This is a genomic window from Scandinavium lactucae, from assembly GCF_033843265.1.
GTDB classification, from domain to species: domain Bacteria; phylum Pseudomonadota; class Gammaproteobacteria; order Enterobacterales; family Enterobacteriaceae; genus Scandinavium; species Scandinavium lactucae.
Genome location: NZ_JAWXRD010000002.1, coordinates 171,798 through 229,468, shown reverse-complemented (window position 1 = coordinate 229,468; position 57,671 = coordinate 171,798). Strand labels below are relative to the sequence as shown.

The following is a 57,671-nucleotide window of genomic DNA, read 5'->3' as shown; positions in this document are numbered from 1 at the left end:
TGCTGTAGATGTATTATCAAGTATTACTCACTATCGGCATGTAAATGATCAAGATCCAGTACCATCAGTTCCACCAGAGGCCGATCTGGATAATCAGTTGTATAAATTATGGGGGCCTTTGGGAACAACTCTTGGTTTTTTATGGTCTGTCGTTGAGCTAACTGCCTGGCAAATCGGAGAGTGGGGTGACTGTTTTTGGCACCATGGTAATACGGTCGCATTTTTAACAATAACCCAAAGCAGAAAATGGCAGCAGTGTAGTATTGAGCTTCCTTACCCAAGAAATTGTATGACCATTCAGACAAGACTTCCTGAAAAAGTTAAGCTCTATCTTGTACCGTCGCTGGCACTTCAGGAAGCTAAGCAATCCGGGCAAGATCAAAAGGCTTTTAAAGCTTCACTTACTAAGGAAGATCTTCAAGAATTTTTCCCCGAAGGCATGAATCCAAATAGAGGGATGCCTGCGAATGTTGGAAATCACCTTCTGACATCATATATGCCCTATATAAATAATAAATTGTTAGGCTTAGCTTATGAAAAAGGGGTTAGCGATGGAAAGTCCTTCACTGAACATGCCGAGAAAGTAGCATCCTTTAATTTACAGATGGACTACTATTCAGGTGAAATCCCTAAGAAAGAGTTTGACAGGAATAAAAAGTTTCTTTCGCTCGAGGATTTGCTAAAAAATTCGCTTAGCTCAACCATCTCTGCAGCATCCGGTTCTGATGCTCTTAAAAGATTTGGCCATTATGGAGAAGAGGACATGGAAAATGTATAAGAGATTAAATTCATTCGTCTTGCTCCAGTTTGCTTTATTGCTAAATGGATGCGCTCAGGCAACTGACAGAACATTATCACCACCATCGAATTCTGATTGGGTTAATATTGAGATAAAAAATCCATCTCAATATACAAAGCCTTTTCCTCTTGAAGTGTTGTACGTATCTACGACGTGCAAGCGTGAGTTGATGAGTATGCGAGATGGTCAGCATTATGAGAAGGTGGGGCTCAATCCAATAAAAATACCTCTTCAAGAAAAGAACTCATCCGGTGTATGGATTGCAAAAATAGCAAAAGATGGCGGTGGTAAGTGTAACTGGAAACTGAGTGAGTTAAATTTGGGTATTGAATATATTGATGCTACTCATCTCGGGAAGGGTTTAGTGCCGGGAACTGCTGTTGGCGCAACAATTGCGTTTGATGATAATGCAACCAAAAATGGTCTATTTAAAGTATTTGAAAATCCTGAGCTTGTTTTATCTCCAGCATACTATCCCTTAGTACAAACCAATAAACGCATCAGTGCAAATGATATGTTGAATTTATTTGGTGCGAAGGATTTCATGAAAATAAAGATGATTTCTCCAGCCAAAACTATTCAGGTGATATTTAAACCAACTCTTGATGAAACTAAGCTTGTTAAGATGATTGCTCCAAAAGGGCATAAAGTCGGAGCGTTTTATAAAATTATCTATCCGGATGGAACTGTCGTATCTGATGGAACGACTCATCCTGATGTAAACAGGTTAAAGAATTAATTTATGCGGAAGTGTATTAGCAAGGTATTCTTCAGCATGCTAACGTTCTTTATTGTTAGTTGTGTCAATGCTGATGATCGTACACTTTCTCCGCCATCTAATACAGAATGGGTTAATGTAGAGATTAAAAATCCCTCATCATATACACAACCATTTCCTCTTGAGGTTTTGTATGTTTCGACTTCTTGTAAGCGTGAGTTGATGAGCATGCGTGATGGGCAGCATTATGAAAAGATTGGGTATAACCCTATTGAAATTGCACTTCAGAAACAAAGCGGTTCTGATTTATGGATTGCAAAAGTAGCAAAAGATGGTGGTGGCAAGTGTAACTGGAAGTTAAGTGAGTTCAATATGGAAATCGAATATATTGAAGCTACCCACCTTGGTAAAGGATTGGTTCCGGGAACCGCCCTAGTTGCTACTATTGCATTTGACGATAATGCAACTAAAAATGGCCAATTTACGACAGTTCATGGTGATGTTAATTTGTCTCCTATGTATTGTCCGTATATAAGGGAAAGGAAGATGAATTCCACAGAATCCAGCTTGTCACTATTAAGTGAGAAAAACTTTATCTCTTTGAGAGGGGATGGGGCGAATAAAATTAGATTTATTCCTAAGCTGGATGAATCAAAAGTCACCCGTTATATTGGAGTGGCAAAGAAGGAGCCTGGAACATACGCGAAGATAATATATCCCGATGGAAGCGTAGCGCCAGAAGGTACAATAATTCCTGATTTTAATAAAATCAATGCAAAGTAACTGCTAATAACATAGGTGTTTATTATGTCCAATGGCATCGTATTGTTCGGAGATAAAACTTCTCACGGCGGAAAAGTGATCTCCGCTTCTTCCAATATTACTGTCGACGGGAAAAAAGCAGCTTTAGTAGGCGATATGGTGAGTTGTCCGGTTCCGGGACATGGCACAAATCCCATCGTGGAAGGATCACCTCACCGGACATTTAACGGCCGCGCTGTTGTTGTCGATGGCTGCAAAAGCCAGTGTGGTTGTACTGTCATTTCAAGTACTCAGAACAGCACGGTAGGATAATCAATGGGCTGGGAAAGGACGAAAGCAACAACGATGGAGTTGCCTCCTGAGCCATCTTTTACGGGATGGTTGTTGGCAGGAGGTGTTGCCGCGGTTGTGGGTATTTTGCTGTTTATCCTGCATGCGTCAGGCATGGTTAAGGTACTGGCTGCATTCAATATCTGGTGGCTGGCATCCAGTCCGGTTCTTGGCTGGTTCTTCCTGTTTTGTTTACGGGGGTGGCTGTGGGGCAGAACAGTCAATGAACATCAATTTTTGCAGAAGGAAGCTGAATATGGACAGCAACAGTGGGAAGCTTGGGCTGAACGCTATCTGGCTGTGCTTGGAAGTAGCATCCTGCTACCTTCTGGAGTGACCTCTGACGCGATTGCTAAATCGGATGCTGCAGATGCGCCGCAATTTCTTTCACTGACCAGCCATTTTGATGCGCAATCGACGACTTCCACCTCCTTGCTCGAATTGGGTCTGACCGGTGTACAAAACGCGATCGCGATGTTGCCTGCGACAGTGCCGTTCAATGTGACCATTGTGAGCGACATGATTTCATCAGACTTCGAGACCCAGTTTCGCGAATCATGGGGAAGAATTTACCCTGGGCATGTGCTATCAGGTTCGGTTACATGCTGTGAAGCTCTTTCTTTTGCCTGGATCGAAGAGCGCCTTAAGAATCCCGTATTCGATATTGAACTGATCATGATATTGCACAATAAGGCAACTGAACATTATTCAGATGCACTCGCGACCATAATAGTTACCAGCGATGATGTTGCTGAAAAATATCAACTTGCTCACTCTGCCCGCATATTGCGACCGATGTTGCTGGACATGCCAAATTTCAAAGCTGACATGGGGTTGTTTCTGGAAACACAAACGATCGCCTGCCAGACATCAAACGTCTTTTGTGACAAGGCCTCCTGGAGTGAACGTTTTGCTGACGTCATGACGGCGGCTCAGATGCATCAGACGCCATGGATGCCTGAAGAAATTGATACACTGGAAAAATATAACGGTATCCCCGGTGCTGGCAGCGCCTGGCTACTGGCGACACTGGTCTCTGAAATCGTGACGATCAGTAAAGCACCGGTTCTCGGGCTGTTTACCTCAGGAACTGACCATTTCGTCAGTACTGTTACCCCAGGGAGTGAAAATAATGATGCCGGGTAGCTCATGGAGCAGAGGGGGGCTTGCAGGTGTAGTTGCCTTCATTTCATTGCTTATTCTGGGCCTGATCTTGCATTTTGGTCCTCAGTACGGTGTTGATGCACCTGCTAAGCAGGCGCTTGTCTTTGCAGCCGCCTGGTTTGTATTACTGATTTGCCATTACATCCCATTCATGTTCCGGTTTATGCGGGAAAAATATCACCGCTGGCAGGAGCAGAAAAACAATGCGTTGCCTTCTGATGAATCAAGAGTTGCCCGGACTCCGCCTCGCAATGTCACCGTTGACACCATCCGTGAAGCCATGCGCACCCTCTACGGCCGACGCTGGGGACGTAAAACGCGCATCCTGCTGATAACCGGCACCGTAGCGGAAGTGGAACAGCTGACCCCAGGCCTGACGGGACAACTCTGGCAGGAAGACCGTGGCACATTGTTGCTGTGGGGCGGGGACCTCAATACCCCGGCAGACAGTGCCTGGCTGACCGCACTGCGCAAACTGCGTCGTCGTCCCGTGGACGGCCTGGTGTGGGTCACCTCGGCCTTTGACCAGCTCTCAGCGCCCGGTCTGGAACAGCCGCTGCCGGTCCCGTCTGAAAGTACTATGGATTTGCTTTCCCATGCCATCAGCGACCGCATGGACGTGCTGGGCTGGAAGCTTCCGCTGTATGTCTGGTCCCTGCATCCGCGCGCCGGTCAGCCGGAAGGGCGCATTGTGCAGGCGACCGGCTGCCTGCTACCCGCCGGATGTCGTGCGGAGGGGCTCGCAGAGCAGCTCGCCGCCCTGACGTCAGAGCTGACCACTCAGGGCCTGCAGCAAACCTGTGGAAACGTGAAGCATAATTTCTTGCTGGCTCTGGCCGACCAGCTGGTTCGCGAGCCACAGAGCGTGACTGCGCCCCTGTCGGTAATGCTTAACCCGTACCGCCCGCTGCCGCTGGCCGGCGTGGTATTCAGTCAGCCCTCTGCCGGTGCCGAACGTGCCGTGACGCACCACTGGGGCATGGATAAACGCTGGGATATTCTGCCTGAGTCTGTCCGGACACTCCCAGCCGGACTCCGTCCGCGCAGGCCGGGTATTCCCTGGCGCAAAGTGTTTGCGTCAGTTGTCGCCCTGGCAATGATGGGCTGGGCTGTGTGGATGAGCATCGCGTATGTCACTAACCGCAGCCAGATTGCAGGGGCGAATGTGCAGGCCTCTCTGGCCGCACAGTCAAATCAGCCGTTGGAACAGCGTCTGTATGCTCTGTCAGAACTCCAGAAAACCCTGGCCCGTCTGCAATACCGCTCAGAGCACGGCGTGCCGTGGTATGAACAGGCCGGGCTAAGTCAGAATAACGCGCTGCTGGCAGCCCTCTGGCCACGTTATCAGGCCAGCGCGCTGCCGCTGTTGCGTGATGCGGCAGCCAGCCATCTGCAGAAGCAGGTTAGTGCCTTTAACGCGCTACCGCCGGGTAGCCCGCTGCGTGAGCAGATGGCAAAAAACGCCTATGACCAGCTCAAACTCTATCTGATGCTGTCCCGTCCGGAACGTATGGATGCGGCCTGGTTCAGTACTGCATTGCTGCATGACTGGCCGAAACGTGATGGCGTGAAAGACGGTGTCTGGCAAGGCATGGCCCCGTCACTGCTGTCGTTTTACGGGGCGCAGTTGCCTGCCCACCCTCAGTGGCGACTGCCCGCAGATGAGAGCATGGTCACCCAGGCACGTTCGCTGCTGGTTCGCCTGATGGGCGTGCGCAACAGCGAGTCCACCCTGTACCAGAAGATGCTCTCGCAGGTCGCACACCTGTATGTCGATATGCGCCTGGAGGACATGGCCGGCGACACGGACGCGGCCCGTCTTTTCAGTACCCCTGAGGTAGTGCCGGGGATGTTTACCCGGCAGGCCTGGGAACAGGCGGTGCAGCCCGCTATTGAGAAAGTGGTGAAGGCGCGCCGGGACGAGCTCGACTGGGTGCTGACTGACAGCAAGCGTCAGGTGAATAAACAGGACGAGACCTCGCCGGAAGCCCTGAAAAAACGTCTGACGGAGCGCTACTTTGCCGACTTTGGCGGTGCCTGGCTGGAATTCCTCAACAGCCTGCGCTGGGAGCAGGCAACCACGCTGTCGGACTCGATTGACCAGCTGACCCTGATGGCTGACGTACGTCAGTCACCTTTGGTGGCATTGATGAATACCCTGAATGTGCAGGGGCGTACCGGGCAGACGGGTGAAGCGATTTCTGACTCACTGGTGAAATCGGCCAAAAATCTGCTCGGCGGTGATAGCAAAGATGCCATTGACCAGAGTGCCGGTGCCCATGGGCCGCTAGATGCGACCTTTGGTCCGGTGCTGGCGCTGATGGACAAGAACCGCACGGGAGCACAGGAGCAGAGTCTGCATTCGTTCCTGACCCGCGTGACGCAGGTGCGTTTGCGCTTGCAGCAGGTGACTAATGCTGCCGATCCGCAGGCCATGACCCAGACCATTGCCCAGACGGTATTCCAGGGCAAAGCGGTTGACCTCACCGAAACCCGTGACTATGGAAGCCTGATTGCCGCCGGTCTCGGTCAGGAGTGGAGCGGTTTTGGGCGGACGGTGTTTGTGAATCCGATGGAGCAGGCCTGGCAGCAGGTGCTGACCCCGGCGGCAGACAGCCTCAATACGCAGTGGCAGCAGGCGGTGGTGGCTGAGTGGAACAGTGCCTTTGGTGGTCGCTATCCGTTTAGCAACAGCAGCAGCGACGTTTCCCTGCCGCTGCTGGCTAAGTACCTGAATGCCGATTCCGGGCGTATCGCGCAGTTCCTGCAGACTCGTCTCAAAGGTGTACTACACCGGGAAGGTAATCACTGGGTGCCGGACAGCATCAATTCGCAAGGACTGACCTTTAACCCGGCCTTCCTCAATGCCATCAACACCCTGAGTCATATCTCGGATGTGGCCTTCACCGAAGGCAACGCCGGCATGAACTTTGAGCTGCGTCCGGGCACCGCCGCCGGGGTGATGCAGACTGATATGATTATCGACAGCCAGAAACTGACCTACGTTAACCAGCTGCCGACGTGGAAACGCTTCACGTGGCCTGCGGATACCGAGGCCCCTGGTGCGAACCTGAGCTGGATAAGCACGCAGGCGGGTACCCGTCAGTATGCGGATATTCCCGGTTCCTGGGGCTGGATACGCCTGCTCGACACGGCGACAGTCAGCGCGTACCCGGGGACGGGCAGCAGCTACAGCCTGAGCTGGAAAGCACAGGACGGTTACCCTCTGAATTACACCCTGCGCACCGAAGCTGGAGAGGGGCCGCTGGCGCTGCTGAAACTGCGTCACTTCCGTTTGCCGGAATCCATTTTCAGCACAGCCGGGGCGGCACCGACAGACACGGTATCGCGCGTAAGAAGTGACGACAACGAGGAATACTGATGAGCAACCTGAACGCATTTCTCTGCGTCTGCCAGCCAGAGAAAGCGGTGTTGAGTCAGCAACTGCTTACTCACATGGCGGCGAAGCAAAAACCGAAGTCACTGACGCTGGGGTGGAGCGAACAGGAAGGGATTGAACTGGGGTTTGATTAATCGGTTTACTAAAGGAATACAATCATGGATAAAAATTGATGAGGTCTGTGCGTATTTTTTTAGGAGGCCTATGAAAATAAAACGATTTTTGTTAATTATTCTTTCTCGAGCCATACGCGGTGCCGGAATGGGAATGGGGGTATCTGGTATTTTATTTTCAGTTTGGTTTTTTTCTTTTCATCTAATGAAAGTAAATATCTATGGGGTGTATTTTCAATTGGTGATTTTTTTTGTTGGTTATGTTATGTATCGGTTTGCTTACACTTACATATATGATGAATGGAATGATGGCTATTAATGCCAATGTATATAATCCTAGAGCACATGGTGAATATAAAAATATCATTGATCTGATTGTTGGTTACTCTGGGTGTTGTAAATTCATTGAGCATTTTTTGTTGGGGAGTGATTTTTCTATATTGCAATGAGTAATGGGTTTTAGGAGCCATGAAATGGATGGGGCGAAAGACTTAGCACGAGAAATGCTAAATGTGATAAATGTTGATGATTCCGGTTTTTTGGGGGCTGTCGCCAAGGGTTTTATTTCCATTCCTGTTAATCTTGTCTATCTTGGATATGATTTTATAGACACAGAGCATAGAAAGGAAAATTTGGATGATAAGTTCAGAATAGCTCAACTTATCAAAAACACACATTTAAATAAAAAAACAATAGAAAAAGTTCTTAATGTTTTTATTGATGATTTTATATCTAAGATTGACCTTCCTTCACTGGGAGTAAAACTGGGTGGGCATAGTATTGGTGGGATGTTTTTTTCACAATGGACCGGTATTAAATTAGGCTATGTGATTTCGGAGCGTGCAATGACTGCACTTTTTGCAGGGACAGTTATTGGATCGCTTCTTACAATTGGTGCTGAGTCGTCACGAGCGATTTATACATCGAGGTATTTTTGTGAGAAAAACCCTAAAGCTTATTATAAGTTGAGAGGTATGGGGGATTTAGATCTTCTCTATTTTTTGGTAGAAGATACTGTAAAGCCTTTTGAGCAGGCCTGTAGGATTAGTGAATATAACAAAGAAGAGTTTAATGATATTTGCAAGTATTTTATTGGTGGCTTATGAACATAAAAAAGATCGGTGAGGTTCTTTTCTTTAACTTCATTTGTGCGGCTGGTGCGACTATCGCACTTATGGGTATAATCTTATCTTGTTGGTTATTTTTTGTCTCAGAGTATTCTGGTAGAATTTATTTTGGTGGCTTTGCTCTTTTAGTGTCTTATATTGGTTATTTGATTTATAAGCATGCATTTTCAAAGGTTAATAAAAAATGGGGTGATCACTATTAGTATGACACCACGGCACTTTATTTATTACGGTGTTATGAATATAAAGGATTTTTTTCTTCTTATCACTTCTCGACTTATATGCGGAATTGGAATGACTCTCGCCTTAGTTAGCACAGCCTATTCAATCTGGTGATTCTTTTTTTCACAGAAACCATACCATCTATTGTTTGGTTTATTAGGTGTAATTGGTTTTTTTATAGGGTGCGGATTTTATAAATTTGCGTTGAAGTATGTCTATGATGAGTTGAATAATTAGCGTTAGACACTGATTCTAAATTCTACTGAAATTTTAGAAGTCATTTTTTATGACTCATTACTAGATGCAAAAAAATGTGTGTTCATATAATTAAAATGATGATTTAATTTTTTGTGACGGAACCTCAACAATATCTGGAGGTGAGTGTGAGCCTTAGGAAGATCATTTTCATTCTATTTGGGATTGTTGTTGTTCAGTTCATGATATTAGCCATGATGCCATGGCCAGATCATGCTGATTATCAGGAAAGTGACAGGTACAGTTATTATTTTTATACTGATATTGATATAAAAACGCACCTAGAATCTCCGATTCTTATTATTTTTCCTATGACGCGCCTAAAGATGGACTAAAGGAAAGGAGTTCAATAATATTCTTGGGTGGTGATGTTAATTTTATAAAAATCCATCTCAAAAACTTAGGTTATTATGTGTCTGATCTTAGAGTTGTTGATAATAATGAGCGTGAAGAGTATTGGTTTCGCACTGGCGGGGGAGATATGTTTACTCTTTGGTATAGTAGCGATGATAGCACAGTAATATTGACGAAGGTTTCATCTTGAACTGAATATATAAGTCCTGAACTTCGCGCCACTTGACGAATGCTGCTGAATTAAAGTTAAAAAGGAATAAGACTATGAGCTTAACAGATAGTCTTGGAATGGCAGTTGTAGAGACGATGGAACAGACTCTCAATCATTACAGGTTAAGTATTATTCAGAACTGGATTTAGAAGATTTCTCCGGGCGCTAATGTCGCTATTCAGTATGGTATTACGTATATTCAATCTCTGCTCACTCATGCGGCTGCGAAACAGAGACAGAAATCGCTAACGTAAGGCTGAAGTGATGAGGACGGGATTGAGTTGGTGTTTTATTAACATGCTTACTAAAGGAATATAATCATGGATAGCGCTAAAGAAATCGCCAAGGATATGCTGAATTCCATTAATGTCGATGGATCCGGTTTCTGGGGGGCTGTAGGGAAAGGATTCATCTCTTTATCCGTGAGCCTCTATAATCTGGGGCGTGATTATATGGATACTGAGCATGGATATGATAATTTTGACGATAAGATAAGAATGGCAAAACTTATCAAATCAGGAACGATCAATAGAGAAGTAATTACGAAAGTAATTTCTGAATTTATTTCCCAGTTTATGTCCCGAGTTGATATGGATAGAACAGTCAATGGGTTAAAAAAATCACAGGAAACACTGCTGGAAAAATCGCATTTGCTCATGTAACAGGTGTTAGTCTTGGTCAGGCAATTACCAATAGTGCAGTTGGTGCTTTTTTTTCTGGAACTGCAGTCACAGGGATACTTTTTGTGGGGGCCGAGGTTTCTAGAGCGATATATATATCCCGGTATTTATAAGAACGAAATTTTGAACTGTATAGAAAGTTGAGAGATATGGGGGATTTAGAACTTCTATATTATTTAGTGGAAGATGTAGTAAAACCATTTGAAAAAACTTGTGTTATTCATGATCAACGTCCTGATGAGTTCAACGAGATTTGTGATTATTTTTTTGGTGCCTTATGAAAATAAAAAAATCAGCGCTAATTATTTTATCTATGGCTGTACGTTGGCTCGGTTTAGCTCTCGGGGGGACAGGTATGGTGTGGGGAGGTTGGTTTCTGTTCTTTTCTTACGACAATTATAGATTTGCGTGGGGTTTATACTTCTTGCTTCAGACGTATGTTGGGTTTTTAATATTTCGATATGGCATGAAAAAAATGATGAATGAGTTTGACAAGCACTGAGTGTTCTTGAGAGTAAAGAAAACTAGAGTTCTATATCCGTGAGATACTTTGTGGATATAAAGGATTTGTTTCTTTTTGTCATGTCTCGACTTGTTTGCGGGATTGGAATGACCCTTGCCTTAGTGAGTGCAGTTTATTCGATTTGGTGTTTCTTTCTTTCACAAAAGCTAAATTATATATTCTTGCAATTGGTTTTTGGGTGATTGGTATTTTATTGGCTATGGATTATATGAATTCGCCTTTAAGTATATTTATGATGAGTTAGGTTATTATCGTTAGGATGTGGTTTTTCTGTGCGTTCATAAATACTGATTTTTATATTAGAGTTACCGGGATTTTGCTGGTTGCGTTAAGTTGTTTTTTATCAATAGCCCTTTCATGTTGTTTATGGAAATGGACGATCCCTGCTAAGTTGGCAAAGCACTGATGTCTGTGTTCTTAATAAACATAACACCATCTGATTCAGCGAGAAATAAAATGGACATAATTTCTGAAGTGACGGGAAACACTCTTAATCGCTACAGTCTGGACATATATCTCTGTCCTTACCCACTTGATGACGGGCTGGGAAAAGTAAGCATTCTTTATCATTTCACTGTCAGTTTTACCAGATTGCACCCTGATTTTCATTTCAGGTAATATATGAATAAGTTCATATTCATTATATTATATTTAATCGGCACTAACTGTGTGTTAATGATGCTTGTTTGGGTTGGTAGCAAATACGACTGGATGTCGGAGATGCAACCTGGAATTTCATCGGGAGTGATTGACGATCCGTCAGATAATCGGCAAATAAGTAAGTTGCTCTTGTTATCTTTCGGTTTGATTTTATATTGCATATAAATAGGTGTATGAATGAGCAAACGCAGCGATATACTTGAACCAAGCGAATGGATATCAACCAAGCGAACTGGCCTTGTATACAGCGAGGTTCTGGGTTGGATAGACCTCGGACACGCTCAGGGGGGAGATATAACGAAGTTGCTGGGAAATATTAACCAAGGAGAGTCTGGTTTAGGTGCGTATTATCAGGTTGAATATAGTCAAAAAATGTACGTTCTAGATCACAGTGCTGGCACAGGAAAATTTATTCGTTGGAAAATAAAGAAAGGTCTCTCACTGAATGAGATCCATAGTATTGCGCTCTCAATGATGTTTGCCTGTGCGGCTAAATTCGAAAGCTATCAATCCCAATGGTTTTTTAGTTGGTATACTGATAGTGGTTTTAGTGGCGAGGATTTGACTTCAGATCTTTTGGGTTTCTACAGAGTGGTATATCCAGGTAATTATCAAAAACGGTTGAAGTTAATTAGTAAGAAAGATGCTTTAAAACGATGGGATCATTATGGCGCAATAGGAAACTATAAGAACAAAGGTTTTTTACCATTGCTGTTTCCAGATCCCGATAAAAATCCAGCTATAAACAAACCTGTACAAGGTGAGTTACCGAATTTTATGAAACTGGTTCAACCATTCAAAGATTTTGATTCAGGTAAAGTCAGCGTTATTTCTGATGACGGGACTTACTTTTCATTTTTGAGTGGAGGTAAGCGTGAGCCTTAGAAAGATAATTTTTATTCTGTTTGGAGTTATTATTTTTCAGTTCGTTATATTAGCACTGATGCCATGGCCAGATCATGCTGATTATCAAGAAAGTGACAGGTACAGTTATTATTTTTATACTGATATTGATATAAAAAATGCCCCAAGGATTTCTGATGGTTATTTTTTTTCATTTGATTCACCACATGATGAGCAAAAAGGCATGAGTTCAATACAGTATACTAATGGAAATGTCATGATAATAAAAGATTATCTTATGAAGTTAGGGTATCACTTATTTCAGGCTGTACCTGTTGAAAATGGAGGTACCGAAGAATCGTGGCTTTCTGCATCTGGTGGTAATGGGATGTTTTATGTTTTTTATAGCAGTTACAGTACTAAAATAATCCTAACCAAAGTTTCTTTTTAAACTGATTTTCATTTTCCAGTGAAGTTAAGCGTTAGCCTTAGGAAGATCATTTTCATTCTATTTGGAATTATTGTTGTTCAGTTCATCATTTTAGCCCTGCTGCCATGGACAGATTATATTGATTATCATGAAAATGACAGATATAGTTATTATTTTTATACGGATAAAAATATAAAAACGCACCTAGAATTTCCGATTCTTATTATTTTTCCTATGACGCGCCTAAAGATGGACTAAAGGAAAGGAGTTCAATAATATTCTTGGGTGGTGATGTTAATTTTATAAAAATCTATCTCAAAAACTTAGGTTATTATGTGTCTGATCTTGGGGTTGTTGATAATAATGAGCGTGAAGAGTATTGGTTTCACACTGGCGGGGGAGATATGTTTACTCTTTGGTATAGTAGCGATGATAGCACAGTAATATTGACGAAGGTTTCATCTTGAACTGAATATATAAATCCTGAACTTCGCACCACTTGACGAATGCTGCTGAATTAAAGTTAAAAAGGAATAAGGCTATGAGCTTAACAGATAATCTGGGAACGGCCGTTGGAGAAATGTTGGTGAAGACTCTTAATCGTTACAGGTTAAGTATTCCAACGTGTGATTCAGCTCTGGATGTTGAAGACTTTAGTGGCAATGAAGGTGTGAGTTCATTGTATCGATATGTCGTACACTTCACGAGTTTAGATCAAGGAATTAGTGCAACTCAGATGCTCAGTAAGCCCGCAACGTTAACGATGGGGACTGGCGTACTGGCTGAATTGATTGACCAAAAAGTGGTGCACGGCGTAATTACAAAATTTCAGCGTATTCGTGGCTCGAATGATCAGGCCTTGTATCAGCTTACTATTGAGCCATTTTTGTCATTATTGGGTAAGCAATTCCGCACCCATCGCTTCTTTATCAACAAGTCCGTGACTGAAGTGGTGCAGCAGGTGCTGCAGGAGCACGGCCTGAAGGACTGGGAATATGAATTTGTTCTGAAGAATAACTATCCAAAGCGGGAACAGATTAACCAGTATCAGGAAAGTGACCTGACATTTATTCAGCGCCTGTTGTCAGAAGTGGGGATTTTTTACTTCTTCACCCTGCAGCCTGACGCGCAGACGGAAGTGGTGCATTTCGCCGACGACCAGAGCGCGTGGCAGTTTGGCAAAACCCTGCCGCTGAATAGCCCGTCGGGCACCAATGACAATAAGACGGTGTCTGTCTGGGATATTCATGTTGGGCAGAGAGTAACGCAGGCATCTGTGATCGCTGGGGATTACAACCATCGCGACGCGCAGAAGATACTGCTGACAGCCCCGGCTGACGCCACCAACGGAGAGGGGGCAGGCACCACTTACGGGGAGGTGTATCACTACCGGGCGGGGCATCTGGAGAGCGGGGACAAATTTTCCCCGGCGACGGAGACCGGGAATTTCCGGGCGCGGATTGAGCATGAGCGCTTCCTGTCAGGGCAGACGCAGGTGTCCGGGGTGAGTACCGACGCGACGCTGAGCCCGGGTCAGGTGCTGACCATTACCGAAACATCTCTTATTCCTACCTTACCGTCGGCTACGGAAAATGGGGTGGTCATTCTGAGCGTGGCATTGGCTGCAAGCCGCAGTGAGTCGCTCACCATAGCCTGGATTGCGGTGCCATACAGCGAAACGCGCTGCTGGCGCCCGGCGGCGATAGCGCGGCCGGTTATCAGCGGCACCCTGATGGCACGCGTAACCAGCGCGAAAGCAAACGATGAGTACGCGCACCTGAACCCGAACGGGCTGTACTGGGTGAAGTTCGACGCGGACCGGGACGAAAAGCCGCAGGGTTACGAGAGCATGCCGGTGCGGCTGGCGAAGCCGTACGGGGGGGATACCTACGGGATGCACTTCCCGCTGATACAGGGGACGGAAGTGGCAGTGGCGTTCCACGAGGGTGACCCGGACCGGCCCTACATCGCCCACGCGCTGCACGACTCGCGCCATCCGGACCACGTGACGGCGGACAACCACACCCGGAACGTCATCCGCACGGCGGGGCTGAATAAGCTGCGGATGGAAGACAAACGGGGCGAAGAGCACATCAAGCTGAGCACCGAGTACGGGGGCAAGACGCAGCTGAATCTGGGGCACAACGTGGACACGGCCCGGGCGCTGCGGGGAGAAGGGGCGGAGCTGCGCACGGATAAGTGGGTGGCGGTGCGCGGGGGCGCGGGGGTGTTTATCACGGCGGATAGACAAGAGCAGGCCTCGGGCATGCAACTTGAAATGCAAGCGACTCTAGAAAGTTTAAAGGCGGCACTTCAGGATGCAGAAGGTATCCGATTTGCAGCAGAAAAAGCAAAAGCCGAATTAGCAGATATTGAACGACAAAAAAATCTCATGAAGGACACACTCACTGCGCTTCAGCAACAGGCGATATTGCTTTCCGCACCAGCAGGAATTGCACAAATAACGCCTGCAAGCATGCAACTTTCTTCTGGCGAAAATCTTATTGTGACGACAGGGGAAAATGCCGATTTCAGTATTGCGAAAAAATTCCGCCTTGGCGTCAAAGAGACCATCAGCCTGTTTGCGCAGAAATTGGGGATAAAAATGTATGCCGCCCAAGGGAAAATAGATATTCAGGCGCAGGATGATACTCTGGATCTTCTTGCAAGAAAAACGCTCACGATAGCCAGCCAGGATAAAGAGCTTTTCATTTCAGCAAAAACGGAGTTAACGCTTAACTGTGGTGGAGCATATATTCGGCTGAAAGACGGTGATGTGGAAATTGGTGCTCCAGGTAATATCCGTTTGAAATGTGGAAGTCTTCAAAAAATGACCTCGGCATCTTTAGATAAGACTATAAAGTTAGCCGACCCTTGTGCAACGGCAATGGATTCAGCTGCAGCAGACCAAGGGCCTGGTGTGTCGATGAATTGAGGTATATAAAATGGAATTATCGATAGATTATGATTATTCATATCTGGCCTCTCAAAGTCAATGTGAGGATATAAGAGAAGAACTTCTGCAACGGTTTGTAAATAAAAATAACAAATGTGTTTTAATGATTGATGCTGCTTTATTAAGACAAAGAACTGATGAACAGGAGTTCATATCTATCCTAAGTCTTCGTCAGGTTGTAAGAGTTCCGGTAGCGCCTCAATACCTTACGGAAGAGTTTTTCCCTTGGTTAATTGAACTTGATTTATCCTCTGGCGAAGACATGGTTATTTTTGAAAAAAGTATCCAAATAGCGTTGAATGAAATTGAGCCTCAGAAAATAAAAAGCGGATTTGGTCGATTAATTTGCGGTTGGCTTTCAATTTATGGTGGATTAGAGGATGCTTCTATTCATTTGGGAAAAACAGCGCTGCAGCGAAGAAAAGATAAAGATATCTTGCTGCGCTATTATGATCCTGCCGTCGTAACTCTATGTTGGAAAATACTGGATTACTGGCAGCGGCAGCGATTATTAGGGACGATTACTGATTGGTACTCTATTGATGGTGATGGGCAATTAACTCACCGGTCCGGACTTGTACAACAGTATGCACAGTTGACTTTCTCATTATCATTTAGCCCTGAAACCTGGCAGGACATTGACATGATCGCCATTGTCAATTTAATACTTCGAGAATATCGCAGGGATAATATAAGTAAGACGCGGCTTAGTGAGGGGCAGGTGTTTAAAACGGTGTCGCCAGCACTCAAGAGAGCGTGGAAATACATGTTCAAAAACAAAATGGATCTTGTGGATTATGGCCTCCATGCTCTTAATTTTTCGCCTGCTTTTGATTGCCATCCTGAAATTATACGCCTACTGGAGACGCAATGTTCGCAGCCTGGCAGAAGTTTTCGGGATGCAATATCTTCCGTGAGTCCAAAGCAGTGGGCGTCTATCCGGGCGGGTGATGACTCGCAACCACTGTAAATTAAAACAACATAAAGGATTAATTATGGCGGACCATAAATGTGATTGTCTGGCGCAGGGACCAGCTTTGCTGCCGGTCAGGTATGCAGTGGCCCCGGATTTTTTACCGGGCTCGCTGCCGGGCTGGGCTGTCAGTGGTGCACAGGATTATCCTCCTCATGACGATTATCATTATGCCTTGCGGGCCATGCGTCGGGGCTTTATCTATATCTATTATCCCTGGCTTTCAGCCTGGGAGGCCTGGTCAATCAGTGATGATGGCAGTTTATGGAAGCAGTACTCCGCCGATAATGTGACTGAAAAGTCAGTACCGGATTGTAAACAGGGTTCGTACTCACAGGGCGGAAAGGATTTCATCACTCTGAAACCCGATGTTCTGGAAAATGATATCTGGATTGCGTATTCGCAGGCGGCCTGGTCGGCATCGACCCTGGAGCGTTATCAGAGCGAAAGTGCGCGCAGCAAAAGAATGCAGTGCCTGCATGCGTCGCAATGGCTGACGCCCACTGCAGCCCCATATGCGGGCACGGCAGATGAGAGCAGTATTTCGGCGGTCCTGGATTATCTGCCGGCGAGCGGAGGGGGAGCCCCGTCAGTGTTGCTCCCGTGGGGTACCCGGGGTAACTTCCAGCTCAGCCACATGAGTAATGACGGCGTTTACAGTCTGATGGGGAAAGTGCAACCCCGTGAAACGCTTTATCCGTGGAAGCCGATGCGGGCAGGACTGGCTGCCAGCACTGCACAGCAGATGCGAAGCCGGGGACGAAAAGCGGACGGCAGCCCAGTTACGCCGGTGATGATGGCGCTGCATGATGCAGTAGGTGTTGCACATGAACTGACGAGCTGGACGAATGACGTGTTGGCCCTGCCGAAAATATTTGGAGATGAGCGTGCGTTGGAATTTTCGACCCAGAGTCTGATTAACGGCGTGGAGCAAATCATCACCAAAAGCGCGGAACAAAAGGTGGCCGAACGTCAGGCCGCACTTTGGCAAGATAGCGCAGGCGGGGCGGAGCTGGCATGGCAGTTGTACGTGAACAATGCCCGTAGCCGCAGCGACGCCATCATGAGCCGGGAAGAGTTCGAGGCACGTAACAGGCACAACCAGCAAAACGTAATGAACCAGACGCAAGTTGCGGATGACCTGGCGAAATACCGGCGGATGCTGAACAGGGCGAAGATGGATTCATTTACGGCCTGCAGCGATCAACTGACCACGAAAGTGGACAGCCAGGTGAACAGCCTGATGGCGTTTCGCGTTAAGTGGCTGGAGAACGATCACTTCATTGCTACCAGCCAGGATTTCTACTCAATATTGCCGGTGGATAACAAGGCCTACCGTGAAATAGTGGCTTTTGCGATCTCGGGGCTTAACATTGTGGCGTCGGGCAGGGCACTGCTGGATGAATGGATTAACGCTTACACTACCGCCAGTGAAAAGAACCTGGTCTGGCGTGCCCATTTTTACAATAACCCGGAGATGATGGCGGAAGGGGAGGCATTGCTGAGTCAGGCGATGCAGAGCACCGCGAAACCGATGACAGAAGCCGGGCTGGGCGAGTTTTTCGTTACCAACGCGTCGAACATTAATAAGCTGTTTGAAGGGTTTGAGGGCGCGACATCGGCGATTGCGAAACCCCCCGGGGCTGATGCGTTATTTTCAGCGCAGGTACTGTACCGGGTCGACCAGTACATGGCGACGGTGGGAGCCAGGGTGTTTGCGTCAACACGACTGGGGGCCACGCTGGATACGGTCAACGATGCGGTAAACCGGACGCTGTTCTCCCTTGCGGCAGGGAAAACACAGGCACAGATAAAGGCATTTTTGTCAGCGTATTTTGGTTGGGTCAGTGAGCGAAGTGCCTATCTTGATGGTCTGGGTTTTTTTAGTCCGGAAAGATTAAAAGCTCGGGATAATCTGCGGGTGGCGAGTGAAAAATTCACCCGGCTCGATTCTGGTCTGACAGCCTTTCGTCAGGAAAGAGGTGGGTTCGAATATCGGGCCTCCAGCATAAAGATCTTGGTCATTCTCTTTAACGTGGTGGAACTGGGCAATCAGTTAGAACACTTTAAAAATGAACCGGGCAGTTACGCCAAAGTGGCCAGTGCAATGCTGGCCACAACGGCCGGTTTTGCTGATATAGCGGCGTCCTCACTTATTAGAATCGCCGAACAGGGAGTGAGTAGCGGAAACCGGGTGTTCTTTTTAAAAATGACGGGAGCCGGGAGTTCTTTGGTTGCGGGGGGGATATCATTAGGGACGGATGCTTCGGGTTTATACATAGAATGGAAGGGCAAAGGGCGATTAACGTACATCAGTCTTTATTCTGTAAAAATATTGAATGATGTCGCTACATTAGTTAGTGCAAATGGGAAATTGATGAGTGCGTTGATTGACCGTTTTGGCTGGAACACCGTCAGAGGTACTAAAGGATTATGGCTCGGCAGGCTGGCGAACCCACGGCTGGTCTTTTTGGGCGTTGAATGGGTAGGGATGCTCTCTTCGTGGTGGGTCGCGTTAGGCCTGATGGTGGCAGAGTATATTATCACCGAGTATTTCAGCCGGGATGCGCTGCAGACATGGTTTGAAAATAGTGTGTTTGGCAATGATAACTCGCAGAATACTGACAACATGGCACCAGATAAAATTGCTGCCCTGGTGGCAGAACAGCGAGCCGCATTAATGAACAGTTTATACACGCTGAGTGCCCCAAAAGTTCAAAAGGAGCCCGGTGACCCCGTAACCTACTGGCCATTTATGGTTCATCCTGCGACCGGCTCACAGGATTATCTGGTCTGAGCAGAAGGGAATAGATGCATGACTGAAAATATCAGGGAGACGTTATGACCAAGGAAGCTGTTACATTCTCCGGAACCCCACGCCCGACATGGAAAGAGTTTAACGATACAGATAAATATCCTTGCGTGGATTATTTGAAACTTAAAAAGGAGCTGGTGGCCTTACAAAAGCGTATTTCCTTTATTGCTTCCATGCACGGGGAAAGAAATCTGCTGCCTGACCTGCGTAAACAGGCGCAGGCACTGGAGCAGAAGCTTGCGGATGCCCCACCCGACCCGGTTTTACCCCCTCCGGCAGCATTAATAAAAGTGAGCGGGAAACTTGAAGCGTTCAGTGCCCGTTTAATTCCTCACTATTTTGACCCGGAAGCCTATCCGCAGACCCACGGGTATTTTACCCGGCAGCAGGAGCGCGTCGCGAAGGCGGCGGTGGTGGTTGCCGCCGCAGGACAGGGCACTGCTGCACAGGGAATGCTGCTCGAGGGAAACCGGTTAAGCCGGTTAGCCTGGTACGTCACAGGGAAAATCAACGGTAAACATTTTTCTGGCTGGCTGGGCTATACCTTTTGTCAGCCCGGAGAAGAGGTGGAATTGATAGTGGCACCTGTGGGCGATGAATATCTGGTGTATGCCTTGTCTAAACCGCAGGAGCGCTCTATTACCATGACACCGGGTTGCTATCGGGGGAAACGGCAGGCCCGCTGGGGGGGGACATGGTTCTGGCTGGGAATACTCGCGTTTGCGATTTTCTCAGTTTTGGTTGTCGCTGTATTTAATGATGGTTTCAGAATGTTTTTAAATATTAGTCTTTACAAGACATTGATATTCGGATTTGGATGTGCAGGAAGCGTAATTATGGGCCCTGCACTTTACAGCGTCTGGCGACGCCATCCCTTCCCTCAGGAAGATTTAGCCGAAGAGATATTTACTGTGATGGGCTGGAAAAACGTTACGGATATTAATCTTGTCAAACTGAATCGGCGTCGTAAACGGCAGTGGAAACGTACCGGCAAGCCCGATAATCCCTTTAAAGAGCAGACTCCATTTCTTTATACAGGGTGGGGGCGGGAGTTTTATTATTACTAGCAGGGATGAGTTGTGAGTAGTCAGATAATAAAATTCTCCAATGCACCCCGTCCGGCGCAGAAAACGATAAATGAGCCGCACCCTGAATTTCCGACATAAACCATAACGGAAAATAAATGGCAAGGGGGAGGCTTTCTTTACAGATGATGCGTTTTTTATATATTTGAATGGGGTTCAGATGGTCGCGGGGCGCGGCATGTGATATTTAATTCAATATGTAAGCATTATTTGTAATGCAAATAATATAATAAAATTATCTGTGTTTATCCTGGTGGCAGAACAACGAACCGCATTAATGAACAGTTTATACACGCTGAGTGCCCCAAAAGTTCAAAAGGAGCCTGGTGACCCCGTAACCTACTGGCCGTTTATGGTTCATCCTGCGACCGGCTCACAGGATTATCTGGTCTGAGCAGAAGGGAATAGATGCATGACTGAAAATATCAGGGAGACGTTATGACCAAGGAAGCTGTTACATTCTCCGGAACCCCACGGCCGACATGGAAAGAGTTTAACGATACAGATAAATATCCTTGCGTGGATTATTTGAAACTTAAAAAGGAGCTGGTGGCCTTACAAAAGCGTATTTCCTTTATTGCTTCCATGCACGGGGAAAGAAATCTGCTGCCTGACCTGCGTAAACAGGCGCAGGCACTGGAGCAGAAGCTTGCGGATGCCCCACCCGACCCGGTTTTACCCCCTCCGGCAGCATTAATAAAAGTGAGCGGGAAACTGGAAGCGTTCAGTGCCCGTTTAATTCCTCACTATTTTGACCCGGAAGCCTATCCGCAGACCCACGGGTATTTTATCCGGCAGCAGGAGCGCGTCGCGAAGGCGGCGGTGGTGGTTGCCGCCGCAGGACAGGGTGCTGCTGCACAGGGAATGCTGCTCGAGGGAAACCGGTTAAGCCGGTTAGCCTGGTACGTCACCGGGAAAATCAACGGTAAACATTTTTCTGGCTGGCTGGGCTATACCTTCTGTCAGCCCGGAGAAGAGGTGAAATTGATAGTAGCTCCTGTGGGCAATGAATATCTGGTGTATGCCTTATCTAAACCGCAGGAGCGCTCTATTACCATGACACCGGGTTGCTATCGGGGGAAACGGCAGGCTCGCTGGGGGGGAACTTGGTTCTGGCTGGGGATGTTAACTTTTTGTGTACTGGTTTTGTTTTTTATTGTTTTTATCAATGCTGGGCTCAAGGGGTTCCTCAATCCCGAACTTTACAGAGCAATACTCTGGGGGGCGGGGGGGGCGGGGGGCATTATCGTGGGCCCTGCACTTTACAGCGTCTGGCGACGCCATCCCTTCCCTCAGGAAGATTTAGCCGAAGAGATATTTACTGTGATGGGCTGGAAAAACGTTACGGATATTAATCTTGTCAAACTGAATCGGCGTCGTAAACGGCAGTGGAAACGCACTGGCAAGCCTGATAATCCCTTTAAAGAGCAGACTCCATTTCTTTATACAGGGTGGGGGCGGGAGTTTTATTACTACTGAGCAGGGAAGTATGCTTTTTATAAGGAGTATGATATGCATGCCGGAATTATAAGGTTAAATGATAAACTAAGTAGTGGAGGTATCGTCACCTCAGCAACGTCAACTATGATTATTGACGGTATTGCTGCGGCCCTTGTCGGTGATGATATTCTTTGTCCAATTTTGGGGCATGGTAAAAATAAAATATCCGAAGGTTCAATCGAGTGGGTTTCTGACGGAAAGCTTGTGGCATTCCACCTGTGTAAATGTCAGTGTGGATGCTTTGTGATATCCAGTCTTCCCGGTACCGGGATAGGATAAAAATATGTCATGGGACATTCCTGTTTTAAAGTCGACGGAGGAAGTCCCTCCGCTGGCACTGGCCAAGTGGTTTCTGGGGTTTGTGTTTCTTCTGGTTATTATTTTTTTTGTCTGTCTGGCCTTGTATTATATCGGTGTAAGTAAGTTAATTTTTCAATATGGATTGATATCCGGTATTGTGCTATTCATTCTGTTTGGTGTCGCCGTTGGTTGGCATGTTTTAAGAATTAGTTCGTTTTCCGAACGCAATGAGCTTATATTGCTAAGCAATCAAAGAGTTGAAAGTGTCTGCCGTGCCTGGATGTCTGAATACATCACGGTTGCTGATTTTTCCTATGTGTTTCCTGCTAGTATTGAAATTGACAGGTTCAGACGTGGAGAACAATTTCAAGTCATAGGCGAGAAAGCGATTAAGTTCCCAGAGAATGTTAATTACACTGCGTTGTTTCAAGAGTTACTTTGTCCGTTTCGGTATAAATTAATTGATCTATTATCGAGAGGTAAGCTCGAGATAAATTTTGCAGCGCAAGGGGAATTAATAAATCCATTGTGGAGTTCATTTTTGTTTGCCTGCAAAAATATTAATATATCAGCGCCTGAAACTGAAAATACAGTTTTTATTGTTAATCAGTTTTCCGAGAAAGTTGAAGAGTGGCTTGAGAGCAGGAGCGAAAAATATCGACTTGTCGTTTTTTGTAATCCTCTATTGGTTGATGATCCTCAAGCCACAATTACCGATGGGGCTTGTGCCTGGTTATTGGCTCCTACAGTAGGGCCTGATTCCTCTCCTGGGAAATTTAGGATGTATCGTGCGTTGCATACGGAAGAGAAAATACTCAAATCAGATTTGAATAATTTAATAAAATATCAAGATGGTATGAACCACCCGGAAGTTGTTTTATTTAGTAATGTTAAGAGCAGGTCTGTTGTAAATGAAATAACCCATCAGTGTAATTTAGCGCTTAGGACGAAAACTAATGATGGTGAGATACAGCAGAGTTTTTCTCACTTGGTTATCGGTCAGCAAGGTGTTGGTAATATCTGGATGGCAGTAACTTTAGCGTACTTGAAAAGTGCAGGAAGTAGCGCGGTTAACGTAGTCGCTTCTCAAGAAGATGTTAGTTTGACATTAGTTCAAATAAGAAGCCTGCCATATAATAAGGAGCAGTTGTGAGCAATAGTCGGTTTTTGAGACTTTTAGGTCAGATAATACTTCTTTTTTTTGTAGGGCTAATTGTTGCTGCAGGTATCTACTTTGGGAAAGAATATTTGCATCTCAATAGCTTTATGGAACAGGTTGTTGCGTGGTCGGTTTGTATGTTGTCCTTGATGGTGCTTTTTAAAATATTCCGTGTTGGGTCCCAATATTCCACTTTAAAAAAATTGCCAACGCATCAATTTCTTTCCGAAATATTAAGAAATAAAGGGAAGGTACTAAGCTCATTATTTACACATAAAGACGCTTCCACCAGTAATGAATCAGATTCAATGATACCTTTATTGGGTGAATTACCTTCAGCAATGAAACACCAGTATGGGCGTTTTGGGTCACGTAAAGTCCACATTTTACTTGTTATCGGGAGTGCTTCTGATGTTGAGTTACTTACTCCCGGTCTTACCGTACAGCATTGGCAGGAAGATGCCGGAACAGTTCTGGTGTGGGGAGGTGAACTTGGTGCGGTGCTTGACAGTCACTGGATGAGTGAGTTGCGTAATTTTCGCCGTCGTCCCTTCGACGGCGTAGTCTGGGTGACTTCAGCCCTTTGTCACGCCTCTGTGTTGGGGCAAAGGGACGGTAAAACGGCGTTGACTTCAGACATGATGGACAGAGTAGCTCAGGCGTTTTCCTCACGTAATGAGATACTGCGCTGGCGCTTGCCGTTGTTTGTTTGGGCGCTGTGCAAAAGCGAGGCTGAGACGGTTGAACGCTCTTACCAGTCGGTGGGGTGTATTTTACCGGTCGGGTGTAAATCGGATGAATTACGATCGCAGCTTTCAACCTTGATCCCTGACCTTATAGAAAAGGGAACCTGGAGGGTAAGCCAAAATACGACCCAGCAGTTTTTACTGCAGCTGGCTGACCGACTTTCACAGAGACTTGACACAGTTGCCGCGCCACTCGATACGTTACTTAATCCCTATCGTCCGACGCCGCTTGCTGGCGTTATATTCAGCCCCGCGTCAGTAGAGGCTAAACGGACGATAAAGCACCGCTGGGGCAAAGATAGCCGCTGGGACTTTCTGCTGAGTTCTCTTTCGTCATTACCTGCGGGGCTGGCGGCGAAGAAAATGGGTTTCTCCTGGCAACGCGCCACCGCCCTATTGCTGACCGCAGTGATGATGCTGTGGGGCGCAGGGCTGATAGTGTCGTTTATCGCCAACCGCGCGTTGGTGAGCGAAGGGGCGTCGCTGTCCGAACTCGCAGCGAATACGCACAAATCGACTCAGTCTCGTTTACAGGCGTTGTTAGATCTCCAGCAGCTGACTGAAACGCTGCAGTACCGTCAGCAGCATGGGACCCCGTGGTATACCCGCTTTGGCATGAATCAGAATGATTCATTATTGAGTGCGCTATGGCCACAGTATGCCAACAGTGCGCTGCCGCTGATCCGCGATGCTGCCGCCCGGGAGCTACAGGAAAAACTGCATGCGCTGACCGCATTACCGCCGGATAGCCCGCAGCGCAGCGCGCTTATCAAGCCGACCTACAATCAGCTCCGGCTGTATCTGATGCTGGCCCGTCCGGACAAAATGGATGCCGCCTGGTTCACGCCGCAACTGTTGAAAACCTGGTCCCGGCACGAGGGGGTGAAAAATGGGTTCTGGCAGGGCAGTGGGGCGGATCTCATCAAATACTATGCGACGGCGTTGCCACATCACCCGCAATGGGCGCTGCTGGCAGATAACGATTTGGTCAACGATGTGCGTTCGATCCTGGTACGCCAGATAGGTGTGCGCAACGGCGAGGCGTCGCTGTATCAGAAAATGTTGTCTCAGGTCTCTCATCAATATGCCGATCTCCGCCTGCAGGATATGGTCGGTGATACCGATGCCTCGAGGTTGTTCAGCACCGGGGAAGTCGTACCGGGTATGTTTACGCGTCAGGCCTGGGAAGGGGCGGTGAAATCTGCCATTGAAAAAGTCGCGAATGAGCGCCGGGAAGAAGTGGACTGGGTGCTGTCGGATAACAAAGCCACCGTCACCGCGGCACTGTCGCCGGAAGCCCTTAAAGACCGCCTGACCGCCCGCTACTTCTCTGATTTCTCCGGTAGCTGGCTTGAGTTTCTCAACAGCCTGCGCTGGCAAGATGCGGCCACGCTGTCGGATGCGGTGGATCAACTCTCGTTAATGGCGGACGTACGCCAGTCGCCACTGGTGGCCCTGATGAATACGCTCAGCGTACAAGGTCGCACCGGGCAGACGGGGGAAAGGCTGTCGGATTCGCTGGTAAAATCGGCACAGAATCTGTTTAACAGCAGTAATCAGCCCGCTATCGATCAGGGCAAAGGTATGCATGGCCCGCTTGATCCGAGTTTTGGCCCGCTGCTGGCACTTCTCGACGGCACGGCTGGCGGGCAGGGCGATACCAGCCTCAGCCTGCAAACCTTTTTAACCCGTGTAACCCAGGTGCGGCTGAAGCTCCAGCAGGTGATCAACGCCTCAGACCCGCAGGCGATGACGCAGACGCTGGCCCAGACCGTGTTCCAGGGCAAAGCTATTGATCTGACCGAAACCCGTGATTACGGTAGCCTGGTTGCCGCCAGCCTTGGGCAGGAGTGGAGCGGGTTTGGCAGTACGCTGTTTGTCCGCCCGATGGAGCAGGCGTGGCAGCAGGTCCTCACCCCGGCGGCGGAAAGCCTCAACACCCAATGGCAGTCAGCCATTGTGAATGACTGGAACAGCGCCTTCGGCGGGCGTTATCCGCTGAAATCCAGCAGCAGTGAAATCTCGCTGCCTTTACTGGCGCAGTACCTGAACGGTGATAGCGGGCGTATTAGCCGCTTTCTGCAAACCCGGCTGAACGGGGTGCTGCATAAAGAGGGCAGTCATTGGGTGCCGGACGCCATCAACGCACAGGGGCTTGAGTTCAATCCGGCATTTATCCGGGCAGTCGATACCCTGAGCCATATCTCCGATGTGGTCTTCACCACCGGCCCGGCCGGGTTGAGCTTTGAGATCCGACCGGGTACGGCTGAGGGCGTGATGCAAACCAACCTGATAATCGACAATCAGAAACTGGTGTATGTGAATCAGATGCCGGTCTGGAAACGCTTTACCTGGCCTGCCGACACGGAAGCACCGGGGGCATCGTTAAGCTGGATTAGCACTCAGGCCGGAACCCGTCAGCTGGCAGATATTCCAGGGGCATGGGGATGGATACGCCTGCTGGATACGGCAGCGATTGCACCTTATCAGGGGCTGAACAGCAGCTGGCAATTGACGTGGAAAGCGAAGGACGGGCATTCGCTTAACTATGTCCTGCGCACCGAAGTGGGTGAAGGGCCGCTGGCGCTGCTGAAGCTGCGTAACTTTGTTCTGCCAACCACTATCTTCGTTACCTCCGGCAGCGCCGCGATGGTGCCCGATGTCACAGCCGCGGCTGACCTCAACTAACATTTTCACGCCACAGGAATTTGCATGGCAACTCTGAGTACGCTTTTTAGCGCCTGTTCGCAAGAACCCCAGGCGCTGATGGAACACACCCAAGCCTCGCTGAGCCTTTGGGATAACTGGCTGGCACCGATCGCCAGCAGTCAGCCAGCGGGAGAGGACATCAGTTACGACGACGATTTTCAGCTGATCCGTGAAGAGGTAAATAAACTCTCAGGCTTCAACACCGAGCTTATCGCGACTCTGGCGGAAAAGCTGTTGATCCACGGTAGCAAAGATATCCGCGTGGCGACGTTCTACGTCTGGGCGCGTCTACAACAGGAAGGCGAATCCGGCCTGGCGCAGGGACTGACGCTGCTTGCTGCCCTGCTGGAGCGCTACAGCGATGAGGTTCACCCTCGCCGTGAGCGTCCGCGCAAAGCAGCCCTCGAGTGGCTGGCAGGCAGTAAAGTGCTGGACACGCTGACGCTCTATCCGGAAGTGAATAAAGACGATTTTAAACAGGCGGTCGGTGCGCTGGCGATTATCGCGCAGGTGACAGACGGCTGGGATCTCTCTGCTCAGCCTGAGCTTGGTGCGCTGTATGGCGCACTGGAAAACCGCATGACCCAATCGGGGGGGATGGATGCCGTCGTGCCGCAAACCAGCAGTTCAGACGAGCCAGTCAGGCAAGGCACCTCGACATTCACCGCCAACACCTCCGGGATCCATTCCGGGCGCGAACTGATGGAACAGGCAAAGCTGCTGGCAAACTATCTGCGTGAGCAGCCCGACGGCTGGCTGGCAGGGCATCGTTTGATGAAAAGCATTCGCTGGGACACGCTGCACGAACTTCCCGCCCTCGATGCAGAAAGCCGTACGCGTTTGATGCCGCCTAAAGCGGAGTACCGGGCGCAGCTTAAACGCCTCTATTTGCAACAAAGCTGGGTAGAGCTGATTGAGCAGGCCGACCGGATGTTTGCCGAAAGCGTGAATCACCTGTGGCTGGATTTGCAGTGGTATCTGCATCAGGCGTTGCAGAAGGCGGGCGCTCCCTGGGAGAACTGGACGGATATCGTGCGCAACGATCTGCGCTGTTTCCTCAACCGAATGCCCGGTCTGGAAGGGCTGGCCTACAGCGACGGCACGTCGTTCGCGGATGAGGTGACGCTGAACTGGATCAATCAGCACGTGCTCGACAACGTTGAAGGCTGGGGCCATGAAACAGAAAGCGCATCGGCATCTGCACAGGATGACATTCTGCTGCTGGAACCAGAAGCGGTCGCCATCGCGGATAAAGACGGCATCGATGCAGCACTGGGCTGGCTGAATACCCGCCCCGGCGGCGACACGTCTCGCAACCGCTGGCTGTTGCGCCTGTTGATGGCCCGCCTCGCTGAACAATACGGCAAAAATGAGCTGGCGACGCATCTGCTCAGTGAACTCGACACTCGCGCCACCTCCTTGATGTTGGCGGACTGGGAGCCGGAGCTGCTGTTTGAAGTCAAAGCCCGTTCTCTACGCCTGCTGCGCATGAAAGCCAACCGCAGCGACAGCGACAAGCAACGCCTCACCCCGGCCATGGACGCGCTACTGTCCGGGCTGATTTTGCTCGATCCGGTGCGCGCGGCGGTGCTGTGTGGTTAATCCTGGTGCCATTTCATTTAATTATCTTCATAGGGCTATTCGATGGATGATTTAACCCTGCGCTATTTTGACGCAGAAATGCGTTATTTACGTGATGCAGCAAAAGAGTTTTCCCGCGCGCACCCGGATCGGGCGGCGTTGCTCGATCTGGATAAGGCGGGAACCCCCGATCCCTACGTGGAGCGCCTGTTTGAAGGCTTCGCTTTTTCGATGGGGCGTCTGCGTGAAAAAATTGATGACGATCTGCCGGAATTAACGGAAGGGCTGGTGAGCCAGCTCTGGCCGCACTATCTGAAAACGATCCCGTCGATGTCCGTGGTGTCACTGGAACCCGATATCACCGGGATGAAAATGGGTGAGACGGTGAACGCCGGGCTGGAGGTTTACTCCCGTCCTGTCGGCGTGAAACAGACCGTTTGTCAGTACCGGACCACGCGCGACATGCCGCTGAACCCGCTGAAGCTGACGCGTGTGTCGATGGAAACCGAGCCGGATGGACGCTCTCTGCTGCGACTGCGAATGGCCTGCAATCCGCAGACTGACTGGAAGCAGTGTGACTTACGCCGCCTGGCGTTTTACCTGACGGCTGAGGCTCCGGTCAGTAACGCCCTGCATCTGGCGTTAACCCGTCGTCAGGCCGGGCTGTATTTGCGCCTGCCCGGTCAGACCGACAGAATGACGATTGACGGCGGTTTTTCTCCCGGTGGTTTTCGCGAAGAAGATCGCCTCTGGCCGAAAGGTGACAGTGCGTTTAGTGGCTACCAGCTGCTGCTGGAATACTTTACCTTCCGCGACAAGTTCCGTTTCGTGCACCTGAATGGTCTGGAGGGCATCACCTTTCCTGCGGGTCTGGCCAACTTCGATATTGAAGTGGTGCTCAGTACCCAGTGGAACAGCGAGCTGCCAGTGATGGACGATGCGCTGTGTCTGCACTGTGTGCCGGTGATTAACCTGTTCACGCTGCAGGCCGATCCGCTGCGCATCAATGGGCTCGAAAGTGAGTATTTGCTGCGCCCACGGCGGTTACAGGATGGGCATACGGAAATCTACTCGGTTGACTCAGTTCTCGGGTCGAAGCGCACCCACGACGCGCAGTATGTGCCGTTCACCAGTTTCCGCCACCGCGGCGGCATGATGCGCCGTGAAGCACCGTCGCGCTATTACCACACCCGCGTGCGTCGTGGGCCGAGTGGGTTGTATGACACCTGGCTGATTCTGGGGGGGGACCTCTGGGAAACCGATCGGGTCATCAACGGTGAAACGCTGTCACTGAAAGTGACGGGCACCAACGGCCAGCTACCGCGTAAGGCGCTGACGAGCACGTTGCTTGACCGCTGCGAGCAGGTGACGCAAACCCGCCTTAAGGTCAGAAACCTGTGTAAGCCGACGCTGCCAGCCTATCCACCGGCTGAAGACAGTTTTCACTGGCGCGTACTGAGCCATTTGGGTTCCAGCTTCCTCAATATAATGAGCAGCGCAGAGGTGTTGCGCAGCACCCTGGAACTCTACAACTGGCAGCACGACGAGATGAACCTGCGTCGGCTGGATGCCATTCTCGATGTACAGCACCATCTGGTTCAGCGCTTCGAAAAAGGGCATTTGCTCAGGGGAGTGGATATTGAAGTTACCCTCGACAGCAATGGCTTTAGCGGTGAAGGCGATATTTACCTGTTTGGGGAAATGCTCAATCGTTTTCTCGCGCTCTACAGCGATATCCACCTGTTCAATCAGCTCACTCTTATCGTTCAGCCGGAAAATAAATGCATCCGATGGAAAGAGAATCACAATCAGCGACTGCCCGGCTAACGGCGCAGTTACAGGACGATATCAGCCGGACCAACTTTTACCGTTTTTGCCAGTTGCTGGAGCAAAGCCAGCCAGATGCCCCAGCGCTCGGCAGTACCTGGAAAATCAGTAACGATCCGATTCGATTTCGTCCGCATCCCGGAATGGGTTTCCCAGCCGGAGAGTTTAAACGTCTGGATATTCCGGATGAACCCAATAAACCCGCCAGTGCCATGGTCACCTTTATGGGGCTGTATGGCGTGGAATCTCCGCTGCCGACGGCCTGTATTGATGACATAACCCAGCGTCGGGAAGGTCATGAAGCGGTCAGCGATTTTCTGGATATTTTTAACCACAGGTTGATCACCCAGTATTACCGCATTTGGCGCAAATACTCCTGGCCCGCCTCGTTCCAGCCCGGCGGGAAAGACAAAACGTCGCAGTATTTGCTGAGCCTGGCGGGGCTTGGATTAAAAGGGTGCGCAGAGAATATCGCCACGCCGATTTCACGCTTTCTTGCGCTGCCGGGCCTGATGCGGCTGCCCACGCGAACCAGCGAAGGGATCATGGCTATCGTGCAGTTGCTGGCACCCGATACCCAGGCAGATATCGTGCCGCACGATCCTGCCCGCGTGGCGCTGAAATCCACGCTGCGTATGAGCGCCAGCCGCCCGGTATCGTTGGACAATCGTCCTGTGATGGGCAGTCATGCCATCGATGTGAATCATCAGGCTCACCTGCGGCTGCGCACGGATAACCCTGATGAGGCGATGTCCTGGCTGCCGGGGAGCGCACTGCATCGTGATTTTCTGGCGCTGTTGCAGGTCTATCTGGGTGCACGGCTCGATTTACGCATCACGCTGACGCTGGATCGCGAGCTGCTCCCGGATGCCTCGCTCTCCTGTAAATCCGGGGGAAATGGCGTGCAGCTGGGAAGAACGGCAGTAATGCGCCGTCAGACGCAAACGCGCCCGAAGGCCGGGCAGAATACCATTACCATTAATCTGGGGCGTTACCAGCGCTTGTTGGAACAGCCTCACAGAAGAGAAGCAGATGATGAAGGCAATTATCGTGAATAAAGGGATGTCAGCGGGGATGCTGATGTGCTTATTACTGAGCGGCTGCGGGTTAACCCAGAAAGTCAGCGACGGCACCGCAGCGATGACGAAATCTATTTTTTATAAGCAGATAAAAACGCTGCATCTTGATATTCGCGCGCGTGATGCCGTTAACAATAATGCCCAGGGAAACGCGCTGGCGACCGTGGTGCGTATCTATCAGCTCAAAGACCGCAAGGCTTTTGACAGCACCGATTATCCCTCTTTATTTGCCTCCGACAGCGAGGCGCTAAAAGCCGATTTGATGGCGGAGAAAGACCTGCGCTTGCGTCCAGGCGAAACGGTTAGCGTCGATATGCCAATGGAAGAGGGCGCTCAGTTTGTGGCGGTTGCGGCCATGTTCCTCACGCCGGATCAGGAAAAAAACAGCTGGCGCATAGTGCTGAGCCGTCAGGATTTAGATCCGGATGATGCGCGTCACCTCGAACTCAACCAGCAGACGTTAACCCTGCTACCCGTTAAGGATGACTGATGCCAGACAGCCATTTCAGCCCCTCGCTCTACGAACTCCTGTATGGCAATTTTACCGGCGGCCTCGATCTTCATCAGGTCAGCGAACAGAACCAGGTGATTATGTCGGTACTCGACAACATGCAACGAATCCTTAACTGTCGTGCTGGCACCCTGGCGCATATCCCGGATTACGGTCTGCCGGATATGACCACTATTCTGCAAGGCCTGCCTGGCACCGCACATCAGCTGATGAACACCCTCTCTGCGGTGCTGCTCAAATACGAGCCGCGGTTGAGCAGCATCAACGTGGTGATGCAGGACCAGACCATCCCCGGCGAACTGCGTTATGCCATCGACGCCGAACTGAAAGGCATTGGCCTGGTGCGCTACGGCACCGAGTTTATGCCCGAAGGTCGGGTGTTGATTCGTCATCTCAAACAGCAGAATTACTTTGATAATAAGGCCCGGATTTAGGTCGGGCGACCAATGGCAGGGAAAGCATGTCAGCCAAAGCACAATTTCTTAAAAAACTGCAGGACCAACAGCCTCGCCGTCGCGATTTTGACAGCAAGAGTGAAGCCGATATCGCCGACCTGCGTCTGCGGATGGGCGAGCTTCAGGAAAATATGGCCGCGTGGCTCACGGACACCGGGATTAGCATCGCGTCCCATGACGTCGCGCTCAGCGATTTGTTGGTGGGGGGCAAAACCTTCACCGTTCCGGCGCTGAGCCTGCGCTACGACGACCGCGAAATAAAATTCACTCCGGTGTTTTTGTACGGCCAGGGCGTTACCGGCTGTGTGGAGGTCTGCCTGTGTATGCAGGGGCGCGCCACGCCGCAGTTTCGACTCTTTATGCGTTGCAGTGAAAGCGTCGACTGGACCTGTAACCCGGTTGGTGTGCCCGGCGCGCACAGAAGTGCGTTCAGCGAGGACGCCTTCTTCGAAATGATTGCCGGGCTGCTGCCCTGATAACACGCCTTTTAGGGATGAAATCACTATGTACGACGCAAAACCTCGCCCGGTAAGAACCGGCGGCGATCCGCGCACCCTCGCGGACTTCACCACTCTGCGTGAAGAGATGAGTAAACTGACACACCCGGCGCGTCCGGACGTGAACTGGACGCGGGTCGAAAGCCTGTCCCTTTCGCTATTCGAGCAAAACGGCGTTGAGCTGCAAACCGCCGCCTGGTACACCCTGGCCCGCAGCCATCTGGCGCGGATTAATGGGCTGAACGAAGGGATGGCTATCCTCAACGCCCTGCTGGCGCATCAGTGGGCGCAGGTCTGGCCGCTGCAAACCGCCTCCCGGGCGGAGATCCTGAGCGGCCTGAGTCAGCGTTTACAGAAAGTGTTCCGCACTTTTACGCTGACCCACGAAGACCTGTCGCCGCTGTATGAAGCGGAAAAGCAGCTGCGGGCGCTGGACGATATTTTGACGCGTCAGGGGCTGAAGCAGGTCTGCCAGCTCTCGCCGCTGCTGGGGCAGATAAGCAGCGCGGTAACCCGGCTGGAAAACAGCGCAACCCAGGAAACGCCAGCCCCAGCCATTGTGCTGCCGGTGCAGGCGTTGCAGGAGCCGGTTGTCGGACGCGAGCGTGCCCCTGAGAGTCGGCTGGTCTACGTGATTCGTCAGGAGCCAGAGGTGACGGTGGAAGTGGTGCATGAACCATCGCCATCACAGCCTGCGCCGCCGCGCTGGCCTGCGTTTGCCGCCGGGGCGTGTTCGGCCTTGCTGCTGGGTGCCGTGGCGCTGTGGGGCTGGAATGCCCTGCGCCAGGTTGACGGCACCTCGCAGGCGCTGAGTGCGTCGGTGGCACCGTTGCCGCAGGCGCTCAGCCACGCTGAAATCCAACGGCTACGCGAGGGCGGCACGGGCAAAATGAATGCCGATGTCTGGCTGAAACAGACCGCCTCCCGGCTGGATACGCTGGCATCGTTGCCGCCACAATGGCCGCAACAGCAGGGCAATGCGCTGCTGGATCAGGCGCAAGCCCTGTGGCCGAGTAACGCACAGCTCGTTGCGATGCGTAATCAGTGGCAGCAAAAAATCACGTTAAACCGGATGACGGATGAAACGCTCAACGGCTGGCATAACGGCATGACCACCTTGCAGACCCTGACCGACAGGCTGAACGCGCTTGATGGGCAAAAGGGAAAATACCTTACCGTCAGCGAGCTGAAATCGCAGGTGTTTGCTGCGACCCAGGCGTTTAATCGTGCGGTGCCAACTGAAGAACTGTTGCGACAAATGGCCGCACAGGACAATCCGCAGAGCATTTCGGCGGCGCAAAAACTGCAAACCGAGCAACGGCTGAAACAGCTGATCACTCGCTATGCGCAGCTGGATAGCGCGCAGAAAGAGCAATAATCCGCTGGGAAAACGCAGGGTGTGTCTGATTTGCCTTAGTAAAACAAAATGCTGTCGTCTAAATCACTTATACTGCGGACATTCTGATTAATCGTTGTCACATCATCAGCATGTATATTTCGACACGTTTTAAGGTTGTCATCCATCTCTGCGCTTTCCTGGTCGTGCTGTATAGCCTGACGATGATCCCGCCGATGCTGCTCGCGTTGGTCGACAAGGAACGCAGCCTGTTTGCGTTCCTTTCTACGTTTGCCCTTTTTTTCCCTGCCGGGCTGATCGGCTGGGGATTAACCCGTCAGTCGAAAATACAGCTTGAAACGCGCGACGGATTTATCATCATCGTCCTGTTCTGGCTGCTGTTCTCGCTGATCAGCGCCATGCCGCTGTGGCTGGATGATTCGCTGAATATTTCCCTTGCGGATGCGATGTTTGAAGGCGTATCGGGGATAACTACCACCGGTGCATCGATTTTCAGCGACGTAAGCAACCTGCCGCGCTCGGTGCTCTATTACCGCTCGCAGCTGAACTTCATCGGCGGGCTGGGGGTTATCGTGCTGGCGGTGGCGGTGCTGCCGTTACTGGGCATCGGGGGCATGAAGCTGTATCAATCGGAAATGCCCGGCCCGTTCAAAGAGGAACGCCTCACGCCCCGGCTGGCTGATACCGCCAAAAGCCTGTGGTTCACCTATTTGCTGCTGGGGCTGGCCTGTACGCTGGCATTTTTCCTCGCCGGGATGCCGTTCTTTGACGCGCTATGTCATGGCCTGTCGACGGTATCGCTGGGTGGATTTTCGACGCAAACGGATAGCATTGGTTATTATGACAGCTACGCCATCGAGCTGGTGGCGGGCGGCTTCTCGCTGCTGTCTGCAGTCAACTTTACCCTCTATTTCGTGGCGCTCTCGCGTCGCAGCCTCAAGCCGTTTCGCCGTAACAGCGAGCTGCGCTTTTTCCTCTGCGTGGTGGCGGTAGTCGTGGCGATAATCACCTTCGAAGTCTGGCGCGCAGGAATGTACGCCTTGCCCGCCTCGTTCGTTCACTCCTTTTTCCTGGTCAGTTCGATGATCACCGATAATGGCCTGGCGACGGCGGACTACGCCTCGTGGCCGACGCACGTAGTGGTCCTGTTACTGTCCGCCAGTTTCTTCGGGGGCTGCGTCGGCTCAACCTGCGGCGGTATCAAAGCCCTGCGTTTTCTGATCCTCTTTCGCCAAAGCCGCCATGAAGTGCATCAGTTAGCCCATCCGCGCGCTATCATGAGCGTACGCGTCGGCAACACAGTGATTAGCGACAGGGTGATGCGCTCGGTCTGGAGCTTCTTCTTTCTGTACATCCTTTGCACCTGCGGTTTTATCTGGGCGCTAAACCTGTTGGGCTACGATTTGCTCACGTCATTTGCCTCCGTCGCCGCCTGCATTAATAATATGGGCTTAGGATTTGGCGCAACCGCTGCGGGGTTTGGCCCCCTCAACGACGCCGCCAAATATTTGCTCTGCGGGGCTATGCTGCTAGGCCGTCTGGAGATTTATCCGGTCCTCATTCTGCTCTCGAGAACCTTCTGGCGCAGCTAAACGTAAACCCGCATGGGATCCATGGAGGTCAATGTGATGAATATCAGCGATGTTGCGAAGAAAACCGGGTTAACCAGCAAAGCGATTCGTTTTTACGAAGAGAAAGGGCTGGTAACGCCCCCGCTGCGAAGCGACAACGGCTATCGCAGCTACACGCAAAAGCATCTGGATGAGTTGACGCTGCTACGCCAGGCCCGTCAGGTGGGATTTAATCTGGAAGAGTGCGGCGAGTTGGTGAATCTGTTTAACGATCCGGGCCGTCACAGCGCGGACGTAAAAGCGCGCACTTTGCAGAAAGTGGCGGATATCGAACGTCATATCAAGGAACTGCAGGGGATGCGTAAGCAACTGCTTGCGCTGGCGGAGGCGTGTCCGGGGGATGACAGCGCCGAATGCCCGATTATGGATAATCTCTCCGGCTGCTGTCATCGTAAAGCGTGATTAGTGCGGACGTACTTTTAGCGTAATGCCGTCAACGGAGATGACTTCCACGCGGCTGCCCGCCGGGAGATCCTCTTCGGCAATCACCGGCCAGGAGCTGTCGCCGACGCGCACATGTCCGTGTCCGTTGCTGAGCGGGGCTTCCAGAAGAAACACCTTCCCAACCAGCTGCTGACCACGCTGATTGAGCTGGCTGTCGGCTCGGGGCTGTTGCCTCACGCGGTGAGACAGCCAGCGCCACCACAGCCAGGCTGCCAACAACGTCAGCCCGGCGAACACCGCCCCTTGCCACTCCCAGCCAAACGGCAACAGCCACACCAGCAGACCGGTGACAATGGCCGCCACGCCGCTCCACAGCAGATAGCCATTGCCACCGAGCATTTCCGCCGCCAGCAGCACGCCGCCAAGACTCAGCCAGAAAATGTGCGGATGGGCGAGGAGGGCGTCAATCATGGTTTTTTCCGCTCGTCAGCGCTGCCTTTAATCAGCTCGGCGATCCCGGCAATTGAGCCCATCAGGCTGCTGGCATCCAGCGGCATCATCACCACTTTGCTGTTACTGGATGAGCCAATCTGCTGCAGTGCGTCGGTGTATTTCTGCGCCACGAAGTAGTTCACCGCCTGAATATCCCCGGCAGCAATGGCTTCGGACACCATCTGGGTCGCGCGGGCTTCCGCTTCCGCCGAACGCTCACGCGCTTCCGCTTGCAGGAAAGTGGACTGACGCTCACCCTCAGCTCGCAGGATCTTCGACTGTTTTTCCCCTTCGGCTTTCACGATCTGCGCCTGGCGGATCCCTTCGGCTTCCAGAATATAGGCACGCTTGGTACGTTCGGCTTTCATCTGCGCATTCATCGCGTCGATAAGTTCAGCCGGTGGCCGTACGTCGCGAATTTCAATACGGGTGATTTTGATGCCCCACGGATTGGTGGCTTCATCGACGATGTGCAGCAGGCGGGTGTTGATGTTGTCACGCTGGGAGAGCATTTCATCCAGCTCCATCGATCCCAGCACGGTACGGATATTGGTCATCGTCAGGTTGATGATCGCCAGTTCCAGGTTGCTGACTTCATACGCCGCTTTCGGGGCATCAATGACCTGAATAAAACACACTGCGTCGATGGCGACGTTGGCGTTATCTTTGGAGATAACTTCCTGCGACGGGATATCCAGCACCTGCTCCATCATATTAATTTTGCGGCCGATGCGATCCATAAACGGCACCACCAGGCTCAGACCCGGCTGCAGCGTGTTGGTATAACGACCGAAACGCTCGACCGTCCATTGGTAACCCTGCGGCACGATCTTCACGCCTGCGCCGACAATCACCAGCGCCACGAAAATTAAGACCGGAATAAAAATAAGCATTAAAAACCTCCTGTTTTTGCCAAATAGCCGACTACCTTCGTTGGCCTGATAACGGAAAGTATAACTTTTATCCTTCTCAGCGCGAAGGCCAAAGGCATACAATAACGCTGTATCAGCACGAAATATGGGAAACAAATGACGCCATTAATACAGGTGAACCAGCTGGGATTTAAACCTGGCGATACGCCGCTGTTGGATAATATCAATCTGACGTTAAACGAAGGGCAATTTACCCTGATTACCGGGCCATCAGGATCGGGGAAAAGCACGCTACTGAAAATTATTGCTTCGCTCCTGAGCCCGACGAGCGGAAACATTCTTTATCGTGGGGAAGATATCGTCCACCTGTCCCCGGAAGCCTATCGACAGCAGGTATCCTACTGCGCGCAAACTCCGGCCTTGTTTGGCGAGACGGTATATGACAACTTGATTTTCCCGTGGCAAATTCGCGACATGCGCCCTGAGCCGGAAAAGCTGCTGGCGGATTTGGCGCAATTCAATCTGGCAGAAGTGACGCTGCAAAAATCCATAAATGAACTTTCCGGCGGTGAAAAACAGCGAATTTCACTGATCCGTAATCTGCAATTTTTACCCAAAGTATTATTACTGGATGAAATTACCAGCGCGCTGGATGAGCGTAATAAGCATAACGTGAATGAAATTATTCATCGTTACGTCAAAGAACAGCAGGTCGGTGTGCTGTGGGTGACGCACGATAAAGACGAAATTACTCATGCCGATGACATCATCACCCTGAAACCGAACGCGGGTGGAATAGAGGAGCGGGCGCATGACCGGGCATAATATTTCTAACGAGTCGCTGGCGCTGTCGATGGTGTTAGTGCTGGTGGCGATTATTGTCAGCTACCGGGAAAAGCTGGCGCTGGAAAAAGACATTATCTGGAGTATTTGCCGGGCAGTGGTGCAGCTGGTGATCGTCGGCTACGTGCTGAAGTCTATTTTTAACGTCAACAACGCGCTGCTGACCTTGCTGATGGTGCTGTTTATCTGCTTCAACGCCGCCTATAACGCGCAAAAGCGTAGCAAATACATCAGCCACGCCTTCACCTCATCGTTTATCGCCATTACCACCGGGGCAGGGCTAACGCTGGCGGTGCTGATTTTTTCCGGTGCGATTACCTTTACTCCGATGCAGGTTATCCCTATCTCCGGGATGATCGCCGGGAATGCAATGATTGCCGTAGGGCTGTGCTACAACAATCTCGGCCAGCGTTTTAGCAGCGAGCAGCAGCAGATTCAGGAGAAGTTGAGCCTTGGAGCCACGCCGAAAGTGGCGTCGGCGCGTCTGATTCGGGAAAGCATTCGGGCGTCGCTGATCCCGACGGTAGATTCCGCAAAAACGGTGGGACTGGTCAGTTTACCGGGGATGATGTCGGGGCTGATTTTCGCCGGCGTCGATCCGGTGAAAGCGATTAAGTATCAGATAATGGTCACGTTTATGCTGCTGTCGACCGCCAGCCTGTCGACGATCATCGCCTGCTATCTGACCTATCGTAAGTTCTTTAATGCTCGCCATCAGCTGGTGGTGAAGCAGTTGAAAAAGCCGGGCTAAATCACCCGGCCACCATCCAGGCCTGCGAAGCTCGCGTAGGCCTGCTCAGCGAAGCGCCAGCAGGCGAGGTAATCAATACAGCAGGGAGTACAGCAGGCGACGGTATTTCGAGGCCAGCGCATCGCCAGTGCCTAACGCCGCAAGGATCTCTTGCAGCATTTTACGCGCCTGACCGTCAGCGGCACCCAGGTCTTTACGCAGGTGGCTGAACAGCAGCTCCAGCGCTTCTTCGTTGCGCCCAACCTGATGGAGTTGCAGTGCCAGCTGTGAGGCGAGGGCCGCATCGTCCGGACGTTCCGCGACCTGCTGTTGCAGCTGCTGGATTTCCGGGGTGTCCGCCGCCTGTTTCAGCAGCTCAATTTGCGCCACCAGACCCTGATAGCGGGTGTCCTGATCCTGTAACGGGACGGTTTTCAGCGTGGTTTCGGCGTCTTCGGAGCGGTTCAGGGCAATTTGTGTTTCTGCCAGCAGCAGGCCAATCTGGCTGTCCTGGTTCGACATCTGCCAGGCATCTTTCAGCAACGGCAGCGCCTCGGCGTAGTTGCCTTCCTGCATCAGTTGCATGGCCTGCTGGGCTTTAAGTTCTTCTTCACGCGGCAGCACTTTATCGAGCAGCGCGCGGATAACGTCTTCTGGCTGTGGGCCCTGGAAGCCGTCAACCGGCTGACCGTTCTGGAACAGGTACACGGTCGGTATGGCGCGCAGGCCGAACTGGGAGGCAATCATCTGCTCGGCGTCGCAGTCGAGCTTGGCCAGAATGAACTGACCCTGGTACTGATTAGCGAGGTTTTCCAGTACCGGCGTGAGCTGTTCGCAATGTTGGCTGCGCGGTGACCAGAAGTAAAACAGCACCGGAACGGTGGCGGACTGCTCCAGGGTCTGATGCAGATTAGCTTCGGTGATGTTAACGATATACTGTGCAGACATAAGTCATTCTCTTTATTCGATATGAGTCATTATCTCATTGAGATGGGGGCGGAGGACGGGGCTTCAACTCAGCCCTGCAAAATTTTGTCCATCATTCGCCCCGGTAACAGGCGCTTAAGTAGCATCACGGCATGCGTGACCAGCGTCACCGGATAGCGCATTTTCGGTTTATCACTGCTGAAAGCATGGCGTACTTTTGCCACTACCGCCTCCGGGCCGAGGGTAAAACGCGCGGCAATGCCCGGGTTTTCGACCGGTTTATCGGCCTGGGTCTGATTGACGTTGTCGGTAAAACGGGTACGGATCGGGCCAGGTTCAATCAGGCTGACCTTAATGCCGCTGTGGCGTAATTCCATGCGCAGCGCGTCGGACCAGGCCTCCAGCGCGTATTTACTGGCGGCATAGGCCCCACGTCCCGGCGTTGAAATCAGGCCCATCACCGAGGATGTCATCACGATGCGGCCTTCACCGTGCGGCACCATGGCGGGCAGCAGGCGCATGGTCAGTTGGTGGGTACCGAAAAAGTTAGTCGAAAACTGCTGTTCAAGCTGGGCACGGCTCAGGGTGTTGAGCGGGCCGTAGACGCCGTAACCGGCATTGTTGAAAATGCCATACAGGCGGTTTTCACTCAGGGCAATAATCTCGTCGGCGGCGCGTTCTACGCTGGTTTCATCGTCCAGATCGAGCTGCACCCCGGTCAGTCCCAATTCCGTCATGCGCGCCACGTCTTCCGGCTTACGACACGCGGCCAGCACGCGAAAACCGTCGCGTTTAAGTTCCAGCGCGCTTTCCAGCCCAATTCCGCTGGAACATCCTGTAATTAAGACCGTTTTTTGCATAACTTTACCTGATGACAACTCCGTATTTTTACGAGTCGTGTTTAACTAAGGGGGCCAGCCGTGTCGCCATCCAGTCCGCGATAAACGGCTGGGCGTCACGATTGGGGTGAATGCCATCATCCTGCATCCATTGCGGTTTCAGATAGACCTCTTCCATGAAAAAGGGCAGCAGAGGAACATCAAACTCGCGGGCAAGCTGCGGATATATCGCGCTAAAGGCTTCATTATACCGACGGCCATAGTTTGCAGGCAGACGAATTTGCATTAACAGCGGCTGGGCGTTAGCGGCTTTCACATCCTTCAGGATCGTGCGCAGGGTCTGCTCGGTTTGCTGAGGCTGAAACCCGCGCAGGCCATCATTGCCGCCCAGCTCGACCAGCACCCAGCGCGGCTGGTGTTGCTTAAGCAACGCGGGCAGACGCGCCAGCCCCTGCTGCGAGGTATCTCCGCTAATACTGGCGTTGACAACCTCGGTCTTAGGCTGCCACTTTTCATTCAGGAGCGCAGGCCACGCGGCGGTCGCCGCCATGCGATATCCGGCGCTCAGACTGTCACCCAGAATTAACAGCGTGTCGGCAAACGCCGCGCGACAGGTTAACAGCAACATAAACAGGAACGGCAGATGCCAGCGGAAAACATACTTGAAGTTCATCATCTTAAGAAATCCGTCGGTCAGGGTGAGCAGGAGCTTTCCATCCTTACCGGAGTTGAGCTGCTTGTCAAACGGGGGCAGAGCATTGCGCTGGTGGGCGAGTCCGGTTCAGGCAAGTCGACGCTGCTGGCGATCCTCGCCGGGCTGGACGATGGCAGCAGCGGGGAGGTGAAACTGATAGGGCAACCGCTGCATGCGATGGATGAAGAGGCACGAGCGGCGTTACGCGCCCGCCATGTCGGTTTTGTCTTCCAGTCTTTTATGCTGATCCCCACCCTCAACGCGCTGGAAAACGTCGAGCTACCGGCGCTGTTGCGGGGTGAAACCGACAGCCAGGGACGCAGCCACGCCAAAGCGCTGCTGGAACAGCTCGGTCTCGGCAAACGTCTACACCATTTACCGGCCCAACTATCCGGGGGCGAACAGCAGCGCGTGGCGCTGGCCCGGGCGTTTAACGGCCGTCCCGACCTGCTATTTGCCGATGAGCCGACCGGCAACCTCGACCGCCAGACCGGCGATCGCATCGCCGACCTGCTGTTTTCGCTCAATCGTGAGCACGGCACAACCCTGGTGCTGGTGACGCACGACCCGGCGTTGGCCGCCCGCTGTGACCGACGGCTGCGGCTGGTCAACGGTCAGTTGCAGGAGGAGTCATGATTGCCCGTTGGTTTTGGCGCGAATGGCGCTCGCCGTCGCTGCTGATAGTCTGGCTGGCGCTCAGTCTGGCGGTTGCCTGTGTGCTGGCACTCGGCAATATCAGCGATCGGATGGACAAAGGCCTCAGCCAGCAAAGCCGTGAATTTATGGCGGGTGACAGAACGCTGCGCACCGCCCGCGCTGCCCCGGAGGAATGGCTGAACCAAGCCCGCGAAATGGGGTTGAAGGTGGGAGAGCAGCTCAGTTTTGCCACCATGACCTTCGCCGGGGATACGCCACAGCTGGCGAGCGTAAAGGCGGTGGATGATATCTACCCGATGTACGGCAAGCTGGAGACCTCTCCACCGGGCCTTAAACCGCAAGCGGGCAGCGTCCTGCTGGCCTCGCGCCTGATGGCCCTGCTCAATCTGAAAACCGGCGACACTATCGACGTCGGCGATGCCACGCTGCGCATCGCCGGGGAAGTCATTCAGGAGCCGGATTCCGGCTTCAACCCGTTCCAGATGGCACCGCGTCTGATGATGAACGTCGCTGATGTCGAGAAAACCGGGGCGGTCCAGCCGGGCAGTCGCGTCAGCTGGCGCTACAAGTTTGGCGGCACGCCACAGCAGCTGGCGTCCTACGAGAAATGGCTGTTGCCGCAGTTGAAACCCGATCAGCGATGGATTGGTCTTGAGCAGGACGAAGGTGCGCTGGGGAAATCTCTCGAGCGCTCGCAGCAGTTCCTGCTGCTTTCGGCCCTGTTGACGCTGCTGCTGGCGGTGGCTGCGGTGGCGGTGGCGATGGGCCATTACTGCCGCAGTCGATATGACCTGGTGGCGGTGCTCAAAACGCTCGGGGCCGGGCGGGCGCAGCTGCGTAAGCTGATCCTCGGGCAATGGGCGATGCTGCTGCTGTTGTCGCTGGTCAGCGGCGGGGCGATGGGGCTGCTGTTTGAATCGATCCTGATGATTCTGCTCAAACCGGTACTGCCTGCGGCGTTACCGCCTGCCAGCCTCTGGCCGTGGCTGTGGGCCATTGGCGCTATGGTGGTGATTTCGCTGCTGGTGGGGATGCGTCCGTGGCGTCTGTTGCTGGCGACCCAGCCGTTACGCGTGTTGCGTCGTGATGCGGTGGCCAACGTCTGGCCGCTGAAATTTTACATCCCGGTTATCGCGGTGATTGTCGTTGGGTTGCTGGCCTGGCTTATGGGCGGCTCGATGCTGTTGTGGTCGGTGCTGGCAGGGGCCGTGGTGTTGGCGGTGCTGTGCGGGCTTGTGGGCTGGCTGCTGCTGAACGTGCTCAAGCGGGTGACCCTGAAATCGCTAGCATTGCGCCTGGCGGTCAGCCGTCTGCTGCGCCAGCCGTGGTCTACGCTCAGCCAACTGGCCGCGTTTTCACTGTCGTTTATGCTGCTGGCGCTGTTACTGGTGCTGCGCGGCGATCTGCTGGATCGTTGGCAACAGCAGCTTCCGCCGCAAAGCCCGAACTATTTCCTGATCAACATCGCACCGGACCAGGTCGGGCCAGTGAAGGAATTTCTCGCCGATCGTCAGGTGATCCCATCTACCTTCTATCCGATCGTGCGTGCGCGACTGAGTGACATAAACGGTCAATCGACTGATGGCAACAAAGATGAAGCCCTCAACCGCGAGCTAAACCTGACCTGGCAGAGCCAGGCCCTGGAGCATAATTCGGTGACCGCCGGGACATGGCCGCCGAAAGCGGGGGAAGTGTCGATAGAAGAGGGCCTGGCAAAACGGCTCAATATCGGGGTGGGCGATAGCGTAACCTTTACCGGTGACACCCAGGCATTCAGCGCCAAAATCACCAGCCTGCGCAAAGTGGACTGGGAAAGTCTGCGACCTAATTTCTACTTCATCTTCCCGGATGGGGCGTTGGACGGCCAGCCGCAAAGCTGGCTCACCAGCTTCCGCTGGGATAATGGTAACGCGCTGTTGACCCAGCTTAACCGCGAATTCCCGACCGTCAGCCTGCTGGACATCGGCGCGATCCTCAAGCAGGTCGGCCAGGTTCTGGAGCAGGTCAGCCGGGCGCTGGAAGTAATGGTGGTGCTGGTGACGCTGTGCGGCGTGCTGCTGCTGTTGGCGCAGGTCCAGGTGGGGATGCGTCAGCGTCATCAGGAGCTGGTGGTCTGGCGGACATTGGGCGCGGGGAAATCGTTGCTGCGCACTACGCTGTGGGCTGAATTTGCCCTGCTGGGGCTGGTGTCTGGTCTAGTGGCGGCGATCGGGGCCGAAACCGCGCTGGCGGTGTTGCAAACTAAGGTGTTCGATTTCCCGTGGGAGCCCGACTGGCGACTGTGGGTCACACTCCCGTTGAGCGGCGGGATTTTACTCTCACTGTGCGGTGGTTGGCTGGGGCTGCGTCTGCTGAAAGGCAAAGCGCTCTTCCGACAGTTCAGTATGTAAATCCGCCCCGTGGCGCTGCGCTTTCCAGGCCTACACAACCTATAGGCCCGTGCCAGCGCCGCCGGGCAAAAGACTTATGCCGCCAGCCAGGCGGCAACGTCCTCGAAGTTTCCGCGAAACACGATCATCCCCGCCTTTTTGCCGAGCTGATAGCGATACATCGGGTCGTAATATTCCGCCAACAGCGGCGAAAGCCAGCTAAAATGCGCTTCGGTAGAACCGCTGCGCTGCTGCTCTACCAGGGATTCATCCAGCCTGGTGGTCAGCTCTGCGAAACGCTGCAACCCCAAACGGCGACGAATGGCAAACAACCCCTCATGCAGATAGTCGCTGTATTCCTGCCAGCCTTTATCCTCGCCAAACGCCTGAAGAAAATCGTGATGCATACGGGTGAAGTACTCTTCCCGCAGGCGTTCAAGGCGCACCTCAAACGGATCTTCCACCACCGCAATCGGCGATTGTGCCATGCGGTTGCGCAGGCATTCCGGCAGATGATTCGCCCCGATCATATGGCCTTCATCTTCCAGTACCCAGCGTGACGCATCTTTTTGCAACAGCTCGGTTGCCAGCGCATTTTCAAAACTCGCCTGTGAGAGCTGCGGTTGCAGCGTGCGGCCAAACGAGGAGCCGCGATGATGGGCCAGACCCTCCAGATCGATACCCGAAGGATGGGCCTGAACCAGCAGCGTTTTGCCGTTGCCGGTACAGCCGCCTACCAGCACCATCGGGCGCTCGACGAATTCTGTCGTTACCGCCAGCGCAGTTTGCCGCAGGGATTTATAGCCGCCGACGATCAGCGGCACATCGATGCCCGCCTCGCGCAGCCACTGTTGGGTGATGTGTGAGCGCTGCCCGCCACGGGCGCAGCACAAAAAAGACTCAGGCTGACGACGAATGGCTTCGCGCCAGGCATCAATGCGCTGCTGGCGCTTATCGCCCGCGACCAGCGTGTGGCCGAGTTTCAGCGCGGCATCGGCTCCGTGGCGCTTGTAGCAGGTCCCCACGGCGGCGCGCTCTTCGTCATTCATCAGCGGCAGATTTACTGCGGCAGGGACGCAACCCTGCTGGAACTCTACCGGGGCGCGTACGTCGATGATGGGCGTGCCAGTGCGTAGAATGGCGCGGAAATCCGTCCCATTAGTCATGGAGCATTCCTTATTGAAAAAGCATCAGGGGATTCTACGCGTGCAGGTGGGGGCCGGGGAAGGTGAAGATCAATCCCCGGCCAGATAGGTTAATTCAATTTGGACTGAGCCCAGGCGATACCGCTGGTGTATTCCGCCGGAAGCAGAGGGATCAGCGCTTCCAGCGTGGCGCTTAAGCGCCCGGTGTCGCTGTCGGTGAGGTTGAGATGGCCCACTTTGCGGCCTTCGCGCACCTCTTTGTGATACCAGTGCAGATGCACCAGCGGCAGCTTCAGCCAGTCGTAGTTCAGGTCGGTGCCAATCAGATTCACCATCACCGACGGGCTGTTGACCACCGGCGACGGCAGCGGCAGGTCGGTGACCGCACGCAGATGCAGCTCGAACTGGCTGATGGACGCGCCGTTTTGCGTCCAGTGCCCGCTATTGTGGACGCGCGGGGCCAGCTCGTTAATCAGCAGACCCGCTGGAGTGATGAAGCACTCCATCGCCATCACCCCGACGTAGTTTAGCTCGTTCATGATAGCCGTCAGCATACTTTCGGCCTGCGCCTGTTGCTGGACATTGGCCTGCGGGAAGGCGACGCTGACGCGCAGAATACCGTCCTGATGCAGGTTATGGGTCAGCGGATAGAACACCGTGCGCCCGTCATGTGCCCGCGCACCGACCAGCGACACTTCCCCGCTGAAGTTGATGCCTTGCTCAACGATACATTCGCCATAGCAGTCATCCGGCAATTGGGCGGTATCGCCCTCACGCAGACGCCACTGGCCGCGACCATCGTAGCCGCCGGTGCGGCGCTTGACGATGGCCAGCTCACCGAGACGGGTGAACACGCTCGGCCATTCCGCTTTATCGGCCAGCAGCTGCCACGGCGCGGTGGCCAAATTCAGTTTATCGAACAGCTGTTTTTGCGTCAGACGGTCGGCGATAACCGGGAACACGTCACGGTTAACGAAGGCAGGATGGCGGGCCAGCTCGCGGGTTAGGGCGGTTTCCGGCCAGCGTTCAATTTCGGCAGTAATCACGCTCTGCTGGAACGGGACCGCTTCCGGATCGGCTTCCAGGCCAACCGGCCAGACATCAATGCCCAGCGGTTCACCGGCCTGACGCAGCATACGGCCTAACTGACCATTGCCGAGGACGCAAACCTGCTTCATGCGTCACCCCGCGGGTCCGGATGCTCCAGAACCTCGTCAGTCTGCGCTTTACGCCACTCGGCCAGACGCTGGCGGAGCTCGCCATCGTGCGTCGCCAGAATTTGTGCGGCCAGCAGTGCAGCGTTGGCCGCACCCGCTTTACCAATTGCCAGGGTGCCGACCGGAATGCCACGCGGCATCTGTACGATAGAATAGAGGCTGTCAACGCCGCTCAGGGCCGCGCTTTGAACAGGGACGCCCAGAACCGGCACCAGAGTCTTCGCTGCAATCATGCCCGGCAGATGTGCCGCGCCGCCCGCTCCGGCGATAATCACCTGATAACCGTTGTCTTCGGCGGTTTCGGCAAAGCTGAAGAGTTTGTCCGGCGTGCGGTGTGCGGAGACCACTTCCACGTGGTGCGGAACGTTCAGGGTATCGAGGATTTCAGCGGCAAACTGCATGGTAGCCCAGTCGCTTTTGGACCCCATCACGATGGCGACACGCGCCGGATTGTTGCGGGAAGACATGCGTCTTAAAACTCCTGTGGGTGTGGAACACACTGCTTTGAAGGCCACAGAGAATAGCACGGAAAAACGTCAAGGAAAACGGTTGCGCGGCCAGTTGATGGGCGAATGAGAGACGGTTTTATCTGTTCCTGTAAATCTGGCCCATCGCGGCGCAAAATACGGTAAAGTCACCGCAGGATTTGCCTGTTTGATAAAACTGACTGCGACACTCGCAGCACCATCGTAAGGAGCATGTATGCTGAAGATACTTCACACCCCGGAGGGGAAAAAATTTCTGACTGCTGTGGCGATCGTTTTCATTATCGCCGTGACCGTCGTTTCTAAAGTCACGTTTCAGGGCGTAGAAGATCAGTACAACCTGCCAATGGAGCAGTGGAGCGTGTCAATGTACTTCATTCAGGGAGCATGGGCCGCCATCTACAGCGTGATGTTCACTATCATTGGTTCGCTGCCGTTTGGCTTCTACTTCCTCGGCCCAAAAGACGATCGCGGCTGATTGCGGCGGTCAGAAAGGAAAGGCTATCAGTTCGACATTATCGGTGGTCACTTTGACCATCGATCCCTCCGCATGCCAGGCACCCAGCACCACGCGAAACGCAGGCTGACCATTGGCGGTCAGTTCGTGGACGGCGGGGCGATGCGTGTGTCCGTGAATCAGCCATTGAACGTGATGTTGTTCCATCGCGGCGACGACGGCCAGCGGATTCACGTCCATTATCTCTATCGATTTATGGCTATTGGCACTTTTGCTGCCGTCGCGCATTTTGGCGGCGATGCGGCGGCGAATAAACAGCGGTAAAGCGAGGAAAAGCGATTGCAGCCACGGCTGGTGAACTTTGGCGCGAAACGCCTGGTAGCCCGCATCGTCAGTACACAGCGTGTCGCCGTGCAGAATCAGCACCGGACGCCCGTACAACTCGAGGCGTTGTTCTTCCGGAAGTAACGTCATGCCGCTTTCGCGGGCAAAACGCTTCCCGAGCAGAAAGTCGCGATTACCGTGAATGAAATAGCAAGGCACACCAGATGCAACCAGCGCGTTGATTTCTCTCGCTATCTGCTGATGTAACGGCTGCGGATCATCGTCGCCAATCCAGGCCTCGAACAGATCGCCGAGAATGTACAGTGCGTCGGCGCGGCGGGCTTCACCGCGTAAAAAACGCAGAAAACCGGCGGTGATCGCCGGTTCTTCTGGGTGCAGATGCAAATCTGCAATAAAGAGTGTCGCCACCGATTACTCGCTGACGGTTACGCTTGTGATGATCACATCTTCTTTTGGCACGTCCTGATGCATACCGCTGCGGCCAGTTGCCACGGCTTTGATCTTATCGACCACGTCCATGCCTTCAGCCACTTCTGCAAACACGCAGTAGCCCCAACCCTGCAGGTTTTCGCCAGAGAAGTTCAGGAAGTCGTTGTCGACCACGTTGATGAAGAACTGTGCGGTAGCGGAGTGTGGTGCCTGAGTACGGGCCATTGCCAGCGTACCACGGGTGTTTTTCAGGCCGTTATTGGCTTCGTTTTTGATCTGGTCTTTGGTGGCTTTCTGATTCATGCCTGGCTCAAAGCCGCCGCCCTGGATCATAAAACCGTTGATAACACGGTGGAAAATGGTGTTGTCGTAAAAACCTTCGCGGCAGTAGTCGAGGAAGTTTTTAACGGTTTCAGGCGCTTTATCATCAAAAGTTTTGATTACGATATCGCCGTGATTGGTGTGGAAAGTAACCATTTTTGCATCCTGTTTCGATATTGTGGTGCGTCGACCCACGTTAGGGTCACATATAGAGGGGTGTTATAGCATAACCGACGGGTTCGATCATCTTGCAATGCGTGCTGCTTCCGCAATGAATTTACGTGTAGAATATGCCGTTTACGACCACACACGTTTACATGGAATCTTCAATGTTAAAAATCTTTAATACACTGACGCGCCAAAAAGAGGAATTCAAACCTATCCATGCCGGGGAAGTCGGCATGTACGTGTGTGGTATTACCGTCTACGATCTCTGTCACATCGGCCATGGCCGTACGTTTGTGGCGTTCGACGTGGTGTCCCGCTATCTGCGTTTCCTCGGCTACAAACTCAAGTATGTGCGCAACATCACCGATATCGACGACAAAATCATCAAGCGTGCTAATGAAAACGGCGAAGATTTTGTGGCGCTGGTTGACCGCATGATTGCTGAAATGCACAAAGATTTTGATGCACTGAACATTCTGCGCCCGGATAACGAACCGCGCGCGACGCACCACATTCATGAAATTATTGAAATCACCGAGCGCCTGATCGCCCGTGGTCACGCGTATGTCGCAGAAAACGGCGACGTGATGTTCTCAGTGCCTAGCGATCCGAACTACGGTCTGCTATCGCGTCAGGATCTGGAGAATTTGCAGGCGGGCGCACGCGTTGACGTAGTTGACGTCAAACGTAACCCGATGGACTTCGTGCTGTGGAAAATGTCCAAAGCGGACGAGCCAAGCTGGCCGTCTCCGTGGGGCGCGGGTCGTCCGGGCTGGCATATCGAATGTTCGGCCATGAACTGCAAACAGCTCGGTTCCCATTTCGACATTCACGGTGGTGGCTCGGATCTGATGTTCCCGCACCACGAAAATGAAATCGCGCAGTCCACCTGTGCGCACGATGGTGAATACGTTAACACCTGGATGCACTCCGGGATGGTGATGGTCGATCGTGAAAAAATGTCTAAATCGCTGGGCAACTTCTTCACCGTGCGTGACGTGCTGAAGTATTACGACGCGGAAACCGTGCGTTACTTCCTGATGTCAGGCCACTACCGTAGCCAACTGAACTACAGCGAAGAGAACCTCAAGCAGGCGCGCTCTGCGCTGGAGCGTCTGTACACCGCGCTGCGCGGCACCGATGCGTCCGTTGAAGCCGCAGGCGGTGAGGCGTTCGAAGCCCGTTTCCGTGACGCGATGGACGACGATTTCAACACCCCGGAAGCCTATTCCGTGCTGTTCGACATGGCGCGTGAAGTGAACCGACTGAAGGGTGAAGATGTGTCGGCGGCGAACGCGATGGCATCACATTTGCGCAAACTCTCCGGTGTGCTGGGCTTGCTGGCTCAGGATCCGGAAGTGTTCTTACAGGGCGGGGCACAAGCTGACGACGGCGAAGTCGCGGAAATCGAAGCGTTGATCAAACAGCGTCTGGAAGCACGTCAGTCGAAAGACTGGGCGGCAGCCGATGCGGCGCGTGATCGTCTGAATGAAATGGGTATCGTGCTGGAAGACGGTGCCCAGGGGACAACCTGGCGTCGTAAGTAATCCACTTGATGTTAATGCCCTCCTCTGCTGTGTGAGGGGGGCATATGCTTCCCTCGCTGCCTTCTTTATGTTTTTGTTACCGCACTTCTATCTCTCGTCATTTATTTTTTCTCGCCAGGAATGCGTGAGTTTCCGATATTAATTTAACTGAAAATATTATTCAGATATCTTTATTTACCTCTTCGTTTTTCACGGAATATTCCTTTTTCGCCTTGATTTGTTTGGGTTTTTTCTTGTTTTTGTTTTTATATTCATTTGTTTTATTGATGGTTTACCATGTAAATATTGAGCGTCTTGATTATTGGTGCTGATTTAAAAAATAAAGCCTCTTTCCTATGCAGTCTGATGTGCGATAATGCGCGAATACGCTTTCCATCGCTTATCTATTTACTAACATTATGCATTCCTATTGCTACATTTTTTAAATGTTTCGAGGCTTTCTAATTATGATTTTAAATCATGCTTGCAGTGGCTTTATAAAACAAACGTCATGCTTATTATTGGTTTTAACCGGAATGATTAGCGGTTGCCAACAACACGTGCAGCCTAAACCAGTCGTCAGTCAATCATCGTCTGCGGATGTCAGTTCTGTCCCATCGCCGCAACTGATGACTGAAACGAAAAGCCCGGAACCGGTGGGCGGGAATTCAGAAGGTATGGCTTCCACCTGCCAGCAGGAACTGTTGGCGCTTTCAAAAGTAAATCAGACTGCCTATGCGCAGCGGAAAGCTTCTTTCGATGATTTACTCGCTAGCGCCTCCGTATATACAAATGTCCGGGGTGATATTGGAGAAGACACTCGTACCACTATGGATGCGCTCTACAAATACAAAACGCAAAAACTTTGCAGCGATATCGAGCAATCTGTTCGCCAGGCTCTGATTAATCGTGGAGAAAACTTTAAATGATTGACTCAAGAACGATATTTTTTTTTTCACATTCTCGACCCTGATTGGTGGGGTTGCGACAAATAATGCGCGTGCCAGCGATGAGATGACTACCGTCCAGTCGCTGAATGACATTACAGCCCAATCGAGCGAGATCCCCGCATTACTGACGGGTAAGACCATTGACCTACCGCCTGCGGTTGTTGAAAAAACAGCTAAAACTAAGCATGTGAAAAAAACGACCCACTCCGAAATAGCGAATGCTTCCAAAAGCCCAATTTCTATTAGTGTGCAAGAAAATACCGCATTACAGAAAAAACTCACCGACACCCAGAAGCAATTAGATAGCCTTCAGCAGCAGTGGCAAGTCGCGAACCAGCAGCTCGACGAAAAAGCGCAACAGCTGGAGCAACTGCGTACTACGCAAAAAAATGACACCACCGATGCGACCGACCTGAAAAAGAGCCTGGCTGAGAGTCAGAAGCAAATTGCTGCTCTCAAAGAAGAGATCTCCACCCTGACGGCAGCGCAGGTGACGAATCAGCTTGAACTGGCGGCAGCTAAAACGCGCGAAAGCCAGGATATCGTGCAACTGAAAAAATTGCTGGCTGATACCCAGGATCAGAAAGCATCTATGAGTGCGCAAATTGCTACGCTTACCGCTTCACAGGTAGAGAATGCCAAAGCTCTTGCTGCGGCGAAGGCGGGTGGTTCTGAAGCCGTGGGGGCCCTGAAGCAATCGCTGAATAAAAGCCAGTCTGAGTCTGCCGAGCTGAAAAAATCGCTGGCCAGCGCGCAAAGCGAGGCTACGGTGTTAAGCAAACGTATTGCCGAACTGACCGCCGCGCAAACGGCACAGACTCAAGCCCAGACCGCCGCAAAAGCGGATGCCGATAAGGTGATTGCCCAGCTGAAAATATCCCTAACGGAAAGTCAGAATCAGGCTACGGCGTTGAACAAGCAGGTAACGGAATTAACCGCGGCGCAAACGGCGAATGCCAAAGCACAGACGGCAGCGAAAGCCGATGCCGACAAGGTGATTGCGCAGCTAAAAACCTCCCTGAGTGAAAGTCAGGCTCAGACAACGGCGTTAAATAAACAGGTCGACACTTTACAGGCGGCCAGTAAAGCGGCACCGATTGCTACCGCAGCGCCGGATTCAGACGATAAACTCCGTGCCTATTCCCTGGGAACATTGTGGGGGCAGGAAATCAGGGGCGCGCTGGCCAACGTGCAGGCAGATGGCTTTACACCTGACCTGGCGCAGGTTGTCAGCGGCGTTTCAGATTCGCTTAGCGGCGAGTTTAAAATCCCGAAAGAGAAGATCATGGCGCAGCTAGATACCATGAATAAACAAGTTCTCGCTCGCCAGAAACAGAGCTCTGAAACAGCAGAAAGTGAAGGTGATAAATTCATCACTGATTTCAGTAAACAGACCGGCGTGAAGAAAGCTGAGATGGGTTACTACTACCGCGTGTTAGATGCTGGCCGCGGTAAAATTAAACATGGTGAAGTTGTTGCTGTCTCGGTGAAAGAGAGTCTGAGCAATGGCAATGTTATCAAAGATATGGCGAAGACAAAGCAGGTGGTGACGCTACCTCTCGATCAGTTCCCGCCGGTGTTCGCTTCGTCGATCGGTCTGGTGGGCAGCCACGGTAAGGTACAGATCGTTGTGCCGCCAGAGCTGGCCTACGGGGATCGTGGACAGCCACCGCAGATCCCACCGAAAGCGACGATGGTGTACGAGATAACGGTCCAGGATGTGAAGCCTGCGCAGGCCAAATAATCCACTGTTTTAATGCCCGAGCTGCTCGGGCATTTTTTTATGCTGATTCCCGCGCCACCAGTTGCCCGGAAAGCGTTATCTTTTGCGTCTGCAATTCAGGTTCTTTCAGCTTTCTGATAATCAATCCGGCAGCCTGTCGGCCCGTTTCTTCACTGGCGGAGGAGACGTAGGTAAACGACGGCGAGGTGAGATTCACGTGCAACATATCTTCAAAGCCTATCAGCGCGACCTGTTGGGTGAGAAATACGTCTTTACCGATAGTACGCCCCACCTGATGAATGCCGTTGATGCAGCCGATCATCGCATCCGGTGAATGGCAGAGCAGGGCGGTGAGGGTGTTGTTTTTCTCCAGCAACTGGCGGGTGGCGATGCTGGCAGCATGGGTATCATCACTGCACGCCGGGGCCGAATCCTCTTTATACACCATGCCGCTTTGCACCAGCGCGCTGCGAAAACCCTGCAACCGTTGTTGGCGAATCAGGCAATCGACCTGCCCACCGATGTAGCCGATGCTGCGGTGTCCGCGTTCTATCAGATAACGGGTCGCGAGGTTGGCGGCCTGGCGGTTATCGCGCATCACCAGATTACAGTTTTCTTCCATCAGCGACTGGGACACAACGACCAGCGGCAAAGGGCACTGGCGCACTAACTCAGGCAACGTGGGGCGCGTGGTGTCGGACGCCAGATAGATAACGCCAGCCACGCCCTGTTGTTTAAACGATAACAGGCAGCGTTCGAGGCTTGCTCTGTCGTCCTGTGGCTGACCGAGAAACACCATAAATCCTTGTTTTTCCAGCTCCTGAACCACGCTTGCCATCACTTTGATGGAGAAGCTGTCGCTGAAATCACGCAGGATAAGGCCAATCAGATTGGAAGTATTGGAACGCAGGTTGGCGGCGGCAACGTTATGCACGTAGCCGAGCTGGCTCATCGCCGCCTGAACTTTCTCAATGGTGGCGTCGGATATTTTTCCCTTCTGGCGCAGAACCAGCGAGACGGTGGAGACCGACACGCCCGCTTGTTTTGCCACATCGATAATGCTGACTTTTTTCAAACCTGCTCCCTGAAAAAACCGCCACAATCAGCCAGATAACACAACGTCCCCCGCATGGGCAGGAGACGTTGGACAGCGTACCATCTTCCGCTTATTTGCCAATCATCGTCGACATGGTTTGTGCGATAAATTGCGCCCGGGCACCAAAAATTACCTGAATACCGGTATCGCCGACGAAGACCACGCCACGCGCCCCGACCGCATTCAGGCCATCTTTATCCACGATATCGCTTTTCGCGACTTCCAGACGCAGACGGGTGATACAGGAACCGACGGAGTCGATATTCTGCGCGCCGCCCAGCAGGCTGATAATTTCCGTCGCCAGCTCGGTGTCCGTTTTATCATTCGCATTGGCGGTGACGCTGGTACGGCCCGGCGTTTTCACATCAAAGCGGCGGATAACAAAGCGGAAGGTGAAGTAGTAAATCAGCCCCATTGGGATGCCGATAATCACCGCGCTGAGGAAGTTAGTCTGGTAACCGTTGAACGACGGCAGGATGCCAAACGACAGATAGTCGATGAAACCGGCGGAGAAGGATTTCGCGATATGGGCGTGCATCAGATACATGGTCATGTACGCCAGGCCCGCCATGATGGCGTTGAACACATACAGGATCGGTGCCACAAAGATGAAGGTAAATTCGACCGGTTCGGTTATCCCGGTCAGGAAACAGGTCAGTGCCGCGGAGAACAGAATACCAGCCGCGATTTTTTTGTTGGCGGTATGCGCTTCATGGTACATCGCCAGACAGGCTGCGGGCAGCGCGAACAGCATCAGCGGGAACTCGCCCTGCATGAATTTACCGGCATTCTGGTAGCTATCGCTGCTAAAGGATTTCACGCCTTCTTCCAGCATTTTGAACCAAATGGTTTGGTCGCCATGAATCACCTGGCCTGCCTGGGTGGTGTAATCCCCGAAGGAGTACCAGAACGACGGATACCAGATATGGTGCAGGCCGAGTGGGATCAGTGCGCGTTCAACGAGGCCGAAGATAAAGGTTGATGCCGCCTGGTTATCGCCGTTGACCACCACGGACAGGGCATCAATTCCCGACTGAATATGCGACCAGATGTACGGCAGCAGCAGACCCATGAGGAATGACAGGAAGGCGGTGGCGATGGCCACAAAGCGCTTCCCAGAGAAGAAGCCCAGGAATTCCGGGAGCTGCATCTGATGGAAGCGGTTGTAGCACCATGCGGCGAGCACGCCGCAAATCAGGCCGCCGAAAACGCCCATTTGCAGGGTCGGAATGCCGACCACCATCGCGTATTTTCCGCCCTGAGAGGCCATCTCTGGCGTAATGCTCAGCACCGTGCTGATGGTGATGTTGGTAATAAACACCGACACCGCAGCAGACAACGCGGCAATCCCCGATTCAGATGCCAGCCCCACGGCGGAACCGATGGCGAACAGCATCGGCAGGTTATCGAAGATAACGCCCCCGGCGTTCATCATTAACGGCAGATGGAATTTATCACCGAACGCCAGCAGCAGACCGGCCGCAGGCAGCAATGAAATTGGCAGCATTAACGCGCGACCAATCATGGATAATTTTGACAAAGATTTAACAAAACCTGAGAACAGACTCATGCTGTTTTCCCCCGACCTGAGACCCTGAGATGCACTTATGACGTGCTGTTATTGTAAGTAGAACGTTTTAGTAGAACGTTCTACTTATCGTCTAAGAAGTGTACTCGGCATGCAACTTAAATTTCACATGTCGTCAGAGGAAATGATGATTCTTTGAAGTCGATCGATAATTAAGAGGAGGGGAATGCGTTGCGTCGGCCCGGCAAACAGAGTGCCGCCGGGCACAAAACGGCTATCAGGCGATAACGGTAATACTCTGTCCGGCGAAGCTCACGGTCTGACCGGCAACGATTTTGCAGCGTTTACGGGTTTCGATTTCACCGTCGACGCGAACCAAACCGTCAGCGATGACGATTTTCGCCTGCGCACCGCTTTCGCTCCAGCCTTCGAGTTTCAGGAGATCGCACAGTTCAACGTGCGGGTGTTTGCCTAAAGAAAAAGTGGCCATTCTTATACGTCCTTAACATCATGATATTCTTCACACGCCTGCAGCGTGTTCTGGATTAGCGTTGCCACGGTCATCGGGCCAACGCCTCCGGGTACTGGCGTAATATACGACGCGCGCGCAGCGGCATCGTCAAAAATCACATCGCCAACCACTTTCCCGCTTTCGAGACGGTTAATCCCGACATCGACCACAATCGCGCCTTCTTTGATCCACTCACCTGGAATAAAGCCCGGTTTACCGACCGCCACGACTAACAGATCGGCATTCTCAACGTGCTGGCGCAGATTTTTGGTGAAGCGATGGGTCACGGTGGTGGTGCAGCCAGCGAGCAGCAGTTCCATGCTCATCGGGCGACCGACGATATTGGATGCGCCGATAATGACCGCATTCAGCCCATAAGTATCGATATTGTAACGCTCAAGCAGCGTCACAATCCCGCGTGGGGTGCAAGGGCGCAGACGTGGCGCACGCTGGCACAGGCGGCCAACGTTGTACGGATGGAAACCGTCGACGTCTTTATCGGGGGCAATTCGCTCAAGCACTTTAACGTTATCAATTCCAGCGGGCAGCGGAAGCTGAACCAGAATGCCGTCGATGGTGTCGTCGGCGTTAAGGGTATCGATAAGTTCCAGCAGCTCGGCTTCAAGCGTGGTTTCCGGCAGATCGTAAGAGCGGGAGATGAAGCCCACTTCTTCACACGCTTTGCGTTTGCTGCCGACATAAATTTGCGACGCAGGATTGCTGCCGACCAGCACAACCGCTAATCCAGGGGCGCGTTTTCCGGCGTCAATTCGCGCCTTCACTTTTTCCGCGACCTCAGAGCGTACCTGCTGCGCAATCGTTTTACCGTCAATAATCTTTGCTGCCATCAGAGAGAAGATTCCGTCTGTCGAGTTCGAAAGGGGGGATGCCTATATTTTGTCAGAAGCCGGGCGTGATGTCAGTCACCGTTTACGTTTTTCTGGCGTACAGGTCTGGAGGCGAGCTAAAACCCCTCCGGATCATAGGACTTTTCTTGGTGGTTAATCTTAATGCAGTCATTTCTTAATTCTTATTAGGACGCAGCTGAACGCGATCGCAGCTTTTATACGTATTTTGCATCAGGCGAATTGTTTAATTTAGTGCTACTGCTGCGGGCCATATTTCCGTTCAGTGTTGAAGGAACGACGAAACTTATTTTCGGATAGTTTCTTCGCCGTGAATAATTAGATA

At 52.0% G+C, this 57,671-nt stretch carries 50 protein-coding genes and 1 pseudogene (1 of these 51 only partly in view); 37 read left to right on the top strand and 14 right to left on the bottom strand.

What is annotated here, in order from left to right:
- From SIK69_RS03055 to cueR, 29 genes and pseudogenes are all read left to right on the top strand, one after another.
- Positions 1-778 carry the final stretch of a Tle2 family T6SS lipase effector gene (locus tag SIK69_RS03055; protein WP_319785378.1) on the top strand. Its footprint begins 1,166 nt before the window's first position, so the window shows 778 of its 1,944 coding nt (coding positions 1,167-1,944); the start codon falls outside the window, past its left edge; the stop codon is at positions 776-778.
- On the top strand, positions 771-1,538 hold the full coding sequence (locus tag SIK69_RS03050) for a hypothetical protein (RefSeq protein ID WP_319785377.1): 768 nt from the start codon (positions 771-773) through the stop codon (positions 1,536-1,538). Before SIK69_RS03055 ends, SIK69_RS03050 begins: the two co-directional genes overlap by 8 nt.
- Before the next feature lie 36 nt (positions 1,539-1,574).
- Entirely contained in the window at positions 1,575-2,300 is a 726-nt protein-coding gene (locus tag SIK69_RS03045; RefSeq protein ID WP_319785376.1) for a hypothetical protein, read from the top strand.
- A 24-nt stretch (positions 2,301-2,324) separates the two neighbouring features.
- Complete coding sequence (locus SIK69_RS03040) at positions 2,325-2,591, top strand: PAAR domain-containing protein (protein WP_319785375.1); 267 nt, start codon at positions 2,325-2,327, stop codon at positions 2,589-2,591.
- Between the two features lie 3 nt (positions 2,592-2,594).
- Entirely contained in the window at positions 2,595-3,755 is a 1,161-nt protein-coding gene (locus tag SIK69_RS03035; RefSeq protein ID WP_319785374.1) for a KPHS_23130 family T6SS system protein, read from the top strand.
- The gene (locus tag SIK69_RS03030) at positions 3,742-7,155 is read left to right on the top strand and encodes an ImcF-related family protein (protein ID WP_319785373.1); all 3,414 of its coding nucleotides are present in this window, start codon (positions 3,742-3,744) and stop codon (positions 7,153-7,155) included. Before SIK69_RS03035 ends, SIK69_RS03030 begins: the two co-directional genes overlap by 14 nt.
- A 47-nt stretch (positions 7,156-7,202) precedes the next feature.
- A pseudogene (locus SIK69_RS03025) lies at positions 7,203-7,307 on the top strand (AAA family ATPase); the annotation flags it as partial.
- 70 nt (positions 7,308-7,377) lie between these two features.
- Positions 7,378-7,605, top strand: coding sequence for a hypothetical protein (locus SIK69_RS03020; RefSeq protein WP_319785371.1), 228 nt, complete (start codon positions 7,378-7,380; stop codon positions 7,603-7,605).
- Positions 7,606-7,759: 154 nt separating this feature from the next.
- Positions 7,760-8,392, top strand: coding sequence for an Ssp6 family T6SS pore-forming effector (locus SIK69_RS03015; RefSeq protein WP_319785370.1), 633 nt, complete (start codon positions 7,760-7,762; stop codon positions 8,390-8,392).
- A gap of 1,383 nt (positions 8,393-9,775) precedes the next feature.
- The gene (locus SIK69_RS03010) at positions 9,776-10,117 is read left to right on the top strand and encodes a hypothetical protein (RefSeq protein WP_319785369.1); all 342 of its coding nucleotides are present in this window, start codon (positions 9,776-9,778) and stop codon (positions 10,115-10,117) included.
- 1,378 nt (positions 10,118-11,495) lie between these two features.
- Entirely contained in the window at positions 11,496-12,203 is a 708-nt protein-coding gene (locus tag SIK69_RS03005; protein ID WP_319785368.1) for a hypothetical protein, read from the top strand.
- Positions 12,193-12,612, top strand: coding sequence for a hypothetical protein (locus tag SIK69_RS03000; protein WP_319626789.1), 420 nt, complete (start codon positions 12,193-12,195; stop codon positions 12,610-12,612). Before SIK69_RS03005 ends, SIK69_RS03000 begins: the two co-directional genes overlap by 11 nt.
- A gap of 520 nt (positions 12,613-13,132) precedes the next feature.
- Complete coding sequence (locus SIK69_RS02995) at positions 13,133-15,526, top strand: type VI secretion system Vgr family protein (RefSeq protein WP_319785367.1); 2,394 nt, start codon at positions 13,133-13,135, stop codon at positions 15,524-15,526.
- Between the two features lie 10 nt (positions 15,527-15,536).
- The gene (locus tag SIK69_RS02990) at positions 15,537-16,517 is read left to right on the top strand and encodes a DUF4123 domain-containing protein (protein WP_319785366.1); all 981 of its coding nucleotides are present in this window, start codon (positions 15,537-15,539) and stop codon (positions 16,515-16,517) included.
- Complete coding sequence (locus SIK69_RS02985; RefSeq protein WP_319785365.1) at positions 16,498-19,317, top strand: T6SS effector BTH_I2691 family protein; 2,820 nt, start codon at positions 16,498-16,500, stop codon at positions 19,315-19,317. The genes SIK69_RS02990 and SIK69_RS02985 overlap by 20 nt, the downstream gene beginning before the upstream one ends.
- 44 nt (positions 19,318-19,361) lie before the next feature.
- On the top strand, positions 19,362-20,402 hold the full coding sequence (locus SIK69_RS02980) for a putative type VI secretion system effector (RefSeq protein WP_319785364.1): 1,041 nt from the start codon (positions 19,362-19,364) through the stop codon (positions 20,400-20,402).
- Between the two features lie 456 nt (positions 20,403-20,858).
- Positions 20,859-21,899, top strand: a complete 1,041-nt coding sequence (locus SIK69_RS02975) for a putative type VI secretion system effector (protein ID WP_319785363.1) — start codon at positions 20,859-20,861, stop codon at positions 21,897-21,899.
- A gap of 33 nt (positions 21,900-21,932) precedes the next feature.
- Positions 21,933-22,199 (top strand): PAAR domain-containing protein, encoded by a 267-nt coding sequence (locus tag SIK69_RS02970; protein ID WP_319785362.1) that lies wholly within the window; start codon positions 21,933-21,935, stop codon positions 22,197-22,199.
- A 4-nt stretch (positions 22,200-22,203) separates the two neighbouring features.
- Positions 22,204-23,373, top strand: a complete 1,170-nt coding sequence (locus tag SIK69_RS02965) for a hypothetical protein (RefSeq protein WP_319785361.1) — start codon at positions 22,204-22,206, stop codon at positions 23,371-23,373.
- A 113-nt stretch (positions 23,374-23,486) separates the two neighbouring features.
- Positions 23,487-26,813: an ImcF-related family protein gene (locus SIK69_RS02960; RefSeq protein WP_374941360.1), complete on the top strand. Its 3,327-nt coding sequence runs from the start codon at positions 23,487-23,489 to the stop codon at positions 26,811-26,813.
- A gap of 24 nt (positions 26,814-26,837) precedes the next feature.
- Entirely contained in the window at positions 26,838-28,436 is a 1,599-nt protein-coding gene (gene tssA, locus SIK69_RS02955) for a type VI secretion system protein TssA (RefSeq protein WP_319785359.1), read from the top strand.
- A gap of 42 nt (positions 28,437-28,478) precedes the next feature.
- Positions 28,479-30,242 (top strand): type VI secretion system baseplate subunit TssF, encoded by a 1,764-nt coding sequence (tssF, locus tag SIK69_RS02950; RefSeq protein ID WP_319785358.1) that lies wholly within the window; start codon positions 28,479-28,481, stop codon positions 30,240-30,242.
- On the top strand, positions 30,197-31,300 hold the full coding sequence (gene tssG / locus SIK69_RS02945; protein ID WP_319785357.1) for a type VI secretion system baseplate subunit TssG: 1,104 nt from the start codon (positions 30,197-30,199) through the stop codon (positions 31,298-31,300). Before tssF ends, tssG begins: the two co-directional genes overlap by 46 nt.
- A complete protein-coding gene (tssJ, locus tag SIK69_RS02940) occupies positions 31,275-31,811 on the top strand; it encodes a type VI secretion system lipoprotein TssJ (RefSeq protein ID WP_319785356.1) in 537 nt (178 codons plus the stop codon). Before tssG ends, tssJ begins: the two co-directional genes overlap by 26 nt.
- On the top strand, positions 31,811-32,266 hold the full coding sequence (gene tssE / locus SIK69_RS02935) for a type VI secretion system baseplate subunit TssE (protein WP_319626801.1): 456 nt from the start codon (positions 31,811-31,813) through the stop codon (positions 32,264-32,266). The genes tssJ and tssE overlap by 1 nt, the downstream gene beginning before the upstream one ends.
- A 26-nt stretch (positions 32,267-32,292) precedes the next feature.
- Positions 32,293-32,763, top strand: coding sequence for a hypothetical protein (locus SIK69_RS02930; protein WP_319785355.1), 471 nt, complete (start codon positions 32,293-32,295; stop codon positions 32,761-32,763).
- Between the two features lie 28 nt (positions 32,764-32,791).
- Positions 32,792-34,162 carry a VasL domain-containing protein gene (locus tag SIK69_RS02925; protein WP_319785354.1) on the top strand — a complete coding sequence of 457 codons (1,371 nt, stop codon included), beginning with the start codon at positions 32,792-32,794 and terminating at the stop codon, positions 34,160-34,162.
- Between the two features lie 110 nt (positions 34,163-34,272).
- On the top strand, positions 34,273-35,733 hold the full coding sequence (locus SIK69_RS02920) for a TrkH family potassium uptake protein (RefSeq protein WP_319785353.1): 1,461 nt from the start codon (positions 34,273-34,275) through the stop codon (positions 35,731-35,733).
- Positions 35,734-35,769: 36 nt separating this feature from the next.
- Complete coding sequence (cueR, locus tag SIK69_RS02915) at positions 35,770-36,174, top strand: Cu(I)-responsive transcriptional regulator (RefSeq protein ID WP_319626805.1); 405 nt, start codon at positions 35,770-35,772, stop codon at positions 36,172-36,174.
- Here cueR and SIK69_RS02910 read toward each other — a convergent pair whose 3' ends face one another.
- On the bottom strand, positions 36,175-36,627 hold the full coding sequence (locus tag SIK69_RS02910; protein WP_319626806.1) for an NfeD family protein: 453 nt from the start codon (positions 36,625-36,627) through the stop codon (positions 36,175-36,177).
- Entirely contained in the window at positions 36,624-37,541 is a 918-nt protein-coding gene (locus tag SIK69_RS02905; protein ID WP_319626807.1) for an SPFH domain-containing protein, read from the bottom strand. The genes SIK69_RS02910 and SIK69_RS02905 overlap by 4 nt, the downstream gene beginning before the upstream one ends.
- Before the next feature lie 135 nt (positions 37,542-37,676).
- On the opposite strand from SIK69_RS02905, the gene fetA reads away from it, so the two are divergent.
- Entirely contained in the window at positions 37,677-38,345 is a 669-nt protein-coding gene (gene fetA, locus SIK69_RS02900) for an iron efflux ABC transporter ATP-binding subunit FetA (protein WP_319785352.1), read from the top strand.
- Positions 38,332-39,114, top strand: a complete 783-nt coding sequence (fetB, locus tag SIK69_RS02895) for an iron efflux ABC transporter permease subunit FetB (RefSeq protein WP_319626809.1) — start codon at positions 38,332-38,334, stop codon at positions 39,112-39,114. Before fetA ends, fetB begins: the two co-directional genes overlap by 14 nt.
- Before the next feature lie 72 nt (positions 39,115-39,186).
- On the opposite strand, the gene SIK69_RS02890 is transcribed toward fetB, so the two are convergent.
- The 3 genes from SIK69_RS02890 to tesA form a co-directional block, all read right to left on the bottom strand.
- Positions 39,187-40,041, bottom strand: coding sequence for a co-chaperone YbbN (locus SIK69_RS02890; protein WP_319626810.1), 855 nt, complete (start codon positions 40,039-40,041; stop codon positions 39,187-39,189).
- Between the two features lie 68 nt (positions 40,042-40,109).
- The gene (locus SIK69_RS02885) at positions 40,110-40,880 is read right to left on the bottom strand and encodes an SDR family oxidoreductase (protein WP_319626811.1); all 771 of its coding nucleotides are present in this window, start codon (positions 40,878-40,880) and stop codon (positions 40,110-40,112) included.
- Between the two features lie 28 nt (positions 40,881-40,908).
- Positions 40,909-41,532, bottom strand: a complete 624-nt coding sequence (tesA, locus tag SIK69_RS02880) for a multifunctional acyl-CoA thioesterase I/protease I/lysophospholipase L1 (protein ID WP_510467969.1) — start codon at positions 41,530-41,532, stop codon at positions 40,909-40,911.
- On the opposite strand from tesA, the gene ybbA reads away from it, so the two are divergent.
- Entirely contained in the window at positions 41,503-42,189 is a 687-nt protein-coding gene (gene ybbA / locus SIK69_RS02875) for a putative ABC transporter ATP-binding protein YbbA (protein ID WP_319626813.1), read from the top strand. The genes tesA and ybbA overlap by 30 nt on opposite strands.
- A complete protein-coding gene (ybbP, locus tag SIK69_RS02870; RefSeq protein ID WP_319785348.1) occupies positions 42,186-44,600 on the top strand; it encodes a putative ABC transporter permease subunit YbbP in 2,415 nt (804 codons plus the stop codon). Before ybbA ends, ybbP begins: the two co-directional genes overlap by 4 nt.
- 74 nt (positions 44,601-44,674) lie before the next feature.
- Here the strand turns inward: ybbP and mnmH are convergent, their stop codons facing one another.
- From mnmH to purE, 3 genes are all read right to left on the bottom strand, one after another.
- Positions 44,675-45,745, bottom strand: coding sequence for a tRNA 2-selenouridine(34) synthase MnmH (gene mnmH / locus SIK69_RS02865; protein ID WP_319785347.1), 1,071 nt, complete (start codon positions 45,743-45,745; stop codon positions 44,675-44,677).
- A gap of 89 nt (positions 45,746-45,834) precedes the next feature.
- Positions 45,835-46,902, bottom strand: coding sequence for a 5-(carboxyamino)imidazole ribonucleotide synthase (gene purK, locus SIK69_RS02860; protein WP_319626816.1), 1,068 nt, complete (start codon positions 46,900-46,902; stop codon positions 45,835-45,837).
- Entirely contained in the window at positions 46,899-47,408 is a 510-nt protein-coding gene (gene purE / locus SIK69_RS02855; protein ID WP_319626817.1) for a 5-(carboxyamino)imidazole ribonucleotide mutase, read from the bottom strand. The genes purK and purE overlap by 4 nt, the downstream gene beginning before the upstream one ends.
- A 235-nt stretch (positions 47,409-47,643) precedes the next feature.
- On the opposite strand from purE, the gene SIK69_RS02850 reads away from it, so the two are divergent.
- Positions 47,644-47,904 (top strand): DUF2534 family protein, encoded by a 261-nt coding sequence (locus SIK69_RS02850; protein WP_319626818.1) that lies wholly within the window; start codon positions 47,644-47,646, stop codon positions 47,902-47,904.
- Between the two features lie 9 nt (positions 47,905-47,913).
- Here SIK69_RS02850 and lpxH read toward each other — a convergent pair whose 3' ends face one another.
- Together lpxH and ppiB are read right to left on the bottom strand one after the other, a co-directional pair.
- Positions 47,914-48,636 carry a UDP-2,3-diacylglucosamine diphosphatase gene (lpxH, locus tag SIK69_RS02845; RefSeq protein ID WP_319626819.1) on the bottom strand — a complete coding sequence of 241 codons (723 nt, stop codon included), beginning with the start codon at positions 48,634-48,636 and terminating at the stop codon, positions 47,914-47,916.
- Positions 48,637-48,639: 3 nt separating this feature from the next.
- Positions 48,640-49,134 carry a peptidylprolyl isomerase B gene (gene ppiB / locus SIK69_RS02840; RefSeq protein WP_319626820.1) on the bottom strand — a complete coding sequence of 165 codons (495 nt, stop codon included), beginning with the start codon at positions 49,132-49,134 and terminating at the stop codon, positions 48,640-48,642.
- A 173-nt stretch (positions 49,135-49,307) separates the two neighbouring features.
- Here ppiB and cysS point away from each other — a divergent pair, with 173 nt between their 5' ends.
- From cysS to SIK69_RS02825, 3 genes are all read left to right on the top strand, one after another.
- Positions 49,308-50,693, top strand: a complete 1,386-nt coding sequence (cysS, locus tag SIK69_RS02835) for a cysteine--tRNA ligase (protein ID WP_319626821.1) — start codon at positions 49,308-49,310, stop codon at positions 50,691-50,693.
- Positions 50,694-51,139: 446 nt separating this feature from the next.
- Complete coding sequence (locus SIK69_RS02830) at positions 51,140-51,601, top strand: YuaE family lipoprotein (RefSeq protein WP_319626822.1); 462 nt, start codon at positions 51,140-51,142, stop codon at positions 51,599-51,601.
- A 268-nt stretch (positions 51,602-51,869) separates the two neighbouring features.
- A complete protein-coding gene (locus tag SIK69_RS02825; protein ID WP_319785346.1) occupies positions 51,870-53,366 on the top strand; it encodes an FKBP-type peptidyl-prolyl cis-trans isomerase N-terminal domain-containing protein in 1,497 nt (498 codons plus the stop codon).
- 37 nt (positions 53,367-53,403) lie between these two features.
- Here the strand turns inward: SIK69_RS02825 and malI are convergent, their stop codons facing one another.
- The 4 genes from malI to folD all read right to left on the bottom strand — a co-directional run bounded on the left by malI (position 53,404) and on the right by folD (position 57,328).
- Positions 53,404-54,420, bottom strand: a complete 1,017-nt coding sequence (gene malI / locus SIK69_RS02820; RefSeq protein WP_319785345.1) for a Mal regulon transcriptional regulator MalI — start codon at positions 54,418-54,420, stop codon at positions 53,404-53,406.
- Between the two features lie 91 nt (positions 54,421-54,511).
- Positions 54,512-56,011, bottom strand: coding sequence for a PTS transporter subunit EIIC (locus SIK69_RS02815; protein ID WP_319626825.1), 1,500 nt, complete (start codon positions 56,009-56,011; stop codon positions 54,512-54,514).
- Positions 56,012-56,246: 235 nt separating this feature from the next.
- Positions 56,247-56,459: a ribosome-associated protein YbcJ gene (ybcJ, locus tag SIK69_RS02810; RefSeq protein ID WP_319626826.1), complete on the bottom strand. Its 213-nt coding sequence runs from the start codon at positions 56,457-56,459 to the stop codon at positions 56,247-56,249.
- Positions 56,460-56,461: 2 nt separating this feature from the next.
- The gene (gene folD / locus SIK69_RS02805) at positions 56,462-57,328 is read right to left on the bottom strand and encodes a bifunctional methylenetetrahydrofolate dehydrogenase/methenyltetrahydrofolate cyclohydrolase FolD (RefSeq protein ID WP_319626827.1); all 867 of its coding nucleotides are present in this window, start codon (positions 57,326-57,328) and stop codon (positions 56,462-56,464) included.
- Positions 57,329-57,671: the final 343 nt, after the last annotated feature.

Excerpts from the sequence above, each read along its gene's own strand:
- ppiB (WP_319626820.1), bottom strand. The coding sequence starts at position 49,134 with ATGGTTACTTTCCACACCAATCACGGCGATATCGTAATCAAAACTTTT.
- SIK69_RS03015 (WP_319785370.1), top strand. The coding sequence starts at position 7,760 with ATGGATGGGGCGAAAGACTTAGCACGAGAAATGCTAAATGTGATAAAT.
- SIK69_RS02890 (WP_319626810.1), bottom strand. The coding sequence starts at position 40,041 with ATGTCTGCACAGTATATCGTTAACATCACCGAAGCTAATCTGCATCAG.
- fetA (WP_319785352.1), top strand. The coding sequence starts at position 37,677 with ATGACGCCATTAATACAGGTGAACCAGCTGGGATTTAAACCTGGCGAT.
- SIK69_RS02970 (WP_319785362.1), top strand. The coding sequence starts at position 21,933 with ATGCATGCCGGAATTATAAGGTTAAATGATAAACTAAGTAGTGGAGGT.
- SIK69_RS03005 (WP_319785368.1), top strand. The coding sequence starts at position 11,496 with ATGAGCAAACGCAGCGATATACTTGAACCAAGCGAATGGATATCAACC.
- SIK69_RS02815 (WP_319626825.1), bottom strand. The coding sequence starts at position 56,011 with ATGAGTCTGTTCTCAGGTTTTGTTAAATCTTTGTCAAAATTATCCATG.
- purE (WP_319626817.1), bottom strand. The coding sequence starts at position 47,408 with ATGTCTTCCCGCAACAATCCGGCGCGTGTCGCCATCGTGATGGGGTCC.
- mnmH (WP_319785347.1), bottom strand. The coding sequence starts at position 45,745 with ATGACTAATGGGACGGATTTCCGCGCCATTCTACGCACTGGCACGCCC.
- SIK69_RS02925 (WP_319785354.1), top strand. The coding sequence starts at position 32,792 with ATGTACGACGCAAAACCTCGCCCGGTAAGAACCGGCGGCGATCCGCGC.
- SIK69_RS02980 (WP_319785364.1), top strand. The coding sequence starts at position 19,362 with ATGACCAAGGAAGCTGTTACATTCTCCGGAACCCCACGCCCGACATGG.
- purK (WP_319626816.1), bottom strand. The coding sequence starts at position 46,902 with ATGAAGCAGGTTTGCGTCCTCGGCAATGGTCAGTTAGGCCGTATGCTG.
- SIK69_RS02910 (WP_319626806.1), bottom strand. The coding sequence starts at position 36,627 with ATGATTGACGCCCTCCTCGCCCATCCGCACATTTTCTGGCTGAGTCTT.
- SIK69_RS03050 (WP_319785377.1), top strand. The coding sequence starts at position 771 with ATGTATAAGAGATTAAATTCATTCGTCTTGCTCCAGTTTGCTTTATTG.
- cysS (WP_319626821.1), top strand. The coding sequence starts at position 49,308 with ATGTTAAAAATCTTTAATACACTGACGCGCCAAAAAGAGGAATTCAAA.
- SIK69_RS02930 (WP_319785355.1), top strand. The coding sequence starts at position 32,293 with ATGTCAGCCAAAGCACAATTTCTTAAAAAACTGCAGGACCAACAGCCT.
- fetB (WP_319626809.1), top strand. The coding sequence starts at position 38,332 with ATGACCGGGCATAATATTTCTAACGAGTCGCTGGCGCTGTCGATGGTG.
- ybbP (WP_319785348.1), top strand. The coding sequence starts at position 42,186 with ATGATTGCCCGTTGGTTTTGGCGCGAATGGCGCTCGCCGTCGCTGCTG.
- SIK69_RS02885 (WP_319626811.1), bottom strand. The coding sequence starts at position 40,880 with ATGCAAAAAACGGTCTTAATTACAGGATGTTCCAGCGGAATTGGGCTG.
- ybbA (WP_319626813.1), top strand. The coding sequence starts at position 41,503 with ATGCCAGCGGAAAACATACTTGAAGTTCATCATCTTAAGAAATCCGTC.
- SIK69_RS03030 (WP_319785373.1), top strand. The coding sequence starts at position 3,742 with ATGATGCCGGGTAGCTCATGGAGCAGAGGGGGGCTTGCAGGTGTAGTT.
- SIK69_RS02985 (WP_319785365.1), top strand. The coding sequence starts at position 16,498 with ATGACTCGCAACCACTGTAAATTAAAACAACATAAAGGATTAATTATG.
- SIK69_RS02995 (WP_319785367.1), top strand. The coding sequence starts at position 13,133 with ATGAGCTTAACAGATAATCTGGGAACGGCCGTTGGAGAAATGTTGGTG.
- SIK69_RS02830 (WP_319626822.1), top strand. The coding sequence starts at position 51,140 with ATGATTTTAAATCATGCTTGCAGTGGCTTTATAAAACAAACGTCATGC.
- SIK69_RS02975 (WP_319785363.1), top strand. The coding sequence starts at position 20,859 with ATGACCAAGGAAGCTGTTACATTCTCCGGAACCCCACGGCCGACATGG.
- SIK69_RS03045 (WP_319785376.1), top strand. The coding sequence starts at position 1,575 with ATGCTAACGTTCTTTATTGTTAGTTGTGTCAATGCTGATGATCGTACA.
- tesA (WP_510467969.1), bottom strand. The coding sequence starts at position 41,532 with ATGAACTTCAAGTATGTTTTCCGCTGGCATCTGCCGTTCCTGTTTATG.
- tssG (WP_319785357.1), top strand. The coding sequence starts at position 30,197 with ATGCATCCGATGGAAAGAGAATCACAATCAGCGACTGCCCGGCTAACG.
- SIK69_RS02850 (WP_319626818.1), top strand. The coding sequence starts at position 47,644 with ATGCTGAAGATACTTCACACCCCGGAGGGGAAAAAATTTCTGACTGCT.
- SIK69_RS03040 (WP_319785375.1), top strand. The coding sequence starts at position 2,325 with ATGTCCAATGGCATCGTATTGTTCGGAGATAAAACTTCTCACGGCGGA.
- tssE (WP_319626801.1), top strand. The coding sequence starts at position 31,811 with ATGCCAGACAGCCATTTCAGCCCCTCGCTCTACGAACTCCTGTATGGC.
- SIK69_RS02960 (WP_374941360.1), top strand. The coding sequence starts at position 23,487 with ATGGAACAGGTTGTTGCGTGGTCGGTTTGTATGTTGTCCTTGATGGTG.
- SIK69_RS03010 (WP_319785369.1), top strand. The coding sequence starts at position 9,776 with ATGGATAGCGCTAAAGAAATCGCCAAGGATATGCTGAATTCCATTAAT.
- SIK69_RS02905 (WP_319626807.1), bottom strand. The coding sequence starts at position 37,541 with ATGCTTATTTTTATTCCGGTCTTAATTTTCGTGGCGCTGGTGATTGTC.
- tssF (WP_319785358.1), top strand. The coding sequence starts at position 28,479 with ATGGATGATTTAACCCTGCGCTATTTTGACGCAGAAATGCGTTATTTA.
- SIK69_RS02965 (WP_319785361.1), top strand. The coding sequence starts at position 22,204 with ATGTCATGGGACATTCCTGTTTTAAAGTCGACGGAGGAAGTCCCTCCG.
- SIK69_RS02920 (WP_319785353.1), top strand. The coding sequence starts at position 34,273 with ATGTATATTTCGACACGTTTTAAGGTTGTCATCCATCTCTGCGCTTTC.
- SIK69_RS02990 (WP_319785366.1), top strand. The coding sequence starts at position 15,537 with ATGGAATTATCGATAGATTATGATTATTCATATCTGGCCTCTCAAAGT.
- cueR (WP_319626805.1), top strand. The coding sequence starts at position 35,770 with ATGAATATCAGCGATGTTGCGAAGAAAACCGGGTTAACCAGCAAAGCG.
- folD (WP_319626827.1), bottom strand. The coding sequence starts at position 57,328 with ATGGCAGCAAAGATTATTGACGGTAAAACGATTGCGCAGCAGGTACGC.
- SIK69_RS03035 (WP_319785374.1), top strand. The coding sequence starts at position 2,595 with ATGGGCTGGGAAAGGACGAAAGCAACAACGATGGAGTTGCCTCCTGAG.
- ybcJ (WP_319626826.1), bottom strand. The coding sequence starts at position 56,459 with ATGGCCACTTTTTCTTTAGGCAAACACCCGCACGTTGAACTGTGCGAT.
- SIK69_RS03020 (WP_319785371.1), top strand. The coding sequence starts at position 7,378 with ATGAAAATAAAACGATTTTTGTTAATTATTCTTTCTCGAGCCATACGC.
- tssJ (WP_319785356.1), top strand. The coding sequence starts at position 31,275 with ATGATGAAGGCAATTATCGTGAATAAAGGGATGTCAGCGGGGATGCTG.
- tssA (WP_319785359.1), top strand. The coding sequence starts at position 26,838 with ATGGCAACTCTGAGTACGCTTTTTAGCGCCTGTTCGCAAGAACCCCAG.